The sequence below is a fragment of the Fervidobacterium gondwanense DSM 13020 genome, from assembly GCF_900143265.1.
GTDB lineage: Bacteria > Thermotogota > Thermotogae > Thermotogales > Fervidobacteriaceae > Fervidobacterium > Fervidobacterium gondwanense.
This window is the reverse complement of the sequence record NZ_FRDJ01000006.1, coordinates 1-57,671: the sequence shown is the minus strand read 5'-3', so window position 1 is coordinate 57,671 and position 57,671 is coordinate 1. Positions and strand designations below refer to the sequence as shown.

Here is a 57,671-nt window from a genome sequence, read left to right as displayed (position 1 = left end):
GGTCTTTTGTGTTTTTATATTTTGTTCAATTGTTATATTTCTTCTTCTTCAAGGTTTTCTGGAATGTTTATCTCTATCTCTTCTGGTTCGGATACTACCTGAGCTTCTTCTGCTGAGTACGCAACGCCTTCTCTGCCTTCCAAGTAAGCATCCGCTATCTTGGCTGCGATAAGAGCGATTGCCCTTATTGCGTCATCGTTTGATGGAATTACGTAGTCGATTGGATCTGGGTCACAGTTTGTATCTACCATACCTACGATAGGAATTCCAAGGTAATTCGCTTCTTCGACAGCTATCTTTTCTTTCCTCGGGTCCACGACAAATATGACATCTGGTAAACTTCTCATATTCTTGACGCCACCCAGGTTCTTTCTAAGTTTTTCGAGCGTTTTTCTCAATTTGCTTTGTTCTTTCTTAGGAAGCCTGTCGAGCTCCCCGTTTGCTTCCATCTCTTCGAGTTCGATGAGTCTTTGAATCCTTGATTGAATCGTTGAGAAGTTTGTGAGAAGTCCACCGAGCCATCTGTTGTTAACGTAGAATCCACCGCATCTTTCTGCTTCGTTCTTAACAACCTGTTGAGCTTGTTTCTTTGTTCCAACGAAGAGGATCGTTCCGCCTTTGCTTGCTACGTCTCTAACGAAATCGTAGGCTTCGTCCAAGAGCTTTACGGTCTTTTGAAGGTCAATAATGTAGATACCTTTTCTTGCTCCGTAGATATACGGCTTCATCTTGGGGTTCCATCTTTGAGTTCTGTGTCCGAAGTGAACACCTGCTTCTAAAAGTTGTTTCATCGTTACGACTGGCATACCTGCACCTCCATTTGGTTTTATCCTCCGCCCCCTTTAACCCACCGACTCCGATTAGAATTCAGAGCACCGAGGTGGGAAACGGAAAGCGTGCGGATTTTTTTATCAGCAAGCAGAATTGTACCATATATTTCAAATTAGTCAATTAATGTTTTGTTAAATACTCCTCCAAAGTTCATCTATTTCATTGTTGTGCGTTTCAAAAACTTCTAGAAGTTTTGGTGAAAAATGGCTTGGTGAAGTTCTACCATCCCCTTCTAAGATAATTCTTAGTGTTTCTTCGTGCGAAAGTCCCTTTTTATACGACCGTTCCGACCTAAGCGCATCGTATACATCTACAAGCTTGACAATATGTGCCACGATAGGTATCTCCTCACCTTTCAGACCAAATGGATAACCTGTTCCATCGTAGTTTTCGTGGTGGTACAGAGCAATGTTAAGCGCTGTCTCGAAGCCGGGAACGTCTAAGATTCTTTTTGAGAGTATTGTATGCTGCTTCATTATTTCCCATTCTTCAGGTGTGAGGCGCGAGGGTTTTTTTAGTATTTCATGCGGTATGAATATCTTTCCAATATCGTGCAAGCTTGCAAACATGCCAAGTTCTTCAATTCTTTCATCATCGAGTTGCAACTTTTCACCTAAGAAGCGCGACAGAATTTTGACTCTGTAAATATGATGACCAGTTTCCTCGTCATATCCTTCCGCAATCATGGCAAGTCTCTCAGACATGTTTAACAACAAACGCCTAAACTCTTCACTTTTTGCGGACACTTCATTGTATGCCTTTTCAAGTTCCTCGTTTGTTGCTTCGAGTTCTTCAAGAGTTGCACTGAGCTCTTGCATTATGGCTGAAAGTGTTTCATAAAATTCCTGAGTATCTCTTAGATTGAATGTTCCTGCTGGTGGAAGGATTCCAGAATTTCCGACCTCCCGAACTGCAATTCCCAATTTTGTCATGTCACTTGCAAATGGGGTTATCGCCGAACGTGTTGAAAGATATGTGAATATCAAGACAATAAGTATAAATAAAACTATTATGAGGGCTATGATGTATACATAGTTCATGTAGTCAAACGTTACTTTGAGGTATAAATTCGTCGTCAGACCTTCGTAAGTTGATAAAGTGTATGGTTTGTAAAGCGTAGTGCTTGTTATTCTCCTTACTATAATCTTGTCTTTTATTCCCGCGTCTATAACCGAATCTAAGACCTTTCCAGAAATATCCAGTCTATTTTCCGAGTCTACATATATTGCGATTTCTTTTGTATTTCCAATTTTGAGTGTTGCTAATCCTTTTATCAAGTTCACATACAGTCGTGGGTCTGGATAAAGGATAAACGTTAAGAATTCATTGTTGCTTATCCTAAACCAAGAATAGATTACCAATCGGTTTTCGTTTGGCAGGAATGTGAGGAATTTCGGAGTTTGCTGATCTGATGGTTCTGAAGGCTTGAATCTGAGTTCGCTGACGTTAGAGTGATATCCCGTTGAGGAAAGTACCTTTCCGTTTAGGTCAACCAAAGCAACATCAATATCGACGAAGACTTCACCAGCATCTTCTAAGGAAGACTCATATATCTTCTCTATCGATTTTAGAGCGTCGTATCCACCAAGGTTTAATACCAAAGATTTCGCAAGTTGTAGATTATTTAAGAGAAACTTATCGACATTACTTGTTTGAAGAGTTAACGATTCTTTCAGTGCGCTCAAGATGTTTTGGAAAGCACTGTCTATGATTTCAAAATTCTTTTCTGAATCCTTTGTGATAAAAACGTTGAGCCACATTAAGAATATGACTCCAATGACTATCGTTGTTATTAAGGCTACTGTCAAATTTCTGTACATTACTACCTTCTTCAACTTTTTAGAATCGTACATCCTTCGCCCCCCGTAAAACGATCTATTTTATTTACCTAACCTTCTGAGAATTTCGAGCCTATAAGGGTTTTCATAGTTTAAGCAGCAACCGCTTCCAAATAATCTGCTCTTCTTGTCCAACCTTATCTTATCCTCAAAAGCATTTATCTCATCGTATTTACTGCATAGATTTTCTTCCGTTAAAAATTTGCACTGTCTCTTTTCGTAATCCCATTCGCCATAATAGCACACCGTATGTTTACAGCACCAGCCACATTTTACACATTCTGGACAGTCAGTTTCTTCTATGAGTTTTTCTAAGTTTTTAATAAAATCATCCGTAAGCGGTTCTGTTCTTTGCGCGTCATTATCTTTCTTCATTAGCGCTACTCTCTTTCTTTGAATTTCAGGAATATAGGTGCACCTGTAAATGGATCAATTTGCTCCCTTATGTTTTTCCTTATAGCGTTCTGAAAGCTTTCCGGAACTTCGATTTTGTTTACGAAGAATAAAAATGTCGGAGGCCTTATATCCACTTGAAGTCCATAATACAACTTCAGTCCGTGAGGTGGCTTAGCTATCATTCTTTGTATAGCGGCATTAACAGCACTTGTAGGTACTTTCTTATGGAGCGAAGCGTAAGCAGTGTTAATAGCCTTCATCAATTCTTTATATCCAACTTTGTTAACCGCACTGGTGAAGATTACGGGAGCAAAATCAACGAAGTAGAGCTTTTCCTTAAACATGTCCATAAAGTCTTTTACACGCCTGTCTGCGTGTTTCACAAGATCCCATTTGTTGAAAACAACAACGAGGCCCTTCCCATTCTTCTCGGCAAGACCGGCAATTCTCTGATCTTGTCTTGTTATTCCTTGGGTCGAATCGATTACCAGAACGACGACATCGGATTTTTCAATTGCCTCTATTGTTCGCAAAGTACTTATTCTTTCTATGAAGTCTTCAATCTTGCTTTTTTTCCTTAACCCTGCTGTGTCGACAAATAGGTAATTCTTGTCCCCTATTTTTACAATTTCGTCTATTGTGTCTCGCGTAGTGCCAGCTATGGGAGTGACTAAAGCCCTTTCTTCATTAATTATCATGTTAAAGAGGGAGGATTTGCCAGCATTTGGTTTGCCAGCTATCGTTACTCTGATCAAATTTTCGTTATTTTCAGTGTATTCTAAATCGAAGCCTTTTTCCTCAAGCCTGCTGATCACATTCTCTATTAGCTCGTCCAAGTTCTTGCTCTGTTCTGCCGAAACTGGGAACGGCTCTCCAAATCCCAATGAAAAGAGTTCAGAATAAACCTTCTGGTAGTATTTCTCGCTTTCGGTTTTGTTCGCGACCAGTAGTACGTCCGCACCTGATTTTCTTAGAATTGAAGCTATAGTGTGATCTTCAGACGATAATCCATTCTTGCCGTCGACAATAAAAAGAACAAGAGCACTTTCTTCAAGAGCTTTAATGGTTGCGTCTCTACTTCTCTCGTATATTTCATTTTCTTTTCCTTCGAATATACCGCAAGTATCCACCAGCTGGAATGATTTATCATACCAAAGGACGCGGTCTATGACCGCGTCTCTTGTTGTTCCCTGTTCATCTGCAACAATTGATTTCCTCTTTCCAATCAGTTTGTTAAAAAGTGTCGATTTTCCAACATTACTTTTACCTACTATCAAAACTATAGGCGCTTTTCCAAATTTTGATCCAGTTAATTCACTTTTCTCCTCCGGTTGTTTCTTCGGTTCTTTCCGATTCAGTGGCATTATTTGCTTTTCCCTCCAGCGTTTGTTCCAAAGTTACATTTGAAAAGTTCGTTTTTTCTTGATTTTGCATATTTTTCATTGTTTCGCTTCCGTATGCTTTTGGACTGACGATTATTTTATAAATGTCTTTTTGTTTCTCCAACTTTATTATTTTACCACTTACTTCTTCTCCAATGCTTAAATTTTCGTAAACTTGTGTTTTCGGAATGTACACCTCTACATTTTCACACACGCCGATGTAGCCTTTATCTACGCTTTTTATTATCTTAGCACTGACTGTATCTCCTTCTTTGTGTGCTGCGGCAAATTTCTCCCATGGATTTTCGGTTGCTTTTCTAATGCTTACTCTGACCTTTTTGTTTTCTTTGTCGATTGAGAGAATTTGGAATTTTACATGCTGACCTTCTGCTACGACATCTTCGATTTTGTCAACAAAATTCCAGGAAATTTCCGATATATTGCAGAAGGCAGTGAGTCCTGGCTCGATTTCAATTATTACACCATTTGGTAAAACTTTTATAACCTTTCCTTCTGCGACACTACCTTCAGGGTGTTTTTGCTGGAGCCTTTCCCATATATCACCTTCGACGGACTTATAACTAAGGAGTATCCTTCTCTTTTCAGGTACGATTTCCAATATTTGAAGTTTTACATGCTCTCCAACATTTACGACATCTGTAACTTTGCCGGGTTTGCCCCAAAAAATTTCAGAAACAGGAACGAGACCTTCAATTCCATCATCTATTTTGGCAAAGAATCCGAACGGTTTGACTGATGTCACCACGCCAGTTACGTTTTGACCGACCTTGAATTTCTTATCAACACTTTCCCATGGGTCTGGCATCAGTGCTTTGAGGCTCAGCGTTATTCTCTTTCGTGCTGGGTCTAATTCTTTAACTAAGAATTTCATAACTTTACCTATGCTTAATACATCGGATGCCTTGATCGATGAGTTATAAGATATTTCGCTATTTGGTAAGAATCCAGTCAGTATGCCACCAATCTTTACAAACGCGCCCCTTTCATCTATTTGCTCCACTATTCCTTCTATGACATCGCCTTGTTTACGCGTTTCAAAAAATTCATTTATTAGTTTTTGGAATAAGCGCTTTCTGGAGACTACTATGTTCAATTTCTTCCCGCGCTGTTCGAAGTTTATAATTGCAAAGTGCATTTTTTCCCTTGGAAGCTCTTCTCCCTCTTTTATATTAGATTCGCTGCCAGGCAAGAATGCTTCGACAATATTCTCGAGAATAACTCTGTAACCACCCTTTATCCTTTCGATTATTCTTCCATATACTGTTTTCTGTTCTGAATAAGCTTTGCCTATGTTTTCAATTACCTTCCTTGCCATCGGTTTCTTTTCGGAGAGCAGAGCTGTGCCTTCATCTTCGTTCAGCTTTTCTATCCTCACAATGATTTTGTCACCGACTTTGTACTCTGATAATTCTTTGTACATCTCTTCCAATGGTACAACGCCTGTGCCTTTCCATCCAAAGTCTACGGTTAGTCCTGTTGGCGTAATTTCTGTGACGATGCCTTCTACTATTTTCCCCCTACCCACAGGGCTTGCCTCTGTTGCTCTTTCGTACTGCTCGAGAAGTTCTTCGAAGTTTTCCTGTTGTTCGACCTGTGATGTGCTGTTTCTGTTTAATTCCGCCATGAAACTTTCCCTCCCACCGTATTTTTCAAGAATGTGTTTCACAAGGATATTAACATCTCTTTGTGATGTTGACGTTCCACTGAGCACTCCAATCGTTGAATTTTCATTGGTAATGATGCTTTCAATCTCTGCTTTGCTTTTTAACATCTCTTCGAATTCTTTCAAATCTTCAACATGAAGTGTTAAGGTTCCTTTTGAAGAGATATCGTAAAGTTTTCTTGTATTCGAGCTGTTTTTTCCACCAACTACTATTACTAAATCGCACATTTTTGAGAGTTCTTTTGCTGCATCTTCCCGTTCTGTGGTAACACCACATACCGTGTTGTATACAGATATTTCGGCATCAGAATTCAATTCCTTCATTTTTTCGACAAATGTATGGAAGTCATCGCTTGAGCTTGTCGTTTGACTGAGTAACGCTATCTTCTTTGAATCAATTTTGAGAGGTTCTTTTGTTATGATAGCGCTTTGGACATGCCCTTTCAGCGCGATCATCTCTGCATGGTCGGGTTTCCCAAATACAACTATCGTGAAACCTTGAGAATTCAGTTTTTCTGCTAATTTAAAGACGTTCAGCACGATTGGACAAGTAAGATCCAATATTTTATGGTTCTTTGCTATTTCTTGAGTTATCTTTGGCGGCAGTCCGTGTGCTCTTATTACAAAAGTGCCATTTTCAACAGGTTCCGAGCTTAATCCGAGACTTTTCAAGTGCGAAATTACGTTCTTGTTATGAACAACCTCGCCATCTGTGAAAAGCTTTTCGCCTTTTTCCAATAATGCAATTACATTATCCACAGCTCGTTCAACGCCAAAACAAAAACCATACGGACCAATCAAAATTTTGGCTGGCATATGTGAAACTCCCTAATAGATTAATTGTCAATCACTCTGCATTTGTTCTTGACTATTCTCAAAATTTCTTCTATCACTTCTTCTATTGTCATATTTGAAGTGTCGATTTCTACCGCGTCTGGAGCTTTAACAAGTGGTGCAATCTCTCTTGATGTGTCGTTTTTGTCGCGTTCAATGATCTGATTAAGCAAGATATCAAAACTTATTTCTTTTCCTTTTGCTTTAAGTTCTTCGTATCTTCTTTTAGCTCGGACTTCTGGAGATGCTACAAGGAAGATTTTCACTTGTGCATCTGGCATCACAACTGTACCGATATCTCTCCCCTCTGCAACTATGCTTCGATTCTTACATATCTCTTTCTGCAAGTTAGTAAGAAAATTTCGCACCGCCGGATTGGCACCATATTGCGAAGCGTAAACTCCGGCTTCGGCGGTACGAATCTCATCTCCTACAATCTTACCATTAACTAAATAATTCCCATCTTTGTATTCAATAAACAAATTCTCAAGTTTTTTCTGAATTTCTTCTTCGTCAGCATCGGGACCTATACCACTTTCTTTAAGATAAAGCCCAACAATTCTGTACATAGCACCAGTATCGAGGTAATCTATGTTAAGCCTTCTGGCAAGCTCTTTGGCAACAGTAGTCTTCCCGGATCCGGCTGGTCCGTCTATTGCTATTTTGCAGTACAATTTATCAAGCCTCCTCGACTGTCTGAACTATCTTAAATACTCTATCAAGCCTTGTCATTTCAAATATACGCATTACGGTTTGTTTTAACGACGCGAGGACTAACTCCTTTTCAGCCATTCGCGCATCTTTGTAAAGTGCAACCAGGCTGCCCAAACCAGCGCTGTCAATGTAATTTACTTCTGACATGTCGAGCACTATTTTGTTAGTTTTGGACTCAGTGATGACATCTTTAAGAAATTTCTTCACTTCTCCAGAATGGTATGCATCAATTTCGCCATGAATAATAACAATTAGCTTGTCAGCCTGTTCCTTCTTGTCAAATTTAATAGCCATAACCACACCTCCTGATTTGTTATCTCAAAAATACTTACTCTTTCAGAGTGATACCGAGCTCTTCAAGCTGCGATGGATAAACTTTTGACGGCGCGTTTGTAAGTAGACACGTTCCGCTCGATGTTTTTGGGAATGCGATAACTTCTCTTATATTATCCGCACCAACCGCAATGGCAGCAAGTCTATCTAAACCAAATGCTATACCGCCATGAGGTGGTACACCGTATCTAAGAGCATCTAAGAAGAAGCCGAATTTCTCTTGTGCCTCTTCCTTTGTCAGTCCTATTATATCAAAAACTTTTTCTTGGAGTTCTCTTGAGTGTATCCTTATACTCCCGCCACCGACTTCAAAGCCGTTAATTACCATGTCGTATGCGTGAGCTCTGACTTTTGAGAGTTCCACACCGCTGTTTATGTCTTCTTCATACGGCATTGTGAATGGGTGGTGTCTCGCGACGAATCTATTTTCTTCTTCACTCCATTCGAGGAACGGGAAGTCGATTACCCACAGTGCATCGAAACCTTCGACTTTCACATGTTCTCTTCCGATTTTGAGTCTCAAGGCTCCGAGCGCCTCGCTAAGCCTTTCTCTATTATCATGTGCTGCCAATATGAATACGTCTCCTTCTTCCATTGAATACGCTTTCGAGATCTCTGTGTACTCTTTTTCAAGATATTTAACTGTTGTCGATGCGATTTGACCATTTTCAAGCCTAAACCAGAGCACACCACCAAGTCCGAAATTCTTGACAAATTCGGAATACTCATCTGCTATTTTCCTACTCATCGGTATACGAGCTTTAAATCCCTTGACCGAACCACCTTTCGATAGGACGTCTTGGATTATTTTGAATTCTGAACTTTTGAAAAATTGAGTCAAATCTTGGAGTTCCATGCCGTATCTTCTGTCTGGCTTGTCTGAACCGTACTTTTCCATCGCTTCTTCGTAACTTATCCTGTCGAATTTTTCTGGTAGTTTTATTCCAACTTCCGCGTACATTGATCTTATGAGTTCTTCTGCCAGCTGCAATACGTCTTCCATATGAACAAAAGACATTTCGATGTCTATTTGAGTGAATTCGGGTTGTCTGTCTGCTCTTAAGTCTTCGTCACGGAAGCATCTCACTATCTGGAAGTATCTATCCATTCCCGAGACCATTAGTATCTGCTTCATAAGCTGTGGACTTTGCGGAAGCGCGTAGAAGCTACCTTTTTTAAGGCGAGATGGTACTAAGAAGTCACGAGCGCCTTCCGGTGTGCTTTTTGTAAGGTACGGTGTTTCTATTTCAAGGAAGTTGTTTTCCGAAAGATATCTTCTTGCTGCGAAGGCGAGTTTGTGCCTCGTAATAATGTTATTTGTCATGCGCTGAGTCCTTAAATCGAGGTATCTGTATTTCAGACGCATTTCTTCGGAAACATCATCGCCCGGATAGAATGGAGGGAGATCAGATTTTGAGAGTATGTTTAATTTCTCTGCAAGAACCTCTATCTCACCGGTTAGTTCAGATGTAACCGCATTAGGTGGTCTTTTTCTAACAACCCCCTCGATGTTAATCACGTCTTCTCGTGAGAGTTGAGTAACAGTCTCGTAAGCTGGAGAATCCGGATTTACAACTATCTGTGTTCTACCGTATCTGTCCCTCAGTACTATGAATTTTACACCACCGAGGTCTCTAATCCTTTCGATCCATCCAGCCAATACTACACGTTTACCTTCGTCAGATGCTCTTAATTCACCGCAAGTATGTGTCCTATACATCTATTTTCCTCCCTGTCCGTATTTTCACTTCTTGTTGGCTTTATATGCCTCCCAATCCTGAAGAAATCTTTTGATTCCGACATCTGTAAGTGGATGTAAAAACATCTTTTTCAAAACATCGAAAGGTATCGTTGCGATGTCTACTCCAATCATCGCTGTCTCAACAACGTGCATAGGATGGCGTACACTTGCCGCTATGACTTCTGTCTCGAATCCATAATTTGTGTATATCTGCATTATTTCTTCAAGCAATCTTAATCCGTCATTTCCATTATCGTCTATTCTCCCAATGAACGGGCTGACAAACGTTGCACCAGCTTTGGCTGCAAGAAGCGCTTGGTTGGCACTGAATACGAGCGTGACGTTTGTTTTTATGCCTTCTGCCGAGAGCACTTTTACTGCTCTTATACCATCTGGCGTCATTGGAATCTTAACAACCACATATTCATCTATTGAGGCGAGTTTTCTTGCCTCCTCGACCATCTCTTTCCAATCCAAAGAGATTACTTCTGCCGAAACCGGTCCTTGTACGAGTTCACAGATCTCTTTGATTCGTTTCTCGAAGTCCGCACCTTCCTTTGCTATGAGTGTTGGATTTGTGGTAACACCATCAACTATCCCCCACTCAACGCCTTGTCTTATCTCGTCGATGTTTGCAGTATCAAGGAAAATTTTCATACTTTCCACCTCCCATACACGTCCTAGATAAAATTATATCAAAATTATATCACTTTTTTCAAAAATTAGATTTTTTTAACTCTTCCAAAACTTCATCTTTTCCAAATTTTACACTGTCCGTTACTGCGAATGTGTATCTATCGTTGCCATGGTAGAGCAACAGTTCTCTTGAAAGATTCTCCTTGTAAAAATTTTCATCATAGTGCACACCAAGAATTTCTCCGACGTATAAAATGTGGTCACCGTAAGTGCGTTCGTCAACCACTTTACACTCATAGCACGCAATTGCATTCTCAAGTAATGGAACTTCTAAAACATTACCCCGTGAATATTTTAAGTTGAAAAGTTTTACTTTGTCTATTTCCTTTCCGGAAGTTCTTCCGACATATCCAGCTATTTTGTAATCTTCGTACTTTAAGAAGTTGACTGAGAACATCTTCGATTTTTGAATCAGTTGATTTGTGTATCTCTTTGGTGATATCAGTACCCCATACAGTGGAGGATCAAAGGATATTTGAGTGTGCCACGCAGCAGACATGAAATTCACACTTCCTTCCGAAATGACACCGATGATAGCGACTGGGAATGGGTAGTGAAAATAATATTTCGAACTATTCTTTTCAAAAATCATTATTGCACCTCCCAATTACTAAGTCTTGGATTACCGTTATTATTTTAACATATATAAGTACATTTTGCTGAATGTGTGGTATAATTTCATCCAGAGTGCGCTTTAATTTTAATATCGAAATTTCTGGATTGCTTTGGAGGTGTTTAATTTGCTGTTCGGTACTGTAGAATTCGAAAAAATTACTATAAGTGAAGCTTCGAAATTAGTTGAGCAAGGTTATGGAGAATATCTTGTAAAGACTTCTTTAGAGGTTATAGAAAAGGAAGATAGTGTTCTAAATGCCTTCATAAGTGTGAATAAAGACGCCAAACCCGGCATACCGATAGGCATAAAAGATAATATAAATGTAAAAGGTCTTGGAACGACTTGCGCTTCAAAGATTTTGAAAGATTACATCGCTCCTTACGACGCGACTGTAGTTAAGAAGCTTAAATCAATGAATTTTTCGATTGTTGGAAAAACTAACCTTGATGAATTTGCAATGGGAGCAAGTACGGAGTATTCTGCTTTTGGTCCCACGAGAAACCCTCACGATAAGAGCAGGGTAGCGGGTGGAAGCAGTGGTGGATCCGCCGCGGCCGTTGCATCTGGTGAGGTTGTCGTTGCGCTCGGCAGTGATACCGGTGGTTCTATAAGACAGCCCGCAGCATTTTGTGGTGTTGTCGGATTTAAACCATCGTATGGATTAGTTTCAAGGTACGGTTTAGTTGCTTTCGCTTCGTCACTTGATCAGATAGGTCCTATTACAAAAAATGTTGAAGACAGTGCCATAGTCATGAATATAATAGCAGGAAAAGATGAAATGGATTCAACGACAGTGGAGCGCAATATAGACTTCACTCAGTTCATAGGTAAGAAAATGCCAAAGAAACGATTTGCTATTGCAAAACAGTCCTTCGGTGAAGGTGTTGATGATGGTATCAAACAGAGAGTTGATGAATTCGCAAAATTTGTTGAGTCGCTTGGTCATGAAGTTGAGCTTGTAGATATAGATGAGATAAAGTATTCCGTCGCAACGTACTACATAATCGCTCCTGCTGAAGTGAGTTCTAATTTGTCGAGGTTCGATGGTGTGAAGTATGGATATAGAATTTCCGCAGAAGGCCTTCGCGAAATGTATGAAAAGACGAGAGGATACGGCTTTGGTGAAGAAGTGAAGAGAAGGATACTTATCGGAACGTTTACTTTGAGCTCAGCTTACTACGATGCTTATTTCGAAAAGGCACAGAAAGTAAGAAGAAAGATATCAAAAAAGTTATCAGAGGTATTTGAAAATTACGACTTCATAGTAACTCCGACATCGCCAATAACCGCGTTTGAAGTTGGCTCGGTCAGTGATCCGCTCGTGTATTACTTGATGGATATATTCACAATTCCGGCAAATCTTGCTGGACTGCCAGCTATCAGCGTACCTTTTGGTAAGTCGCAGAATCTTCCAGTTGGCATTCAGATCATGGGACCAAGATTCTCTGATGCACTCGTGCTTGGCATAGCCGATGAAATAGAGAGAAATATTAAATGATATGTTTTAATCAACTGTTTTAATTGAAGGAGGAAGGTGTGATGGATAAAAGATACAAGCCAGTAATCGGACTTGAAATACACGTACAGCTTAACACAAGGACAAAAGCGTTCTGCGACTGCAGTGCAGATGTGTTTGAGCTTGAACCGAACACATCGATATGTCCAGTTTGTACTGGTCAACCTGGTGCGTTACCTGTACCTTCGGAGGAGATGTTTCTCCTTGGCACAAAACTTGGCTTGGCGCTGAACTGCAAAATAAATACATACTCGAGGTTTGATCGAAAAAATTACTTTTACCCTGATTTACCAAAAGGATATCAGATAACACAGTTCTTTTATCCACTTGCAGAGCATGGATACTTGGAAGTTAATGGCAAGAAAGTCAGGATAAGAAGAATACACTTGGAAGAAGATGCCGGTAAATTATTTCATGCAGGTGATAGCATAACAGAAGCAGAACACTCTCTTGTGGATATGAATAGATGTGGTATTCCGCTCGCCGAGATTGTTACAGAACCTGACATAGAGTCTCCTGAAGAAGCAAGAATTTTTATGGAAAAACTTAGAAGCATCGTGAGGTATATAAATGTAAGCACGGGAGATATGGAGAAAGGTGCTATGCGATGCGATGCGAATATCTCTGTGATTGACACTCTCACAGGTAAGCAAAGTAATAAAGTTGAAGTTAAGAACATGAATTCTTTTAAGTTTGTTGAAAAGGCGTTGCAGTACGAGTATGAAAGAATCATAGATTTAATGGAAAAAGGTTTGGAAGTTGAAAAGGAAACGAGAGGTTGGAATCTTAGTACGAAAACAACTGTCAGTATGCGAAGTAAAGAAGAAGCGCACGACTATAGATATTTTCCAGAACCTGATATACCACCAATTATTTTAACTCAAAATTATATAGAGAATGTGAAAAATAACTTGGAAGAATTACCAGACCAGAGATTGGACAGATTTGTCATTGAATATAAACTGAGCGAAAAAGAAGCGTGGGTTCTTGTTGAAGATAAACAGATAGCCGACTTCTATGAAGAAGTTGTGAGAAAAGTGAATAAACCGAAAGAAGTAGCTAATTGGTTTTTAACGGAGCTCTTCAGACTTTACGGAGAATACGGACAAGAAAGACTTAGTGTGACAAGTGATACATTCGTAGAAATTATAGAACTCGTAGAAAACGGAACAATATCAAGAAATATGGCAAAAGAAGTCTTCCAAGAATCTGCATTGTCTGGCAAGTTGCCAAGGCAAATAGTCGAGGAAAAGGGGCTTAAGCAGGTTGATGACTCATCGTTGATAGAAGAGGTAGCAAAGAAAGTGATCGAAAGCTATCCACAACAAGTGGAAACGTTCAAAGCTGGCAAGGAAGGTCTTTTCGGGTTCTTTGTGGGACAAGTTATGAAAGAACTGAAAGGGAAGGCAAATCCAAAGACCGTTAACGATGTTCTTAATAAACTTTTGAGAGGATAATTTTCAGCTTTTTAAGGGGGGAAAGTATGGATTTCAAACCGTATAGAGTGTCGAAAAAAACTCCTATACATTCGAGTTTTAAGATTACAATTGTTATAGTACTCTTCGTCTTGGTGTCGACAATTGGTTTCTCAGATGATGGCGAACTTTTTTACGGAGAGAGATTCATTAAAAGTTTGCAACCATGGGTAAGTGGTTTGTATAGTTCTGTTTCTTTCAACTTGTGGAACCTTTCTTTGGTCTACGAAGATTCGAAATTGGCTGTTGGTTTGAGATTGCATGATGAAAATATTCGAACCGAGAGTTATAAACTTGGATTTATAACTGCGAAAAGAACAGTGGACAAAAGTTATTTTGACCTGCTTACCTTTGTTGGTCAGACATATGGTGTAGCACTTACTTTAGGATATGAAAATTATTCAATACCGAGTACAGGTTTTGAGAGGACTTATTATATCTCACAAAACCAAGTCATTCAAACCGAGTATTCAAAGACCTGGTTCTCGCTACCAAGTATTCCTTTTGGTGAAGGTACAATTGGTCCATTTTCACTCAATTACGAAGGTTTTTCACTTAGCAAAATGGGTATAAATCAACCGAGCATAAATATCAGAAGGGGGTTTGCAGGGATAGACTCACTCCAGTTGAGTTATGTCCAGCTTGGCAGTATACATTCACTTGGATTTTATGTCTTCGCTGATAAATCACTTGAGCAGGGTGTAACAGCTAATCTCGGTTGGGATTTTGAAGAAGGTAGGCCTGTAGGAATATTAGGTGGTAGGATATTCATAGACTTTCAAGATTTTAGATTTTTCTTTGCTGCGTACGGTACATATGTCCCGTCTTCAGAGAGTATAAAGTATGGGATATGGATGAGGTTCCTCTCGCCTGTCTCAGGAGATTTAATAATTCAAAATAATGTTGCTTACTTTAGGTTTAAATTTTCCGACTGAAAACAGATATTTTTTACGGAGTTGGGTAAATTGTGTGAAGATATCTTGTTAGAGAGAGTTCCGAATGGTTTAGGGGTTTACATTCACATTCCGTTTTGCAAAAGTAGATGTATCTATTGTGATTTCGTGAGTTTTGTTGATAAGAACTACGAAGAGTACACAGAGTATCTCTTAAAAGAAATTGACATGTACAGTGAATACCTTTCGACTGGCATTTCCACCATATACATTGGCGGTGGCACTCCGAGTATTTTTCCTTTGAGGAATATAGCAATGATATTCGAAAAACTTTCAAAGTACCTAAGTTTAGAAGAGTTTACAATAGAGGTTAATCCTGATTCGTTGAGCGAAGAACTTGCGAAAGGGTATAGAGCCCTCGGCATAAACAGATTGAGCATGGGATTGCAAAGTGCGGATGATATAGTTTTAAAGAAGTCGGGTAGATTATATGATTTCGAAACATTCTTGCGAAAGTTTGATTTGGCGCGAAGATATTTTGATAACATCAATGTCGATTTTATAGTTGGCTTACCTGGTGAAAGTTGGAAAAGCATCCAAGAGAATGTGAGATTTATTAATGACTTTCAACCAGATCATATATCTATTTACATGCTTGAAGTGCACGGTGAGAATGGCAATCAAATCTTGAAAAGGCCGGATGAACAGACGTTTCAAAGATATGAAATGTTCTTAGATGCAGTTAAAAATTTGGGATATGAAAGGTATGAAATATCTAATTTTGCTCTAAACGGAAAGTATTGTTTGCATAATTTGAAATACTGGTTCAATGCAGACTACATCGGTTTAGGTGTTGCTGCTGGTGGGCATATTGGATTTATTAGGTACAATAATTACGAATCTCTAAGTGATTATTTTATTGCTATATCCGAGAAAAGATTACCGAGAGTTTATGAAGTGTTGAATACTCCTGAAAGGGAGGCGTTGGAGACACTCTTCATGTCACTCCGAACAAAATGGGGAGTTGATGTTAACCGACTTAAAGAGAAAACTCACATAGATATATCTGAGATTATTGATATTTTGAAGCGAAGGTTTGATTTCTTTGATGGGGTGAAACTTTCAGAAAAAGGTATGGACTTCAGTAATCTCTTTTTTGTGACAATGCTCAATATCTGGGAGGAGTACTTCAAGTGAGGAGAGAAATTGCTGTTACGATAATCGCATACCTGATCCTTTTTGTACTTGGTGCAATCGCTATGTACAGTTTAGATATTGCCAGAGAGCAAGTGCTTGGTACGTCGAGTAGCTTTTTCCAAAAGCACGTTATCATGCTTGTCTTAAGTTTGGTAATGATGATTGCCGCGATGAACATACCTTTCAGTTTTTATGAAAAGAACGCGACATTGTTCTATTTCATAGGTATAGGTTTGTTAATTTTAGTTTTTTTATTCCCGTCTATCAACGGGGCGCATAGGTGGATAAGAATTGGTGGATTTACACTGCAATCCTCTGAGTTTGCGAAGATAATACTAATCCTTTACCTTTCAATCTATGCAAAAAATAACAAGGGGAGAATGGAAGAATTTAAGCGCGGCTTTCTTTTCCCGCTACTTTTAGGAGGAGTTTACGCTGTCTTAATTTTGATCGAACCAAACTTAAGTACAGCGCTTTTCACTTTCATGATCGCCGCAATTACACTATACTATGGAGGAACTAAATTTCAGTATTTTTTGATACTACTTTTTATTGTAATTGCTCTCTTTATCGTTGCCACTATTGGTGGGTTTCTCCATTCTTATCAACTTGGAAGGTTGAGGTACTTTTTCAGCGGTGAAGTTGCTCCGCAAGTTGACATTGCATTGAGAACGATAAAGAATTCTGGGGCAACAGGTTGGGGCATCGGGAACAGTTGGCTTAAAGTCTATGTTCCTGAGGCTGAGAGTGACTTTGTCCTCGCTGTTATCGGAGAAGACTTTGGGTTTTTTGGAATCTTGCTTGTCAGTGTTGCCTACTTGCTTTTAAGCTATTCGTTGATGAGGATTGCAGGTTATATAGATGATATCGCACTTAGAACGTTCACTTGGTCTTATGCAACTGTGATCTTGTTTCACGTATCGATTAACCTCGGTGTTTTTGCTGGTGTTTTTCCTGTAACTGGGATTCCGCTACCATTCATAAGTACTGGTGGAAGTTCGATGATGGCACTTCTTACAGGTTTTGGTATAATATTATCCGGCTTGCTAAATAGAAAATCTTACGAGACGGGAGAGAATGAAAGGTAATATGAGCAGAGGCAAATTGAAAGTCGCGGTAGCAGGTGGCGTGACAGGTGGTCATCTTTATCCTAATCTCGCGGTGCTTGAAGAACTCGCCAAGAAGTACGATTCAGAAGTTTTGTACTTTTGTGTTGAAGGAAAAATTGAAGAGCGGTTGCTTCCTAAGGTTCATCCTGAATACAGACGAGTAAGTATCTCTGTCAAAGGATTAAGGCGCCCAATAATTCATCCAGAGAACGTGTTTAGATTTTTCAAATTGAGAGCAAACGGAATTCGTATAAGAAGAGAACTCAGAGAATTCAAACCTGATTTTATCTACGTCTCCGGTGGATATGTCAGCTATCCAGTGGCACTTTCAGGAAAAAAACTCGGATTGCCTGTATATGTGCAAGAGCAAAATACGATTCCAGGAAGAGCGAATAAGGTTATCTCCAATTTTGCTAAAAGAGTCTTTGCGGCTTTCGAGGAGAGCGTACAGCACTTTCCTGAAAGTGCAAAGAGCAAGATAGCTGTGACGGGAAATCCGGTCTGGACTAAGGAAGGCGTTGCAGAAATTCGTCATCCGACGGTTTTAGTGATAGGTGGTAGTGGTGGTAGTGAGTTCTTAAATCGTGTAACGATCGAAGTTGCGCGATTACTACCGAGCGTTAATTTTATTTTATCGACTGGCGGAAAGAAATTAGATGGTGTTGTTCCGCAGAATGTTGAATTGAGAGATTATATTGAAAACATGTACGCTTACTGGCGAAGTGTTGATTTGGCAATAACACGTGCAGGGGCAACGACTATTTCAGAGCTCATTCATTTCAACGTCCCTGCAATTGTTGTACCTTGGGAAGGTGCAACCGAATCTCATCAGGTAATCAATGCCAAGATTGTCGAAAAAGAAGGACTCGGTACGATGGTGCGTGAAGGGGAATACACACCTGAGAAGATAGTTGGACTGGTGAGGAAAATGCTCGAGAAAGGTAGAAAGTTTGAAGAACGTGAAAATCCATCGAAGAAAATTGTTCAGATGATAGAAAAAGATTTAGACTTGTAAAATTCACAGAACGTAATATTATTTAATATTATTGAGATAAAACTATGACCTGGAGGTATAGCAGATGGGTGAGAAATTTGACTCGACTAAAAAGCTTGAAAATTTTGAAAAATCAAAGGATGTTTACAGAATTCATTTCGTAGGCGTTGGTGGCATTGGAATGAGTGCTCAAGCCATGCATGAACACTTTAACGGAAAATCAGTATCAGGCAGTGACCCGTACAGTTCAGAGAGAACGGTTTATTTGAAACATTTGGGAATTAAGGTGTACGACAAACACGAAGAATCAAACGTCGAAGGCATGGATGAAATAGTCGTAACACCGGCTATATCGAAAGAAAATCCTGAGTATCTTCATGCAGTTGAAAATAATATTAAAATAACAATGCGAATAGATCACTTTAGAAGGATTTTAGAGCCTTACAAAGGGTTCGCTGTTACTGGGACAGATGGAAAATCTACAACAACCTCGATGTTGGCAAACAGCCTAATGAACCTCGGGGCTGACCCATATGTCTTTCTTGGAGCGTTGCACCAAAAGCTCGAACACGGCAATTATAGGAAAGGGAAAGAGATAGCTGTTTACGAACTGGATGAAAGCCAACCGGGATTTGAATTATTCAAGCCGGAGTATTTGATAATAACAAATATCAGAGAAGACCATCTTGAGAATTACAAGAATTTAGAGCACTATTATGCTTCATTTGAAACACTTATAAAAAATTCAAAATTCGTTGTGACGTTTGCAGACGAAAAGAAGTTTTCAGGAAATGTCAGTTACGGTGTATACTCTGGTGACTTCAAAATGGTCGAGCGTAAACAAGATGGCTTTGGACAAATAATCACGCTCTTAACACCATGGGGTGAGAAGAAATTGTTTTTGCCTGTTCCAGGATATCATAACGCATTGAACGCATTAGCTGTGGTTTCGTTACTTTCAAGCATAGGGTACAACATCGACGATGTTTTATCATCTTTCAGAGATTTTTCATTACCCGGAAGAAGATTCAATGTAAGCTATGACGATAAGAGCCGTAACCTAACGCTTGTTGATGATTACGCACATACGGCGGATGAACTCGAAGTCATATTGAAAACCGCAAAAGAGATTTATCCCGACAGAAAAATAGTAGTTGTTTTCCAACCCCATCGCTACACTCGATTAAAAAGAGAGGCTGAAAGATTTAGAGATGTTTTGAAAGATGCTGACGAGATATACATAACAGAAGTTTATGGAGCATTCGAAAGCAAGAATGGCGTAAGTGCAAGAAAAATAGTCGAAGGAATCCCGAAGGCTGTATTTGTAGAAAAATTGGAACAACTAAAAGAGATCAGATTTGATAGCAACAGCGTTTATATGTTCGTTGGTGCAGGAGATATATATGAAATTTCACAGACTATAAGAAAGGAATTGGCAAAAGGATAGTATTAGAAATTTTTGAGATTTATTATTCTTTTTGTATAGGGAGGATGGTTGGTGGTCCTCAAAGAGATCTTTATTAAAGGTTTTAAGTCATTTGCAGATCCCGTAAAACTGGATATTTCAGATAAAGTTACGGTTGTAGTTGGACCCAATGGATCGGGAAAATCCAATGTTGTTGATGCAATTAGATGGGTACTTGGTGAGCAATCAATGAAAGAAATTCGCGCACAAGAGCGCGATGATGTTGTCTTCTGGGGAAATGAGAGAAGACCACCAGCTCAATATGCGTATGTCGAGCTTGTATTCGATGATCAAGGAAATAAGATAAGCATAGGCAGGGAATTATCAAGAGATGGTACGAGCAGATATCTTCTTAATGGTGATGATGCAAGGCTCAAAGACATCAGGGAACTGTTGATGTCGCATGGTTACGGTAAGAATCCTTATTCGATAATAGGTCAAGGTCAAATAGACAAGATAGTATCAGCTACGCCTGAAAGCTTGCGGATGATGATAGAAGAGATCGCAGGTATTGGGATATACAGAGAGAAGAAGAAAGAAGCCTTAGTCAAACTCGATGCTACACAGATAAATCTTAGTCGAATAAGTGATGTCCTCTTCGAAGTAGATAAGAATAGAAAATCTCTCTACTTGAAAGCTAAAAGAGCGGAAAGGTATGTAGAGTATTCAGAAGAACTTCAGAAAATCAAAAAACAGTACTTCGGAGCTGTTTTCAAAGTAGAGTCTCAAAGACTTGCGGATATGGAAAGTTATTATAACGAACTGAATATTTCTCTCAAAGAGAAACTCAGACACGTTGCTCAGCTCGAGATAAATTGGTCTACTCTTAGAGAAGAATTCAACCAAATAGACGTTGAGATGGAGAGCTATACAAAGACTCTCGAAGAATTCAAAATGCGTGAAGACCAACTCAGAGAAATAAGGGAAAAATTCACAAAGAAACTTAACGAGCTTGAGAGCAAGTACATAGAAACAACTACAAGGCTCGACATGCTGAGTAACGAGTCGGAATCTATAAAGAATAGATATGAAGAGATAAAGCTAATCGTTTCGAAGATATCTGAAGAACTCGCAAAAAAAGAGGAAGAATTGGAAAAACTCGAAGCAGAAAAGTCGCAGATATACACTCAGTACTCAGAACAAGAACGAGAGATACTGAAGAAAAAACAGGAATATGAGGAAGTAGACAAATCGCTTTCTAAAATACACAACGAGATTATAAGGTTAAAAGAAAACAACCAAGATATCTCGCACAGACTTGAGATGATTCATAACCAAAGAACTACTAAGGAAACAAGAAAGATTGAGCTGGAAGAAGAAATCAAAGATCTGGAAAATCATTTGCTTGAGATAACTGAAAAAGAAAACGAATTGGTAAAAGAGCTTGAGATAGCGAAGGCTAAGTTGGAAGAATTAAGCTCAGATAAAGAGAGAAAAATGAAAACTCTCGATGCAATATTAAGACATGAGAAAGAAATTAAGGCAGAAATAGAGGTTGTAAACAAACAGATTTCGGAGTACCATGGCTTTGGGTTTGCTATTAGAAAGATTTTTGAGAACAAAGATATCTTTGCAGGCCTAATTGACGTTGTTACTAATTTAATAGACTTCGAAAAGTCATTATCGACAGCTTACGAAACACTCTTAGGTGGGGCTGTCCAACATGTGGTTGTTGAAACAGCCGAAGACGGTAAGAGGATTATTGAATTTTTGAAAGCTGGAGAGTACGGACGCGCCACTTTTATACCCCTCGACCTCATTGACACTTCTTTCAGCCCGATTGCCGGAGTTGAAAATGAGCCCGGATTTGTCGGATACGCTGCAAAGCTTGTAAATGTTTCTCGTAGATACGAGACCCTTCCATATTATTTGTTTGGAAACGATATAATAGTTAAAGACATAGACTCGGCCATAAGTATAAAGAGAAAATATAACTTGCGCTCCAGAATCGTAACCTTAGATGGCGAATTAATATCTGGCAGAGGCTCGATGAGCGGTGGCAAGTCTAAAGAAGATTACTCAAATTCCCTCATCGCTAGAAAAGTCAGGCTTAAAACTTTGCAGGAAGAATTAGAGAATATGACAAAAGAAAAGACTCATCTCGAAAGTGATATAGAAGATATTTCCAACGAGATGAAACAAATTCAGGACAACATAAACCTTATAAGAGAAGAGCTGGCAAGTGTTTCGAGCAAATCTTTATCTTCAAGGAGGGTTCTCGAGGAAATACAGAAAGCTCTAAAAGACGTTTCTAATGAACTTTCTGAGTTGACCAAACTCGAAGCTGAATACAATGCAAAGTACGAGGGCAATGTCGCGAGAATAGAGAATCTTGAAGTAGAAACAAAATCGCTGGAAGAGAAACGGAAAGAACTTCAAAGTAGCGTTAGTGAATTCTCAAAAGAGCTTGAAGAGCGTAGGAAACAGCTTGAAGCGTTGAATGAAAGCATCGCAACGTACAGGGCTGAAGTGAAGAACCTCTACGAAAGAAAATTACAGTACACTGCAGAGAATGAACGAGCGAACAAGAGGCTTGAAGAGATAGCTCAAGAAAGTAGCGAAGCAAAGAACATTATTGCAAGGCTCGAAGAAGAGATAAACAACACAAAGCAGTTCTTGATTGAAAACGAGAGAGAGCTCGAAAGTCTAAAAGCAACTGCACAGGACATTTTTACAGGCATAAAAGAGAGGAAGAGCGGAAAGGAAGAGAAACTGCAACAGCTGCAATACCTCGAGGAAGAAATAAGAAAGGTAAAGGCAGAGATAGAAACAACAAAAGAACGAATCCACGAGACTGACTTGAGACTCCAAGAAATAAGGTTTAGAATATCTAATATTCCAGAAGAGTACAGAGAGCCGATTGAACTCGATCCTGAAAAGATCGACGAACTCGGTGAACAGATGAGAGATTTAGAAAACAAAATTAGGATGCTTGGTGCGGTTGATTTATCAGCAATAGATGAGTACAAAGCGGTTGAAGAAGAGTATAACGAACTAATGAAGCAAAAACTTGACTTAGAAGATGCGAAGAAAAAACTTGAAGAGCTGATAGAGCAAACTGATATACAAGCAAGAGAACAGTTCTTAGCGACATTTAATCAAATCAACAAGGCATTCAAAGGATATATCGAAGGGCTCTTCTACGGTGGAACAGGTAGCATGCGTCTTACAGATGATGTTAATATATTCGAAGCAGGCATAGAGATAAATATATCTAAAATGGGAAAGAAGGTTCAGAGATTGCAGTTGCTTTCGGGCGGTGAGAAAGCACTTGTTGGAATTGCATTAATAATGGCGATGCTTGAATCTAACAAAGGTGTTTTCTACGTTTTGGATGAAGTAGACGCACCTCTCGATGACTACAATTCAGAGAAGTTCAGAAGACTACTCGAACAGCAGAACTCACAATTTATAGTAATCACCCACAACAAATTGATAATGGAGGCTGGAGATATAGTACACGGAGTGACCATGGTTGACGGCATATCAAAAATTATTCAAGTGAAGATAGAGGAGGTAACAGCATGAGGTACTTATACTTTTTGCAGCAATTTTTCGAAAAACTACCTACACCAGCGTTCATAAAAGACAATAAGGGAAGGTATCTGTGGATTAATAAGGAACTTGAAAACGTTTTAGGATTGCCGGAAGAGAAAGTTGTCGGTGAGAAAGAATCGGAAATACTTGGAGTCGAAGAAATAGATGAAATAGATAAGAAGGTTATGAAGAATAGAAGAAATCAATCTCACGAACTCATGATCGCTGGGAGACATTACAACATCCAAAGAATGCCAATAAGATTGGGAACCGGTGGTTACGGCGTTGCAGGATTGATGTATGATATTACGGAAAAAATTCTTGAAAGAACTTTGTACAAACTCTTGTCCTTCGTTGAGCAAAAAATCCTTGAATCGCTTGGTGAAGCTGAGGGTGATTTGGATAAGTTCGTCACGACTTTTTCGAGGAAATTTCATGCCGAGTATCCACATACAGCAGTTGTGCTTTTGAAAGACAACGAATACTTGATAGGTTCTGAAGACTATAAACTAATTGAAAAGGTAAAGCAAATCGACGAGGTAAAGACATTTACTCACGAAAAGCAGAACTACCAAGTAATCCCGATAGAGAATTTTAAGTTTGTTGTCCATGTACCAGAGCATTATTTAAGCCTTGCAAAGGCACTATCTTCGTTCCTCGCCTCACAGGTGCTTGCAGCTATGAAAGTTATAGAAAATCAAAGGATGTACAAAGATATAATAGAGAAGTTTGACTCGATAATTAGAATTATTAGTCTCTGGAACGAATCGAATACACTTGAAGAGTACCTTGAAAGAATCTTAGATGACCTTGTGAAGCTTGTGCCAGAAACACAGAAAGCATCCATTTGGCTTTTGGAAAAGGATACATACAAGTGCGTTGCTGTGCACAACTACGATGATGAAGTCAAGAACGTCCTAAACAAAGCATCAGATGATAATTACGGACCAAATATCGGAGAAAACAAGGTTGTTGAGTTACTCGACGCTTACCGTCTCAATCTTGAAAGCAAGCAACGGGAAATGTGGGAAAGAGCAGGAGTCACAACTCCAAACTTTATACCGCTTGTCGGAAGCGTGAGAGTGGGAGATAAGAAAGTTATAATAATCTCACTCGATAATTTTGAAGGGCAAAGATTTTCAGAAACAAGCAAGAAAGTTCTCCAAATACTTGTCGAGCTTCTGTCTGCTTTCTTATCCGGCAAGTAAATTCAATTTTGGAGGATTGAAATTTGGCTTTCAGACTTGAGAAACTCTTATATTTAAGAGCAAAAGAAGAGGAATCATTGAAGAGTGAACTGAGCAGAATCAGAACCGAGATTAGAAAAGTTGAAGAAGAAATTGATAACGTTGAAAATTCTAAAAAACAGATAGAAATGCAACTTCGTACCGGTACTCAAACCGGCACGCAAGTTGCTTTTTTCATATACCTAATAAAGATGTACAATGAACACATTGGAAACTTGAGATTGAAACTATCTGAATTGAGACTTCTTGAAGAGAAGACCCTGCAAATGTATTTGGAAAAGAGAACAGAACGAAGGAGCTTTGAAAAACTTAAAGAAAGATATATCAGATCACAAATGATTGAAAATGATAGAAAAGAGAGAATAGTTATCGACGAAGTTGCACTTCAAAAGTACATTAGAAACACTTCTGGAACTTAGGGTTTGGAAAAACCACATTAGCAAGAATTAGCAAGCGGAGAATAACGGAGGATAATATATGTTTGCTTTGCTAAAAATCATCTCATCATTTGTCGTTTTTCCCGGAATAATCGTTCTACTTTTCTTGGTTTTGAGCTTCATTCTATATAAAAAGCGCAACAAAGCTTGGCGAATTTTCTTGGCGTTGTCTTTTGTTTTCTATATTGCTTCATCGAACTGGTTTGCGTATCTGGTTAGCAAAACTCTGTATATTCCCGATACTGACGATAACGGCCGATATATAGTAGTGTTAGGTGGCGGAATTGATATATATAACAGTGAAAGAGAAATTGGTAAGCATACACTCAGGCGCCTTTATAGAGCATATCAGTTGTACTTGAAAAACCCAAGGAGAATAATTGTTACCGGAGGAGTTGTGACGAAAGGTATACCAGAAGCTTCGGTTATGAGAGATGTTCTCGTTAGCTTTGGGGTTCCAGAAGAAAATATAATAGTCGAAGAAAGAGCTCGAAATACATACGAAAATGCAAAATACACGTATGAGTTGGTAGGCAGTGTCCCTATAACGCTTGTGACGAGTACAACACACATGAGGCGATCTCTTTTGTCTTTTGGTAAGTTTTTTAGTAAAATTTACCACGTTCAGGCTGATTATCCTATCGACTTTCGCAACGTTTATCTTGACTATGTCCCGAATCATGGCGGTTTCTATACGTTCAGTCAAGTTTTTTATGAGTGGATTGGAATCCTCCAGTACGCTCTTTTTAAAAAATAAGGTGGTGATTCAATGTTCCCATTATATGACACGATCCCAAGCCTGAAACGTCCTGTGGTTAATTATATAATAATATTTACAAACATCTTGGTGTTTCTGTATGAATTAACGCTTTTTTGGGACGAAGAACTTCTAAACGCGTTTTTCTACAACTTTGGTTTTGTGCCTGAAAAAATGTTCTATTCTTTTCCCATATTGGCTCTCTTCACACACATGTTTATTCATGGAGGGTGGGCTCACATAATTGGAAATCTTTGGTTTTTGAAGATCTTTGGAGACAACGTTGAAGACGCGATGGGGCATTTCAAATTTTTTCTCTTTTACATAACGGGTGGCATATTTGCGCTATTTTTCCATATAATTTTTAATCCATTCTCTCCTTACCCATTGGTTGGTGCTTCAGGTGCTATATCCGCCGTTATGGGTGCTTACCTTGTGTTGTTTTATTATTCACGCATAGTTTCGCTTGTGTTTTTCATTCTGCCTTTTCTTGTTGAGATTCCAGCTGTTATTTACTTATTCCTGTGGTTCATTATGCAGATACTTAACGGCATGTATGCGGACATCACGGGTACAGGAGTAGCTTATTGGGCACACGCAGGTGGTTTCATTTATGGTGTCTTGGTTGGATTCAGGGTCAGAAAAAAGAGATATTGGTATTAATCTGCGAAAAGGAGAGAGTGGGATGGATAAAAAGCGGATAATTATCATAAGTACGGGCGGAACGATAGCTATGGTTAAGAAAGGAAGAACAGTTGTTCCTTTTGACAAGGGAAACGCACTTGTGACGGATATTCCAGAATTACATGAAATAGCTGACGTGGAGCTGTACGAATTTTCGAATATCCCAAGTCCTCAGATGACACCAAGGCTGATGTTAGAGCTTGCCAAAAAGATTGATGAATTTCTTGAAAAGGATGATTATGATGGTGCAGTTATTACGCACGGCACAGATACGCTCGAAGAAACCGCGTACTTTCTCGATTTAATTTTAAGAACAGAGAAACCTGTTGTTCTAACTGCATCGATGAGAAATATCAGCGAGTTAAGTACAGATGGTCCAAGGAATGTACTTTCTTCAGTGCTTGTAGCGTCTTCAGACAGCAGCTACGGGATGGGAGTTGTAGTATGTTTAAACGACGAGATTCACGCTGCAAGAGAAGTTACTAAGACTTATACCAGTAATGTGGCAACCTTTGACTCGCCAGGCTACGGACCGCTGGGCGTTGTCGATGAAAATAACGTTATATACTTTCGAAAGTCACTTACGAGGGAGAAGATAATTACTGACAAAATAGAAGAAAGAGTTGCGGTGGTAAAGGCGTTTACGGGTGATGACGGAGCTATTTTGCGTGCAGTACACAATATGGGATACAAAGGGATAGTTCTTGAAGGATTTGGAAGAGGAAACGTTCCGCCAGAAGCTGCACAAGCTGTTGAGGAGATAGTAAAATCAGGGGTCCCGGTTGTTATAACTTCGAGGTGTTTTAAAGGAAGGGTTTATCCGATATATGGGTATGCCGGTGGAGGAGCGGATCTTCGCAGGAAGGGTGCTATACTCAGTGAACATCCGCTATCGCAGAAAGCAAGGATTAAATTAATGTTGGTACTTGGAATAACTTCTGATATAGAAGAGATTAGAAAATACTTTGAGATTCATATTGGAGGTATGATGAGTGAAATTGAGCATTAAGCAACAGGCTTTGTTGTACATAATCATTTACGCAGTTGCCTTTTTCATCGCATTTATGATCTCGAAGACGCTATTATACGTCTTCGTGTTCTCGTTGATTTCCATATTGGTTGTCAATTATATATACAAAAACCTTGTCAGAATTAAGATTCCTCATGCTTTTGCAGTCATTATTTCTTTGGCAGTATATTTCGGCGTACTAATATACGCCTTTGTTAACATAATACCTGTTGTAGTGAAACAAGTTGGGCCATTTTACGAGTTCATGAGAAACATCCTTGATTCAAAATACTGGCAAGAGTATCTAAAAGACAATCCTCAGTTATCTGAAATAATAGGAAAAATCGCCGATTGGGCAAGTCCGCAGATTAGCGAAGTTTTCAATAACTACCTTTTAGAATTTGCAAAGAAAATACCAAATTTCCTTGTGATACTTTTTTACAGCATACTGTTTACAATATACATAACGATTTATACAAGATGGACAACCAGCTCACTTCCTGGGTTATTTCCAAAGAAGGTAAGACCCATTGTGGAAGATTTTCTAAAAAAGCTGGGAACATCTTTACAAAGCTATGTTGATATTCTTCTACTTGGTGCAGTCATTGTTTCTGTGAGTTTTTACGTACTGTTCTCGGCATATCTTCCGCAGTATAAAGTTTTACTTGCATTTTGGGGATTCATAACTAATTTGATACCGATAGTTGGTGTTGTAATAGAATGGATACCAGTGATTATCGTCACGCTCGCGCTTGGGCTTAAAGATTTTATCATCGTCAACATCATTGTTGCGCTCGTCCATCTTGGTGCGTTTTTGTTTTTCATATTTATAATGAAATACAAGGCTGATATAAATCCTGTGTTGATGATAATATTTATATTTGTCATAGGCCTGACGTACGGACTTGTAGGAACTTTCTTTGCCGTACCTGTTGCAATATTCTTTGTCACTGTGTGGAATGAATTCATAAAAGGTTGACCACGTAGGAATAACAAAAAGTCCCCAGTCTTGGGGACTTTTTTCATCACTCAAAAACATTCTCCTGAGTTGGAAAGGTTCTTGACTTCACTTCGTTCTTATAATTCTTAACAGCCTCGGCCATTATTTCGTAAGTATTTGCGTACTTTTTGACAAATTTAAAATTCGCCGTGCTCAATCCAACAACGTCATGGAAGACGAGCACCTGTCCATCGCAATAACGTCCAGCACCTATGCCTATGGTAGGTATATTAATACTCTCGGTTATTTCCTTTGCGACACTTTCCACAACAAGTTCAAGCACGATAGCAAAACACCCGGCTGATTCGAGTGCTTTAGCATCTCTAAGCAGCTTTTCCTTGCTCTCTTGAGTTTTTCCTTGCACCCTGTGCCCGCCTAAAAGATTAACCGACTGTGGCGTAAAGCCGAGATGCCCCATAACCGGTATGCCAGCAGCTATTATTTTTCTAATCGTTTCTTCGTATTCCTGCCCACCTTCTAACTTAATCGCGTTTGCACCAGCTTTAAGCATCAGACCGGCATTTTCGACAGCCTTCTCAATGCTAACCTCGTACGATAAAAACGGCATGTCGCCGACTATAAACGCGTCTGGTGCCCCTCTTCTAACTGCCTTGATATGAAAAAGCATATCTTCCATCGTAACTGGTATCGTACTGTCATATCCCAGTACAACATTCCCGAGGGAATCACCAACGAGGATTATTTCTACGCCCGACTCAGAAGCAATCTTTGCCGTTGGATAATCATATGCTGTAATCATTACAATTGGTTCTTTACCTTTCATATCTATAATCTTCTTCGTTGTAACCATATTTAACACCCCCTGACAGAACTCTAAAATCACTTATGGAAAGATAGCGATGCGAATCAATTATACCACCAACGTGCTATAATATAAATATCCACATTAGTTTATGATTAATTAAAAAAGGGGTGTGAGCAAATGAAGTGGGATTTGTCAAACATCTATTCTTCGTTTGAATCAGAAGAATTCAAAGCAGACATAGCGAGACTTGAAAATGAAGTTAAGGCGTTTCTATCCTGGATGGACGAGAATTTTCAGACGGTTGAAAACGCAGAGGAAAAACTTGAATACGTAATTTCAAATTTGAATGAGCTATCTCTCTTGGCTGGGAAGCTTTACAACTTTGCGAGTTTGACGCTCAGCGCTGATGCGAACAACGAAATGGCTGCAAAGTATCTCGATGTTATCAGGAGCAAATTCGTTGACCTGTCGCTCGCTCGTACAAAACTGAGAAAGTTCCTAAAAGATTTGGACATATCGAACATCGGTAGCTCGAAGTCCGAAATTGTAAAGTCACATAAATTTTTTATCAGGGAGCAAAAGTTACTTTCAAAGTACATGCTATCTGAAAATGAAGAAAAAATCATCAGCCTTATGAGGCTTACAGGAGGCAATGCGTGGAATAACTTATACGAAAAAACGACTTCAAATTTACTTTGTGACATAGAGCTCAACGGTGAAAGGAAAAAGCTCCCACTCATGAGAATAAGGAACTTAGCATACGATAAATCCCAGGAGGTCAGGAAAAAGGCATATGAATCAGAGCTGAAAGCTTGCGAAAGTGTTGCGTCGGTCATAGCTCAATGTCTCAACAGCATAAAAGGAGAATTTTTGACCGAAGTCAAGCTCAGAGGTTACTCTTCTCCGCTTGAACCAATGCTTTTTGAGAACAGAATTTCACAAGAAACATTCGACGCAATGATGGAAGCTGTGAAAGAAAGTATGCCCAAACTGAGAAAATACCTGCAAAAGAAGGCTCAAATATTAGGACATTCGGACGGCTCAAAAGGTTTGCCTTGGTACGATTTGTTTGCACCGCTTGGTGGATACACAAAAACTTGGTCGTTCGAAGAAGCAAGAACGTTTATCGTCGAAAAATTGTCTGAATTTTCAAAAGAACTTGGCGAATTCATAGACCAAGCATTTGAACGAAAGTGGATAGATGCAGAAACAAGGCCGGGCAAACGTGGTGGTGCGTTCTGTTCTTCTGTAAAAGCGCTTAAAGAATCGAGGATTCTCATGAGTTTTGATGGAACGCTCGATAATGTGTTAACATTAGCTCACGAGCTTGGACATGCATTCCACAATTATTGCTTGAAAGATGAAACACCGCTTAACAGCACTACTCCGGCTACATTGGCGGAGACAGCATCGATTTTCAATGAGACACTATTGCTCAACAAGATAAAAGAGGGATCAAAAATTGAGGAAAAACTTGCCTTGTTAGACAAAGAACTTTCCGATGCTGTTCAGATAATTATCGACATCTACAGCAGATTCCTATTCGAAAAGGCAGTTTTCGAAAAGAGAGTTTCAGGACCTCTAAGCGTTGATGAGCTTAAACAGATAATGGCAAATGCTCAAAAAAAAGCCTACGGAGAAGGACTCGATGAGAATGTCCAGCACCCATACATGTGGCTTGTAAAACCGCATTATTATTCGCCGACGTTCCATTTCTACAATTTCCCGTATACATTCGGCATGCTCTTCGGGCTTGGCATTTATGCAAAAAGAAACGATGAAGGATTCTTCGAAACGTACAAGAAATTGCTTTCTTCGACAGGAAAAGGAACAGCGGAAGAAGTTGCAGCGACTGTCGGAATAGACATAACAAAGAAAGAATTTTGGAAGTCCTCGCTTAGAGTTATAGAAGAGGCGGTCGATGAGTTCTTGAATATGTGAGAATGACAAAAGGAAAGGAGTTGGAGCAAATTGTTAGACTACGGTAGTATTCAAAAAGAATTCTTTGGTTACACAAAAGAGGGAATACCTGTATACGAATACATCCTAATAAACAGAAACAGCATGATTATGAACGTACTGAATTATGGCGGAATTGTAAGGGAGTTGTGGATACCGATCGGAGATGGGCAGTTTGTAGATGTGGTACTTGGGTATGACACTTTGGAAGAATACGAGAAAAATCCCGGTTACTTGGGCGCAATTATTGGGAGATACGCAAACAGAATAGCGAATGGCAGGTTTGTTATCGATAGCGTGCAATATCAACTCGCGCTTAATGATGGCGGTGGTAAAAGGTCCAATGCATTGCATGGAGGATGGAAAGGTTTTGATAAGAAAGTGTGGAACGCAACTACGGAAATTACACCCGAAGGTCCGAAATTGATCTTAAAATACGCAAGCCACGATGGAGAAGAAGGATATCCAGGAAATCTTGAAGCGACAGTTGTATACACGCTGACGAATGATAACGAATGGAGGATAGAATACACTGCAAAGACTGATAAACCGACTATCATCAATCTCACGCAGCACACGTACTTCAATCTTTCTGGGAAAGGGAAGATTTATAACCACCAAGTACAGATATATGCTGAGAAGTTTACACCTGCGAATGAGAACCTAATACCGACTGGAGAAATCAAATCAGTTGAAGGAACAGGGTACGATTTGAGAAATGAAACTGTAATTGGTGATGCCATATTAAAACTTGAAAAGCAAGGCATTAATGGATTTGACATAAACTATGTACTATCTGAGAAAGACGATAAGGTGTTAAAACACGCAGCAAGTGTATTTAGCCCGGAATCAAAGGTACTCGTGGAAGTATACACAACGCAGCCTGGACTACAATTTTACACTGGGAACTATTTGCTTGGATGGTGGGGTAAAAGAGGTAGCATATACGATAAACATACAGGATTTTGTCTTGAAACCCAACACTTCCCGGACTCGCCAAACCACGAGAACTTTCCATCAACTGTGTTGAGACCAAACGAGATATACAATCACATTACAATATTTAAATTCCAATTAATCCATTAAAATCCTTAAATCTCAAATGCCCGAAGCTTTCAAGACTTCGGGCATTTTTATAATTTCATAATTATCACTCTTGACAATTGAGTGCTAATCTGCTAAAATATGAACGGTGCGCGATATAAAAAATAATTATATATGGAGGTGGATAGATATGGCGAAGAAGGAGTATGTTGTTGGAATAGACCTTGGAACGACAAACTCAGTTATTGCTTGGATGAAGCCAGATGGAAGCATAGAAGTCATTTCAAACGCAGAAGGAAACAGGACGACCCCATCTATAGTATCTTTTACAAAGAGTGGCGAGATACTCGTTGGTGAACCGGCAAAGAGGCAACTTATTCTCAATTCAGAAAGAACCATTAAGTCTATAAAGAGAAAAATGGGTTCTGACTACAAGGTGAGGATCGATGACAAAGAATACACTCCACAAGAAATCAGTGCGTACATACTTAAGAAGCTCAAAAAAGACGCAGAAGAATACCTCGGTGGTGAAATTAAAAAGGCAGTTATTACTTGTCCAGCTTACTTCAACGATGCTCAGCGACAAGCAACAAAAGAAGCTGGTATCATAGCCGGCCTTGAAGTTCTTAGAATCATCAACGAACCAACTGCTGCTGCTCTTGCTTATGGTCTTGACAAAATGGAAGGCGAAAGAAAGGTTCTTGTCTACGATCTTGGCGGTGGAACGTTTGACGTTTCGATACTCGAAATAGGTGGCGGAATTATTCAAGTTATCGCAACAAGCGGTAACAACCACCTCGGCGGTGACGATTTCGACCAGAGAATAATTGACTATCTTGCAGATGAGTTCAAGAAACAGTACGGTGTAGATTTAAGAAGCGACAAACAAGCATTGCAAAGATTGAGAGATGCTGCTGAAAAGGCAAAGATAGAGCTTTCTTCAAAACTTGAGACGGACATAAGCTTGCCGTACATTACTGCAACAGCGGAAGGTCCACTTCACCTTGAAATAAGGCTTACAAGAGCTATGTTCGAATCACTTACAAGAGACCTTGTTGAAAAGACAAGAGAACCGATTGAAAGAGCATTAAGCGATGCAAAACTTTCACCGCAGGACATAGACGAAATAATCCTCGTCGGTGGTATGACAAGGGTACCGATGGTCCAGAAGTTCATCAAGGACATATTTGGAAAAGATCCAAACAAGAACGTGAACCCAGACGAAGCCGTCGCGATAGGTGCGGCAATTCAAGCGGCAATTCTTGGCGGTACAGAAGGTGCAAAAGACAAAGACGTTGTGCTTGTTGACGTTACACCGTTGACGCTTGGCGTTGAAGTAAAAGGTGGACTCTTAGAACCTGTTATACCTAGGAACACGACGATTCCTGTCAAAAAGAGCAAGGTCTTCACAACAGCTGAGGATGGACAGACAAGTGTTGAGGTAAGGGTTTACCAGGGTGAACGCGCAATGGCAAGGGATAACATATTCCTTGGAAGCTTCCAGCTCGTCGGAATTCCACCGGCACCAAGAGGAGTACCACAAATTGAGGTTACGTTTGATATAGACAGTGATGGAATTGTCCACGTGTCTGCAAAAGACCTCGGTACAGGTAAGGAGCAGTCCATGGTTGTCACAGGAAGACAACAGCTGAGCAGCGACCAAATTGAAAAAATGATTAGAGAAGCCCAGATGTACGAAGAGCAAGACAAGAGGAAGAGAGAAGAAGTTGAATTGAAGAACAAAGCGGACGACCTTGCATATCACATAGAAAAGATCCTTAAGGAAAACAGCGAGAAGATACCATCTGATACGAAGGAAAGACTTGAGGAGATTATCAAAGACCTTAGAGACGCGATCAACAGAGATGATATTGCAAAAATCAAGATGCTCTTCGATGACTTACAGAGAGAAAGTATGAAGATAGGAGAGTACCTCTACAAACAACAGTCACAAGGTGGAACAGCTGGAGAACAACAATAAGCGATTATAGTTAACTAAGCAAACCGGGCGGATAAAACCGCCCATTTTGTTTTTTTAGTTTATAGGGATATTCACCGTCACTGAAAACATCCCGAAGTTAAGTATAAGCTCAACGCTTGAAGCATTTTTCAAATCTTTTGAGAATTTGTGACCATCAACGATGTACCAATAGCCGTTGTAACTCACAAGCTTCGCATCTACTACCTTTGGGTTTTTCTTACCTGGCTGAATAATTTTGATTTGAGCAGGTATCTCTTTAATGACAAATGGCAATGCTATCCCAAAGCGAATGTATACGTTCTCTGAAGAGCCTACTGTTGATATAACAAGACTTGCCGTAAGGTTTGGAAGTGATTTGTTCGGATTTGCTTTCCCTTCTGGAGAAACTATAATGACCGCAGGTTTACCGGTTTTTGGATCCTTTTCTTTCTTTTCAGTCCATTTAGCAAAGCCTGAAGTGCTCAAAAAAATAAGCATAGTAACTAAAAGAAAGACGATAACATTCCTGTGCTTCATATTTCCACCTCCCTTCAGAGTGGATACGGTAGCGGTATTTATAATTATACACCAACTACGAACTAAAAAATAACAAGAAAGAAGCCGGAAATACCGGCTTCTTCTCGTATTTAGAGAGTTTATTTAATCTTGACAACCAAGACTTCTGCTACCTCGCTTGTTTTGTTTGTAACACTGTGAAGTATGTTTTCTGGGAATTCTATGAGAGAATCTTTTTCTAAATCGTAAACGTTATCTCCGATTTCCACCTCTACGCAACCGCTGAGCACAAAAAGCAATGCAAATTCTTTTGATGAATGTTTTTCAAGCACTGCTCCTGGTTGGAGCGTGATTTTTGCTACGATAGCTTTTTCTGAGTTGTAAAACCTTCTCGCATCGATTGGACCTTTCATTAGATTCTCTACATCACCTACTTTGTAAACCATGGCTTTACCTCCTTCTTGTTCAATTATTCTTCATCGTAAATTCTCTTTTCACCTGTTATCTTCTGGATAGGTGCTATATCTTGTGTGACTTCCAACGTACCAAGGTACTCGCCTTTTTCATTCCTTACCGCAAAGTATCTGATGAGTACGTATTTGTCACCGAGCTTTATCCAAAAATCTGCGTGGTCTCTCTTGCCGGATTTGAAATCGTTCAGAATCTTTTCAACTATGTGTATGCTCTTTGGCGGGTGGCAGTTCTGAACTGACCTTCCAATGATGGAGCGTGTTCTTAAGAATATTCTATCCTTTCCTTCGCTGAAGTATTTCACTTTGTCATCTTTATCTACGAACGTGATATCAAATGGTAATGTATTGAGCATTGCAACGAGTTCTTCTTTCCTAAAGCTTCCAGAGGGAAGTTTTACGGTGTCTGTATCTTCTTCGTCTATGTATCCGATCGCTTTTAAGGCATTCTTCATCTCCTTATATGCACTTATGAGTTTTTCAATTCCTTCGCTGCTTGGAATCTTCTGCTCTTGTAAACTTTCAGTGAACGCTTCAGGGAAGTAGCAGCAGTATCCAATTTCGTCAAAGACTTTCCTGATGAGTTTGAACTCATCTTCCGAAACTAGGCTGAGAGCTGTTGGGAACAATATGTGGTTCTCTTTATGCACGTGCATCATGAACATCTCGAGCAGTTGAGTCATTATCTGTGCTCCGCGTGATTTTAAACCTTCCAAATCCCTGTTTTCTATTATCTGTGCAAAGTCTCTTATCATAGCTCTCATCGTATCATGTTCTGACCACATCACCTTCGGTGGCTGCTCAACACCATATTTTTCCACGTACGGGAATATTCCGTATTCCTGCTTTTGAAAGTGCAATTCTATTCCTTTCAAATCTTCGGTTAACTTTGCGAGAGTTAAGAGATTTTCAAAAGTCGGGTTGGAGACAGTTGCTTCAACGAGATTCTTCATCTGCTTCATAAGTATGAGCAACTTCTCGTGCTCCTTCATTGATATGTATATCGGGTGCCAGTGCTCGAGATTTGGTTCTTCGGTTAGGAACTCTTCCATAAGTTCAAGATGGATGTCGCAGATTTCTCTAATTTTCTCGACACTTATGCCGTCTTCTCTTGAAAGCTCGTTCTCTACAATTGCGATTTCGACTGGTTGGAGCTCTTTGATAACTGCCTTTATCTCTTCCTTCAGTTTTTCAAGCTCTTCCGGATTCTTATCAGCTCTTCTGATGAGATTCTTCAAGTATTCTCTTTTGTTGAAAACTTCTGCCATACTACCACCTCCAAAAAGTTATTAATTAGTTTTGCCTAAGTCATCATTATTATACAAGTTGTGCTGTGGAAATACTGTAACATATGTTACGCATCAAATAGTGGTGATAATATTAATGTAGAAAAAACAACAAAAAATAAAGCCGGCATATGCCGGCTTTTTGAAGTTTTAACCTTAACTATCAACAATGTTATATATTTGAATATCTTTTAGCGCATTGTTGGTTGAATCAGGCACTTGGAGGTTTTCCAAAGTTTCCAGTACCTCATCCTTTGCCGTAAAATACACAAACTGCCAACCTTGTTTGGAGAGTTCAAATAACTTTTCGAGCTGTTTCTTGAGCCGATTTTTATCGTATTTTATAAACGGATCGTCCAATATGAAAAACGCTTTTTCGTTCCCGAATAATTGTTCAGCTAACGCAAGGCGTATGGAAAAGTAGAGTTGATCGTATGTGCCAGCGGAGAGTTGATAGGGCTCAAACGTTCTGCCTCGTCCGTCAATTACCACAGGTCTGTTCTTTTTATCATCATATTGAACGGTGTATCTGTTGTCGGTTATATCCGTAAATATCTTTATCAAATTGCTTTCTGTAAATAGTCTGCTTATTGTGCTTTTCTCTTCGACTTCGATTTCACTGAGGATATTTCTTGCTATTTCATCATATTCTTTTTGTCTTTCAAGCTCTTTGATAAACTTGAGAAGGTTTTCTTTTAGTTTTTCGATGTCGGAAATGTACAAATTGTCTATGTCGTCGACAGGAAGGCATTCACTAAGCCCATATCTTAAAGCCTCAGCAGCGATTTTATGGATAGTGTTTTGGAATATGCTTATTGCAGAGCGTAGCTTCTCAAGTCTTTGGTTAATTTCTGCATTCTTTTCGTCGAGCTCGTCAATATCCAATCTTATAAGCGAGCCAAGTTCTTCATCACTTTGGTTCTCAAGTAGTGCTAACTCTTGGCTTAAAAGTGACTCTATAGTATGTTCAAGCAGTTCTATTGGTTCGTTGTCGTTCAGCTTACTGTTAGTCAGTACTTCTAAATTCTTAACAAGAATGCTTCGGACTTTTTTCCTTTCCGAATCTAATAAATGTTTGTGTTCTAATTTTTCCTTAAGTTCTTCTTTGTTGGCAACCTTCAATGCAAGAAGTGTCTTGTTATACAAATCCTGCTCTCTGCTTAGTTCTGCAAGAAGTTCTTGGTGTTTCTTTTCAAGATCGTTTTTGAACGTTTCGTGCGAAGTTTCCTCAAACCCTAACCTCTTCCTTTCCTCATCGAATTCTTTGAACTGTTTTTGAGATTTCATTATTTCATACTCTAACTCTGCAATGTCATTGAAGCCCATAGAAAAAATGGCACTTCCCTCACTTAGTATCTTGTTCTTCTCTTCCTCTTCTTTTTTTAGATAGTTATTGGTATTTTTTAAGACTGCAAAGCAAACAATGCTTATCACTGTGAGGCCAGCTGAGATTAAGAAAGGAAGTATCAAATTTCGATTTAAAAGAAGGAATATGAGAAAAATAATACCTGCAGCTACGAGCGGTATATAACTCCATTTTTTGAGTGTAGCTGCCCTTCTCTTGTAGACATCTTTTTTTATGTATGTTTGCTTGTAAGATGAGATTTCATCTATTAACGACTCAGCTTTGTTGTTCAGACTTATCTTTTCTGGTAAATAATAATTCTTGTCCCTTAGTTCTACAGATATGTTGTTCAGTTTTTCTCTAAGTCTGTTAATCTCACCTTCTAATCCTTCTAACTGTTTTTTGGTATTTTCGATTTTAGATTCTCTAACTGATATGTTTTCAAGGTCATTTTCAGAATATATCTCAACTGTACTTAGTTCCTTTTCAATTCTTTTTAAATCTTCCAACAGTTTTTTACAGTCTTTTACAAGTTCCTTCTTCTTTAGAAGCTTTACCTTTTTAATAGTATCCTCTATTTGTTTTTGTTCTTCCAAAAGTTCGGACATCTCAATTTCCATTGTGTCGTATTTTTTCTCTTTTAAGGTACTGGTGAGTTTCTCAATTTCTTCGACCAATAGGTTTGCAACGTTGTACTTATCTTTATATTTCTTACCTTCTTGGTTCTTATATTCCCCTCTGTCTGTTGTAACAGCTCTGTCTGATATTCTCTCCCTTATCACCTTAATCTTGTTTATGTCTGTTGACACCAGTTTATCTGCAACTTGTGAATAGACGCTTGACTCGTTTTCGGTTATCGTTAAGTCGCTATTTCTTATGATTAGTATTCCCCTCAGTTCATCAGGTTGTATTTTAAAGGTCTTGGCAAATTCACCACTGCTTATCGTTACCTCTTCACCATTTTTGTCGATTAATACAAAACCTGCCGGGTCTTCACTGACTCTATCTATTCCTTTTATATCTTTGTAAATACTAGAATTACCCTTCTTCTTCCCAATTAGTAATCTTAATATAGCATCAACCATCATCGTCTTTCCGCTTTCGTTCGGTCCGTAAAAGAGCGTGAAGTTCCCAAGTTTGTATACTTTGTTTTCAATAGGTCCGTATTTTTTGATGTTTATTTCTTTTATTCTCATTTTTATCCCTCCAGTGTTACTTGATTTCCAAAAATGCGTCTACAAGTCTTTTGATAATGGCATATCGCTTTTCTTCGTCTAATCCTTTGCTGTTTATTTTTTCGATAATTTTTCGCATTAACTTGTCGTTAGCGATAATGTTTCCTATGTCTTTTGCATCGAATTGGCATTCAATATTGTAGTCTCTTTTCAGGCTATTTAAGTGCATATTCACCATCTGTTCTGTGATGGAAAACTTAGCTCCATTGAAATACCCCGTTACTTTGAGAAGGAGCAGGAATTTGCTGTTCTGGGATTCTTGGAATGTTTGTTGGACAGTAGTATCTATTCTTTCGATAGGGTCATCGTCTATACTTAAGCGTACCTCTTTTTCAATGTAGTGGAACGAATTCAGTTCTACAGGCTTCGGTGTTTCCCCCAACTTGACGATGTTAATTTTCCGCTTGCCTTTTTCTTTTTGAGAGATTGAAACGGGAGAACCAGGATATATAAAGTATCCGTTTTCCATATTTCTTACATCATACCTTGTGTGAAAATGCCCTGCCAAAATGTAGCTGAACCCTAAGGAATTTAACGTTTCAAGTTCAACAGGCATGTACCTGCCTTTTTCGTAGAAATCGTCCGCAGTAGTGTAAGATGTGCTGAGAAGCTCGCCGTGAAAGAGCAGTATGTTAAGCTTGTCTGTTTTTTTTAAACTTGATGCATACCGGAGCTTTTCATATACTTTTTCTGTAGTGTTTAACCCTTCTTCGTACGGTAATCCTAATACTCTAACGTTATCAAAATCTAAGTACGCATCAATACTTGTTATTACGGTAACATTACTGCCCAAATGCTTGCCTTCTATGTTGTAAAACTCATTGTCATGGTTTCCAGGAAGGATAATAACTTGGATTTCATCGAGTATCTTCCGCAGCTTTTCATATGTTTTGTTGGCATCGGTTACAGAATCGAATAAATCTCCTGCAATCACTAGAATGTCTGCTTGTTCTTTCTTGAAGACTTCCACAATTTCTTTTAGTGCATCCCATCTGTGCTGGTATTTTTCATCATCTGTTAAGTGAAGGTCTGAGGTGTGAACTATTTTCATAATATCCCCCCCTACTCGCATCTTTTGAGTTTCTTAAAGGAATAAATATGCGTTTTCAGTGATATAATAGTCGCACAATATAATACACAAGAATTTGAAAAAGGAGATTGTATATGAAAAGATTATCTATTGCATTGTTTTTCTTAATTATACTACTCATTTTCCAAATAACGGCATTTTCTTGGAGCTCGCACGGTGTTTTCACTTTTCTTGTTGTCACTTCAATCGACGGTTTTGATTACAGCAAATTGGTGGAAATTTCGGAATATTCATATTCAGAATCTCGAAATTACAAGCCAGGAAGGTACATTACTTATGATTTAGTCCAAAAAGGTGAGAAGAAGATAGATAGAGAGGACGACATACTGCAAGAAACAGTTATAGATATTGTGCCAGATTTAGATCTTTCCGATGGGAAGGTTCCGGTTTGGATGATTTACTTAGTATATTCATCACTGCCGGATAATGGTATGGACTTTGTTGAAGATAACTTCTTCGCTTCTCTTTTTCTCGGACAAACACAGGCAAATAGACATGGATATTTTAAGGTCTCGTTCTTCGAATACTTTGAGGGCGATAAGTCATTTTTACACTTTCTCAACATGTCTAAGAATGCTTTTCAAAAAGGTGATAAGTACTGGGGTTATAGGTTTCTAGCATATTCTTTGCACTATTTGGAGGATTTGATGCAGCCGTATCATGTCAGACCCGGAACAGTTCCAGAACTGCTATTGTATCTGTTCGACGAAAGGATGAGAATGTTATTGAGAAACGCACATTCCGCTTACGATGATTATATGACGTTTCTTTTATATTTTTCAAAAAGTAAGTATGAGTTTCGGGAGTTGATAAAGTCCTCAAAGCCACTCATACTTCCAATTTCCGATGAACAGCTGATTTATGAAGCCATTGTTTACTCATACACATCGTTTTTTTCGATACACGAAGAGATTAAGAAAGCGTTCGGATCAATCCTTTTTGAAAGAAGAGTTCGGATAGAAGATTTTCAGAAAGCTGAGGAAGAAGGAAGATTGGAGAATTTGTACGAATTAACAAAAAAGCTTGTGAGCATGCTCACAAGCTTGGCTAAAGGGGTTATTCTAAAAACCGTGCCAATTTCTAAATAGTGAAGATGTTTATTCCGTTTTCGCCGCACATTTTCTTAAATAAACTATCCACTGGACCATTTACGTATACGTTTATTATCTTTACAGGAGTCTTTTCTAATATCTTTTCAAGAGCTTCTGTTGGGCTTAATAGGTCAACTTCGAATTTGAAGAACCCATCTTCTAATTCTGCGATGATGCTATACTTCGGCATTAGTGCTAAGAGAAGTTGAGGTGCGTTGGAAACATTTACTGTTGTTCTTAAAAGTATGTTTTCTAACAGCGATGCTGTTTTTATATTTTCAAGGTTATCTAACGATTTTAAGTAAGAGTACGTTATTATCTTTTTATTTTTTAAGCTTTCTTTTGCAAAGTCTATGTCTTCTATTTCCTCACAGGCGATAGTCTTGAACGTACTTTCCTTAAGTTTCCTTGCAATGTCGTTTGTCAACCTTCTGAGCACAACGGTTGTACCTGTTAAATCGCACAACCTACCACCTGAGTTTCGTATGTTTACCATAGAAGTTGGTGTGGAATCGTTGAAACCGACTATAAGGCTATGGTCAAGTGAAACAACGATGGCGCCCAATGTGATAGCTAACGATTCTGATGTGTGCTCACTGAGTTTTATTAATTTGTCATCAACTTTGTCAAGAACCTCGTAATCTACGTGTGGATTGGAAAATCTTTCGAACGTCATGTGTTCAAATTTTTCCGAAGCAAACAGCTCAGATAGCACTCTATGGATTGTCGCATCGTATTTCATAGTATAGTAAAATGCTTTGAGTGCCAAGATTCTTCTATCATGCAACTGCACGTCTCCACATAAGTCAAGTGATTTGATAATTTTCTCGTAGTCTGCCGGATCACAGACAACGACAACGTTTCGATGGTTTTTTGCTGACGCTCTCAGCAGTGCAACTCCACCGATGTCTATGTTTTCGATGAGCACGTCCTCGTCTCTTGTTTGTTTTTGAATTTCTTCAAATGGGTACAGATTAACAACTACCATATCTATTGGGGTTATGTTGTGCCTTTCAAGGTCTTGTATGTGGGATTTTTCGTCAAAATTTGCAAGTATTCCTCCGAAAATGAACGGATGAAGAGTTTTGACCCTGCCTCCCAATATTTCTGGAAACCCTGTTACGTCAGATACTTGCTTGACATTTATTCCAGATTCAGAAAGGAGATGAGCAGTTCCGCCAGTGCTGATTACTTCAACACCTCGTTTCTCAAGTTCCTTCGCAAATTCTACAATACCTGTTTTGTCCGATACACTTATCAGTGCACGCTTTATATTCATATGAAGATACCCCCAATGATTACTATTCTATTTCACTTTTTTAATTACGGGAGCTTGTTTCTACTAAACATTTTAAGAAATTCTACCACTCTATGGAATTTCCAGTGTAGTCTAAGAAAACCCCTGTTTTATCAAGTTTTCTTATTACATTAATTATACCCGATGCCGATTCTTCGGGCAATACTGGAGCATTTTCACCACCCATGTCTGTCTTAACCCAACCGGGGTGCATAGAAATAACGTACATATTTCTCAACCTGTGAGCCATCAATTTCGTAACCATATTCAGTGCTGCTTTTGAAATAGAGTAGGGAACGGATGTTGTCCCACCCGTGTTTGCTATACTGCCGAGGATACTTGAGATGTTGATTATCTTTGAACCGTCTTTCAGCTTGTTCAGTTTAACGCACTCTTGAATCAGCATGTAGGGCCCCATCGTGTTGACTTTGAAAGATAACAGCATGCCTTCTTCGGTAACGTTTGGAAATCTTTCCTCAATCAGTATTCCTGCGTTGTTTATTAGTACGTCGATTGGTTCATCTATTTTTTCAGCAAATTCTGAGATAGAAACAGGATTTGACGTATCGACTTTCAAAACAGTTAGGTTAATGTGTTCAAAGGGCATCGATGTTCTAATGCCCACAGTAACTTTTTCACCTTCTTTTAACAATTGTTTTGTGATGGCAAGCCCTATACCACGATTTGCACCAGTTATCACCCAGTGCATCATCACACCCCCAGTACCAAAGAATTTCTCTAATTACTCTTGATCATTCTTCTTCATAATTTGGATTCTCATTCTTTAATTGTTCAAGATATACCTCTGCGGCCTCATCGTCTCCTAAAGCCTCATACATCTTATAGAGATACTCAAGAGCGGTCTGCCTAATTTCAGGATTTGATGAATCGCTTAAGTTACTCAATTCCATAATGTTGTTGTATATATATTGCATTACAGAGAGAGTGTCCCCGTTTTCAATGTAAGAAATAAGTATTTTGGAAAGCTCGACGTTGTATTCAATTGACACCTTTTCGGAATTATCATACTGCTTTAACCTTGCCAAAACTAAGAAAGATTTGTTGCCCAAATCGTATAGTTTGCGGATTCCATTTTCGTATTCTTTCGAAAATTCATCTTGAAGTTTTGCGTCCTCTATAACCGTTAGGATTGCAGATATAGTCCAAGGTTCTTCAGTGGTTAAATTACCGGTGGAATCAAACACATCTTTAATATGATGATTCAATATTTCTTCAGCTGGAATCCCTCGGACTATCTTTACCCAGATTTCATACTCTTTCGCAGTAACGTAGTTAACCTTCTCACTATTGATTTTTTCTTCTATGTATTTTTGGAATTTATTCTGCGAAAGATTAGACTGAACTTCTGCATAGAGCGGAGAATCTTTGAATTGCTCAAACGTTGAAAGATCGTTTAATTTCCTTATGTAAAAAACAAAATTCCCATTCTCTGTCGAGTGCAGTCTCAATTTATTTTCATAATCGCCAAAGAGTATGTCTACAAAAGCATCTCCTGTTTCTGATTTTTTCAGTCCTTCATATGTGTCTGTTTCATGCGTCGACGTTTCTGGGAGAGACTCCAAAGCTTTTTGGAAACCTAATTTTTGCGCCAGCTCGTAGAACGAAGACGCCTCTTCCTGTGTTTCGAAAACCGCATAATCAAAATCAACGTATTGTTCCTCCATGATTTCTGCACGATTTTCATCGTAATATTCTTCCATGTCTTTATCAGTAATTTGTGAATGTTTTTCCTCAAATTCTTCGATGCTTAATCCTTCCTTTTTTGAAAGGTATTCTATGAATCTATCTTTCAGGATTTGGTCTATTACCAACGCTTTAACGTAGGGTTCTTCGAAAATGTGATCGAAAGAACCGTAATAGTCAAGATATGCTTGGTAAATATCTTCAACGTCGCTTTCTGTTATTTGCGAACCTTCAAGTGCTTTTCCGTCCATTTCTAAGTATCCAAGAATCTTAACCTCTGTAGATTGTTGTACAGAAAGAGCAATAACGGGAAATAGAACAACAGACAAAAGTACCAAAAATGAAAATACTCTTCTCAAGTTAATCATACGCACACCTCCAGATTTTGAAGTAGTAGCTCAATAAATAATCCCCCGCACTCCTAATGCGGGGGATTTTTGATTGCTTATTTGTTCTGGCTTGTTTGTGTTGCTTCGTTTGTCTGATTGTTTGTTTCCTTTTGCTTCATCATATCTTCGAGTTCTTTTTCGGCGGTTTCGAAATTAATGCTGTAATCTGGTTTAATCTCTTTAAGTTTTGCGAGGTACTCCTTTGCCGTTTTTGGATCGTCGAGTTGTTTGTTCATATCGTACAGCTTGTAGTACGAATCTGCACGTATCTTTACATCTGTCGAAGTGGATTCAGCAAGATCTGCGAAACCTTGATAGATTTCAAAGAGTTGGTTCATTACGTAGTATGCTCCACCTACTGAGAGGTATGGTTTTATTTGATCATAAAGCTTTGAGTAGTAATCATACGCGATGTCTTTCTTTTCAGGATAGTATTCTTTCATTCTTCTTAATATCTCGAGCGAAGAACCTTTTATTTGGTCGTATATGGACTGAACGATCTTTTTCTCAAATTCTTTGACATCTGCTTTTACTACTTCTAATGCTGTGTCGGTGCTTGCTGCGATCCTATCAGCAACTACTATAAACGCTGCTTTTTGCTCGTATGGAAGATCCGTTCTAACATTTTCATCTTCGCTGAAAAGTTCTTCATACAATTTTTTGTAAGCATTTAATAAATCTTTTTCTTCAGAAGATAATGCAGTATACCAGGTCTTGTAAACCGGATCGTTAAATGCTATGTCTACCTTGTTTTCTTCTTTCCATTTGTTTAAATTCTCAGCAAATTTCTTGTTTTGTAATTCTCCGAGCACTTCACTGTACGCGCTTGAGGCCTTGAAGTTGTCAAATGTATCGACTTTCTGCACACTCTTTACATTAAAAACGAAATATGTCTCATTGTATGGGAACGAAACGATGGTTGATGTTGCATCGAATATTTGTGATTCAAGTTCTTCAGGTAGTGTACCTTTTGTAAGTGTGTAGTCTGTGAAAGTAACAGATGCTTCAGAAGCAGCGGCTGTAACGCCTTTATCCATTGCGAGTGCAACAAAGTTCTGCATCTTTTCTTTCGTATCAAATGTAGCGTATGCGACTTCCGCTTTTGTGTATTTAGTGATTACATCAGCTTTATTCTCTTCGTAATATTTCTTCATCTCGTCTTCAGAAACTGCGCCGAGTTTGTCCTTAACTGCCTGGATTGTTAGTTCTACTTCCTTTTGAGCTTTGAATTCCTTTTCGTAATTTGATATGCTTCCGTACTGCGTCTTAATCTGTTGAGATTTTGATTGGTCTTTCTTTACTGCGTCTACTTCTTTTTTCACTTCTTCTTTTACTTTGGCTGGATCAGCTTTAATTTTGTTTTGTTCGGCGTAGTAAAGTATCACTTTCTTGTTGAGTAGATCTACTGCCACAAGCGTTTTGACGTATGGTTGTTCGAATGCTGGGTCCAATGTTGGGTTATTGTATTGTGCAAGAAGGTCACCATATGTCTGCTCAACTTCTTCTGGGAAAATCCAATACTTTTCGTTTTTCACAGGTGTGCCATCTACTGTCAAGTATCCGACTGCTTCTTCGATAGTCCTCTTTGCTTTCTTTGCGCTCGGTGAGTAGTTAACTGCCAAAGCCCAGAGTGCTATACCTGCGATAAATGCGATAGCTATAACCCAGATGAAAATCTGTTGCCACTTGCTAATAGTTTTCCTAAGCTTTACATCCTTACTTTCCTTACTCATCTTCCTTCTCCCCCTTCTTTTGCTTCCTCAGAAATTTCGATTTCTTCAATATCTACATCGCCTTCAGGCCTTACAAGCGGGAATGCTATGACGTCCCTGATATTTGCACTGTCTGTGAGGAGCATAACGAGCCTATCTATACCAATTCCCAATCCGCCTGTTGGTGGCATTCCATATTCAAGAGCCCTGACAAAGTCTTTATCCATCATGTGCGCTTCTTCGTCGCCAAGGTCTCTTAGCTTGAGTTGGTTCATGAATCTTTCAAGTTGATCAACAGGGTCATTAAGCTCACTGAATGCATTTGCCATTTCTCTACCGTAGATAATTAGTTCAAATCTTTCCGTAACTCTTGGGTCTTCCCTATGCTTTTTTGCAAGCGGCGAAATCTCAACTGGGTGTTCCAACAAGAATGTGGGCTGCACAACCTTGTCTTCAACAAGGTCCCACAGCTTTTCAATCATATGGCCTCTATCGTTTATGTCTATTTCTACACCTCTTGATTTCAGGAACTCAGCCATTTTTTCGTCGCTATCTTCGAGAATATCGATGCCTAAATTTTCCTTGATGAAGTCACGCATCTTAACTCTACGCCACGGCCTTGTGAAATCTATTTCTTGCCCCTGGTACGTGATTTTAGTCGTTCCGTAAAGCTGTTCGACAAGGTATGTGATTAGCTCTTCTGTAAGGTTCATCATATCTTCGTAATCAGCATATGCTTGGTACAGCTCGATAGACGTAAATTCTGGGTGGTGTTTGTATGAGATACCTTCGTTTCTGAATATTTTTCCTATTTCGTATACTTTATCAAAACCGCCGACGATAAATCTCTTCAGATGGAGTTCAGTAGCTATTCTCAAGTACATTTCGATATCAAGAGCGTTGAGGTGTGTGATGAAGGGCCTTGCTGATGCCCCGCCGGTAAGGTACTGCAAAATAGGCGTCTCAACTTCGAAGAAGCCTTTTTGTGTTAAGAATTCTCTTATCATTCTTATTATATCAGAACGCATTCTGAATCTCTTTATTGTTTCATCATTTGCGATCATGTCGACGTATCTTTGTCTGTAAAGTATTTCCTTATCTTTTATTCCGTGCCATTTCTCTGGCATTGGTCTGAGTGGTTTATTGAGTAATTCAAACTTCTCTACAAGTATCGTGATTTCACCCGTATTACTCTTAAAAACGACGCCTTCTACACCTATTATGTCGCCCATTGTTATATGTTCTTTGAAAAATTCATAGTTTTCAGTTTTATCTTTTCTTACGTAAGCTTGTATACGACCAAATGTGTCCTTTATGTGGAAGAACGCACTCTTACCGTGTTCACGGATAGACATGATTCTTCCGGCCGTAGATACTTTTTTGTCTGTGACTTCGCCATTGGCTAAGTGTTCGAAATCTTTTTTTATTTCCTCTGTTGTGTGTGTTTTGTTATATGAATAAGGATACGGGTTGATTCCAAGTTTTCTGATTTCTTCAATTTCCCTGATTCGTTGCTCCCTAAAATCCTTTAACAAGATAAATCCCTCCTATGGATTTACTACTTAAAGCCAAGATTATTCAGCGGTTATATCCATTATCTGATACTTCACTATGCCCTTTGGTGCTTTAATCTTTATTGTCTGACCTTTTTTAGCACCGTTTATTCCTCTACCGAGTGGAGAATCTATGCTTATCTTATTTGCAAATATATCTGCTTCTTGAGGGTTGACAAGCTGTACTTTCATTTCGCTACCGTTCTCAAGGTTTTTAAGGAGTACCCAATCGCCCAAACCGACAGTTGAAGAATCAAAATTGTCACTTATTATCTCTGCATTCATGAGCATCTGTTCGAGTTCATTTATCCTTGAAGCTATTCTTCCTTGTTCATTCTTTGCCTCTTGATATTCTGAATTCTCTGACAAGTCTCCGAGCTCTCTTGCAGCTTTAATTCTCTCCGGAATTTCAAACATGAGTTGTCTTTTTAATTCATCGAGTTCTTGTTTAAGTTTCTCGTAACCTGCTTTCGTGAGTTTCACTTTTTCCATCCGTAAATCCCTCCTACGCGCTCTTTCGCATTTTAAAACTATTAGAATTTACTTTGATTCTCGTTTCTAAGTTCTTTAATGACTTCTATGAACTGATCAATTTCCCTGAAATCTTTGTAAACAGACGCAAATCTCACATATGCAACTTGGTCTATTTTCCTCAGTTCTTCCATCACTATTTTCCCTATCAGTTCAGTGCTGATTTCGATCGCGCCGCTTTTTTGAAGAGTGGAAACAACATTATCAACAATTCTTTCTATATCTTCAGTAGTGACTGGCCGTTTTTCAAATGCTTTTAGCAGTCCATTTAGAATTTTTTTTCTGTCGAATTTTTCTCTTCGACCATCTTTTTTTACAACAGTTATTGGGCCTGTTTCATATCGCTCGTATGTTGTAAATCTTGCGTGGCAGTTGGGACATTCGCGCCTTCTTCGAATTGCTCTTCCTTCGCTGAGTTCTCTGGAGTCCAAAACCCTCGTATCTTCGTAACCGCAGAATGGACATCTCACGTACCTCACCACTCTTATTTGTATTTACACATTTTTTTCTCTCACAAGACTATCGAGTTGATCGTATATTTTCATCAGTTTCCTAACTTTCGTGTATACCATGCTTTTTGTGAGAGGTGGATCATACAGTTCGCCAATTTCTGTAAGTGACAATTCTTCGTTTTCTAATCTCAGCTGAGCAAATAGTCTTAAATCCTCAGGAAGATTTTCAAGCCCGACAGCTTCTTTGATCTTGTTTATAATCTCAATCTGCTTTGCGTTGCTTTCACCAGTTCTTTTGGCATTAGCACTTAAAAAATTAAGTGTGCGGTTTATATCCGCCTTTATCTCTCTTGATGTTATTATCTTTTCCAAATGAGCTGATGCTCTTATAGCTCCCATTAGTTCAAAGAGTTCTTGTATATCTTGCCCGCTTTTGAGATAATATCTATAATTATACCTCAATTTTGTAATATTACCATATACGCCGAGAATTTCATCCAGATTTTTTTGAATATAGTACAGTAGCTGCTCATTGTAAGAAACAATTTCAAAATGATAACTCCTCAATGGGTCAGTTACAGAACCAGTTGAAACAAACAACCCACGCAAAAATGCTCCAAAAAGACCTATATCTTTTTCTATGCCTTCCGGAACAGTGATTATTGAAATCTCGAGCTTTTCAAGAATATCCGTAGGGATAAAAATCTGAACTCTCTTTCTTTGTAGCCGGTTTTTAATCAATGTGAGTTTTTTCTTATCTGTCCCCAATGTATGCATTAAATTCATTATTCTGCGAGCTGCTGGAATAAATCCGACTTCTAATGATATGTAGCTATCAACAGAAGTTTTTACATATGTTCCCCTACCTTTTAAATAACCACTTAACTCAGCACGAGCTTCCTCGATGCTGAGTATTTCGACTTGGCACAATTCACCTTTAACTTCCTCGGAAAATGTGTATTTCACATTGTCACCTCTGATTGTGCTTTATCAATATTTTCTATTTTTGATGTTAGCAGATTAAAAATAGCATTTGCTACTGCGAAAGAGTCGTGCCTTATCCTGTGCTCTGTCTCGTAAAGTACTCGTGAAAAGTGTCCAACGACAAGTCTTGTGTCATCGATGTCAATCTTTACTGGATACGAGCTTTTCTGTGCATATCTTTCAAGTACATTAGATTCAGGTGGTAATGAATGTATTATATAATTTAAATTTGTACCAAGGTATCTCTCTATTTCATAAACGTGGTCTTTCAATGTATAACCTTCTGTTTCACCTGGCTGAGTCATTATGTTACTTACATAAATCTTCAAGGCTTTCGATTTTTTGACTGCGTTTGAAAAACCGTCCACCACAAAGTTGGCGATGATACTTGTATACAAACTTCCCGGTCCAAAAATAATCGCATCACTTTCAACAATTGCATGTTCAACTTCGGGATTGATTTCAACCGGGTTTTCGAGTGTCAATTTTCTTATTCTCTTTCTTGAGCTTTTGCAATATTCTACTATATTTGTCTCACCGCAAATTTCTTCACCATCTTCAAATATCGCTAAAAGCCTTGCCATTTTTAACGAGACTGGCAAGACCTTTCCTTTAATTGCCAAAATGTCTGATACTTTTGAAATGGCTTCGGTAAAGCTACCGGTCATCTTTGTTAAAGCGGCTAACAATATATTTCCGACAGTATGACCCGCCAGCGATCCGTTTTCAAATCTGTAGTTCAAAACTGCGCTAAGGATATTTTCAGAACTTGCCAAAGCTACAAGGTTATTTCTTATATCACCAGGCGGTGGGACGTTTAGTTCTTCGCGCAGTATTCCTGAGCTTCCGCCTTCGTCAGTTATAGTGACAACTGCGGTTAGATTACAATCAAAATTCTTGAGCCCTCTTAAAAGCGTGGAGAGTCCTGTGCCTCCACCAACTGCTACTACTTTCATCCGAGAGCCACATCCCTATGCTCAACCGTTGTTTCGTATCCCGCATTTTCAAAGACTTTTGATAATTCTTCAGCAAAGTATACAGACCTGTGGCGTCCTCCCGTACAGCCTACGGCAACTGTGATTTCTTTTCTGCCTTCAGTTCTGTAGCGAGCTATAGCAAATTCTAAGATGCTTCTGATCTTCTCTACATATTCGTTTACCCCGTCGACGTTCCTTAGAAATTCTTTCACTTCCTCGTTGCGTCCATCTTTTGAGCGAAGTTCTTGAATATAGAAGGGATTTGGGAAAAATCTTGCGTCAAAAACAAAATCGGCATCCAACGGTATGCCGTATTTAAAACCAAAGCTTATCACGTGAACAGTAAAACCAGTTGGTTGTTTACTTTCGAGCAACATTGTAAGCTTTTCACGAAGTTGGTGGGGGTTGAGTTGAGAAGTATCTATCAAGATATCAGCGATGTCGAAAACATCCTTCATCATTTCAGTTTCCAGATCTATTGCCTCGGATATGGAAGTTGTCTGTTTAGAAAGTGGGTGAGAACGCCTGGTGTGCGCAAAACGCTGAATAAGGATTTCCTTCTTTGTTGTTAAGAAAACGATTTTCGTAAATGGAAATCTCTCTTTTACATCTTTTATCGCTTTGATAACATTTCCGAACATGTATCCCCTTACGTCAATAACTATTGCAAGCTTCTCTACACTCGGGAGTACAATGCTTGCAACTTGATAAGCGACCTCTGGCGGAAGATTATCTATGCAAAAGAATCCAAGATCTTCAAGAAGCCCTGCTGCTGTTGACTTACCCGCTCCCGAGTACCCTGTCAATATCACAAGCTCTTTCAAAGTAGATCACCTTCTGTTCAAGTTGAGACACCTCTAAGTGTTTGACTTGGTATGGGTGCCTGAACCCTATTTTCTTCAATTTCTTTTCAAACTCCTCAGGGTTTCCAGTAACATAAAATTCTACGAAAGGTTTTCCACTTCCGACAAGATGTATCACTTCTCTCACCATCTCATCGGCAGGATCTATGATCCTAACATTTTCCATAACCCTTGATATTATGTCTTTCAAGAAAGGAAAATGCGTACAGCCCAAAATTAGCTCATCAGGTTTAAATCTTCTGAAAGGTTCAAGATAGAACTTTACAACAGCCTCTACCATATTTCCATAAAAGATACCTTCTTCAACGAGAGATACGAACAACTGAGCTGGTCTTTGCGATACCTTTTTGCCTCTCTCTTCCAATGCATGTTTGTAGATGCCACTTTGAACTGTTGTGTGAGTACCTATGACTGCAACGCGGTCATATTTAGATGCGTTAACGCCAGCTTGTATTATACTGTGGTATGGTATTTTGAACGCGTGCCTGTATTTTGCTAACGTTGAGTCAGACGTATTACAAGCGGCAAATATCCGCTCGACTTTTCGTTCCACCAAAAAGCCGATTATTTCACGGCTAAAAGTTTCTATTGTCTCTTTTGATTTCGTACCGTATGGGGCACGAAGGGTATCCGCTACGTAAATATAATGGGCCGGTAGCGTCTCAATTAGCTTTTTTAAAACCGAGAGACCACCAATTCCTGAGTCAAACAATCCAATAGTCATCTATCTTATCTTCCCTCCAGAAGCTTTATTTTTTCTTTTACTCGCATGTATAGTTCGTCAATTTGTCTTTGTGAGTTGTATTCTTGTTCAAGCAGGTCACAGACGATTAACACCAAGAGTTCATCAAAAGGAATTTCTTCGTAAAGTGATCTATAAGTCACTTGAAGTTCTCTGAGCCTCTTTTGTACATAATCTATCAATTCATCAGAACCGTCAGTGGCGAACTCATAGTCTTTTCCAAAAACCGATATTTTAACTTTCCTCATGTTCGCTCACTTCCAATATCCTCATCAGGTCTTTAACCCTGACGACCAATTTGTTTATTATTTCCTCATTGTTCCTGAGCAAACTTTCCAGATGATTCTTTTCGCGCTCCAACTCACTTATCTTCTCAATAGCTCTATTGAGCTCATTCCAGAGCTTTTCATTTTCCTTCTTAAGTTCCGTATAACTCGTAACAATACCTTCAACCAATCTCTCGAGTTCTTGCGCTTTTTCATTCATTATACCACGCCCCCTTGCGTTTTACCAGTTTCCAAAAACAATATAGTTTGTAACAGTTGTGATAAAAATGACTAACGGCTGCATTATCAGTGGCAAAATCCACAATACCAGTAGTCCAAGCATAAATATAATACCATAGACATTGAATTTTATGTACCATTCGTACGATTTAGTTGGAAGAAAAGCCAAGAGCAACCTTGAACCATCGAGTGGTGGTACTGGGAGGATAGAGATTAACCCGTAAGTGAAACTCCATAAAGACGCTCTGTATAAGACATCAAAAAATACGGGATTAGCAATCCGTGCTAAAAAACCATACAAGAATGCAAGAACAAAACTTGAAAGTATTCCGAACGAAGCATATGTGAAGAGCTTTTTCTTTCTCATCTTTGTAAAATCTATGAACGGAGCTCTCGTCCAGCCGAAGTTAAAAAATATGAATGCGAAAATTCCAACAGGGTCTATGTAACGAAATGGATTCAAGGAAGGCAATGTTTTTCGGCTTTCCTTAGGTGTTAAAAAATTATAGAACAAGCACCGTAATATCTCTCGAGGTAGGCTGATCAGAACGTAAGCAATTAGACCGTACAGTAAATTCTTAGTAACGGAAAGAAATAATTCTTTCAGAGAATCCCCCTCCCCTTTACATGCTTCTTAATATTTCAATTATTTCCAGCCAAGTTCCTGTTTTTTATTCTTAGCATATTCTTTTACTTCGTGGATTTGTTCGTATGTCATATTATTCCACCAATAAGGCAAGACAGTATTGTTAAGTAACAAGGGATCTTCCAAACCTGTTAACCTTCCAGAGTTCACCAAATCAAGCCAAATATCTGTCCCAACAATTGGCGTAAACTCATTTACGGAGAAATCAATATCGACCGAGGCACAAACATCTATTGCATTTGTAACATCTTCTGGCGACTGTCCCGGCAGATTGATCATTATATACGCGCTCACTTCATTGTGCGTAAATCCGGCTTTGTGAAGAATTTCTGAAGCTCTCACGAGATCTTCATCACGCACTTTTCCGCCAGTGGTTATCTGAAGTTTTCCAGATGTTTCATACCCAAGCTTTATAGTTTTAAAATTCGCTTCGTAAAGCAAATGCGCAGTTTCGTCATCAAGCAATCTTGCATGTATGCCGTTTGGAAGATGGAATCTTAGACGCTTATTCAATCCTTTTTCTAAAATCAACCTGAGAATTGGTTTAAAATGTCTTTCTTTACTTATTAGAATCGCATCATCAAAGAAAACTATATCTTTTACGCCATGCATTTGCGAAAAGGTTTCAATCTCTTCTATAACCTTCTCTGGACTTTTGAATTTCATCTTTTCCCAATTTCTGTGTGCTATACAATAAGTACATCTGTAAGGGCAACCAATCGTCGTCAAAAGCACTACATAACCGATTCGTTGATAAAGTTCATAAGCTGGTGAGAGTTCAGTAAACCAGTCAATATTCGTTTCAGGGATGTTCCAGTCCAAAACATCGTTTAAAAATCTTGGCAAAAACCTCAAATCAGTTTTTGTGAAAATGTAGGCTCCTGAGTTCAATGCTATACGAGGTTGATTTCTGACAAAAAAACCGCCGAAGAATACTGGCACGTCGAGTTCTTCTTTTATTACCCTTATCGTATCGAAATAACCGGGATACCAGTAAGTCAGTGTAGAAGTTACAAAAGCTGAGCCTACTTCTCCTCTATGCTCTCTCAAGATTTTTCTGAATAATTCTTCAGGCATTCCGTATCTTTTGTATCTTCTTGGCATGAAGCTAAGAATTTTTGGTTTTGGTATGACCGTGTGTGGAAACTTACCAGTTCCATAGAACTTATCTCTTGGCACGGTCACTTCACTTTGGAGTAAAGGATCATATCTATTCATCAAATCTATTAAGTCAACTTCTATTCCAAGCTTCTTGAGAAAACTTCCAACATATAATAAGCCTAAAGGTTTAAGCCAAAAGTCGTAAGCTGCAAAGTCTTCTATCCAAGGGTTAACGAGTAGAATTTTTCGTTTCCTCATAGAAATAGTACATCCCTTTCAGTGTCAAATCTTTATCAACTATTCCTTCAACAATATCTTTCACAAAAACAGACTGACCACCTGTATGAATTATAACTGGTTGAGTCTGATATTCTTTCACTATGTTTTCGATAACGTATTTGATAGCTCCCACGGTTGCATTTATTGTTCCTATTTGTATGTTTGATTCTGTATCTTTTCCGATGAATCCATTATATGGCTTGATTTCAACAAGAGGCAATTTAGCTGTACCTTTGAAAAGCGCGTTTATCATCATCGCAAAGCCAGGTAATATCGCCCCGCCTTCATACGAACCGTCTTTGATAACCTCGATAGTTATAGCTGTACCGTAGTCAATGACGATACAATTTTCTCCATAGTCTTTGTAAGCGGCTATGACATCGGCAACCCTGTCAGCACCAATTTCTTTTGGATAAGAGACATTCCATTTAATCTTATCATATCCAAGTGCGCTGACGAAATACACTTGCCCATTTCCGTACTTTTCTGCAAAATACTCAAAAATCACGTTCATAGAAGGCACGACAGAAGAAACAACAATAGGAATGTTTTCAATATATTCTTTGTAAAAGCTCTTCAAGAATGCATACAGCTCATCTTCTGTCTCATAGCGTACCGTTGATAGTCTATATTTCTCAAATTCCTTGCCGTTTCGAGTTAAGGCAACCGTTGTATGAGTATTGCCAACGTCAAAGAGGAGGACCATTTAACCAACCACCTTTTTCAAGATTTTTCCAACTTACCAGCGAGTTGTTATTTCCATAGTTGTCTCTGGCAAGATTTTGTATTTTTCAAGAATTTCCCTTATGTCTTTTGTAACATAAATTCTTATTATTTGAATAAGATTACTCTTCATGAAATTATATGCGGGATATGAACGGACGTACTCTTCAAAAGTCATGAGATGATGTTTCTTGATTATGTATATATTGCTTCTCAAAAATTCTTCCGGATGCACAACTGTGAGTTTGTATGGTGTATCGATTCTGAATATCTCATCGAAATTGCTCATGACATGTTTTATAACTTTCTTGTCCTCTTCATCAGCTATTTCGATTGCTCTTTCAAGCCTTAAACGAATCTTTTGGAGCAAGTCGCTTGCGATTCCTTGACTCACCAATGTTGGATCTACACCCTCAATGGAAAACGGCGTTTCCAGAACAACCTTCCAGAGATTTCTCGATTTTAATCTTTCGATGATTTCATAAGCCATGACTATATCAAGTTCAAGTGGTTGTAGATCGATTTCATACTTTAACAGTGCTTGCTTTGTTTCCTCATCTCCACCGTACTGCTGGACAAGGTTGTAAAAGTTGAATATCACTTCATTGATAATTGTTTGGTCTGTTAGATCGAGGAAAGTTTCCAAATTTGGCACTCTTTCATCTAATCTGAGTGCTTTGTAAGAGAGATCCAAAAGTTCTTGTATCATCATATCTGCGGCTCTGGAAGTCTTATGAAAATAGACATTTTTGTACATCATAAATCTTCCAAAAAGTATTGTATAAATTTCGTCCACAACTTTTGAATCATAGGCCAAAATTTCCTTTCCATCGCGTTCAACTATCATTGAGTTGCGTATCAGCCTATCTATTGCACCAGTGCCAAACCCTCTTGTTCCGGCATAATATGAATCCCTCAGCACAAAATCTAGCCTATCAGCACCGAGTGGTCCTTGGACAATAGCGAAATCTATTGTTCCAGAACTCTCTCCTTCATATACTTTGATTATCTCTTCCATCAATTGTGCGAAGTTCTCTGTCATATTTTCGGAAATCTGCCCGAGTGTTATTTCTAAGTCTTCAACTATTGCTCTCTTTAACTGAGAAGGGGCCTCTTCATACTTTCTTGTCAATTCTTTTGGAAAATATTCTCTCAGGAGTCTCATCCTAAAATCATCATGTCCATCTTTGAAGCCCAACCTTTTGTAAACAACATCATCGAATTGATGGCTAAAAGGACCATGTCCTATGTCGTGGAGCAAACCGGCAAGGCGTAAAACTCTTACTTTGTCAGGTGTGTCATATAGATGCTCAGCATAAACACCGGATAAGTGCATAACACCCAAGGAATGAGCGAACCTCGTATGCGTTGCGCCTGGATACACATATTCAGCTCCAACAAGCTGACTAAGATATCTTAACCTTTGCATCGCTTTGGTGTCTATTGTTATTATTTCAATAGGGTACAGCATGATTTCCGAATAAATTGGATCGCGAGAAACTTTGTAATACACACCCACCACCTCCAATTCACGCTTTTATTTTACCACAAAAGTTGGAAATATAAAAACGTAATGCAATAATTCTTGCTATTTTCTGTATAATATTGTTTGTTCAAGTAAACATATTTGCATTACGGGACGAATTTGTAGTATAATATCACTGTACCAAAAAAGATACGGCTTTGTAAAATTGGGGGGCTACACCGTTTCCACACCATTTAAAAGATTTCCGGTAATAAGTCAAGAGGAGAAAAAATAGAAAAATAAAAAACCTAGTCAACACTTTGACTTTCAATAACTTAATATTTCACTTTCATTCTTCACATACTTGATTTCGTTCTTTTTACCTATTTCATCGGTACATACGGTACGTTGTTCTTTAGTAAATAATACACTAAATTTACTAATTTCCTTGCAGTTAATATTAGCGCTCTCATGTGTTTGTGTGTTGTTGCTTCTGCGTACTTTTTGCGATAATATTCTTTGTATACAGGATCGTATGTCTTTACTCCGTTCGCTGCCATTACTAGGTATGTTCTTAGATACTTGTTCCCTTTTTTCGTT

General features: G+C 38.8%; 51 protein-coding genes and 1 pseudogene. 18 read left to right on the top strand and 34 right to left on the bottom strand.

What is annotated here, in order from left to right:
• Positions 1-32: 32 nt before the first annotated feature.
• The 10 genes from rpsB to BUA11_RS06270 all read right to left on the bottom strand — a co-directional run bounded on the left by rpsB (position 33) and on the right by BUA11_RS06270 (position 11,041).
• The gene (rpsB, locus tag BUA11_RS06315; protein WP_072759561.1) at positions 33-806 is read right to left on the bottom strand and encodes a 30S ribosomal protein S2; all 774 of its coding nucleotides are present in this window, start codon (positions 804-806) and stop codon (positions 33-35) included.
• Positions 807-962: 156 nt separating this feature from the next.
• Complete coding sequence (locus BUA11_RS06310; RefSeq protein WP_072759559.1) at positions 963-2,684, bottom strand: HD-GYP domain-containing protein; 1,722 nt, start codon at positions 2,682-2,684, stop codon at positions 963-965.
• 27 nt (positions 2,685-2,711) lie between these two features.
• A complete protein-coding gene (locus BUA11_RS06305; protein WP_072759557.1) occupies positions 2,712-3,044 on the bottom strand; it encodes a hypothetical protein in 333 nt (110 codons plus the stop codon).
• 5 nt (positions 3,045-3,049) lie between these two features.
• Positions 3,050-4,429: a ribosome biogenesis GTPase Der gene (der, locus tag BUA11_RS06300; protein ID WP_084634387.1), complete on the bottom strand. Its 1,380-nt coding sequence runs from the start codon at positions 4,427-4,429 to the stop codon at positions 3,050-3,052.
• Entirely contained in the window at positions 4,380-6,947 is a 2,568-nt protein-coding gene (locus BUA11_RS06295; protein ID WP_072759555.1) for a bifunctional 4-hydroxy-3-methylbut-2-enyl diphosphate reductase/30S ribosomal protein S1, read from the bottom strand. The genes der and BUA11_RS06295 overlap by 50 nt, the downstream gene beginning before the upstream one ends.
• Positions 6,948-6,967: 20 nt before the next feature.
• Positions 6,968-7,639, bottom strand: coding sequence for a (d)CMP kinase (gene cmk / locus BUA11_RS06290; RefSeq protein ID WP_072759553.1), 672 nt, complete (start codon positions 7,637-7,639; stop codon positions 6,968-6,970).
• Positions 7,640-7,643: 4 nt separating this feature from the next.
• The gene (locus BUA11_RS06285; RefSeq protein WP_072759551.1) at positions 7,644-7,973 is read right to left on the bottom strand and encodes an STAS domain-containing protein; all 330 of its coding nucleotides are present in this window, start codon (positions 7,971-7,973) and stop codon (positions 7,644-7,646) included.
• Between the two features lie 34 nt (positions 7,974-8,007).
• On the bottom strand, positions 8,008-9,732 hold the full coding sequence (gene aspS / locus BUA11_RS06280) for an aspartate--tRNA ligase (protein WP_072759549.1): 1,725 nt from the start codon (positions 9,730-9,732) through the stop codon (positions 8,008-8,010).
• Positions 9,733-9,756: 24 nt separating this feature from the next.
• Positions 9,757-10,410, bottom strand: coding sequence for a fructose-6-phosphate aldolase (gene fsa / locus BUA11_RS06275; protein ID WP_072759547.1), 654 nt, complete (start codon positions 10,408-10,410; stop codon positions 9,757-9,759).
• Positions 10,411-10,468: 58 nt separating this feature from the next.
• Positions 10,469-11,041, bottom strand: a complete 573-nt coding sequence (locus BUA11_RS06270) for a flavin reductase family protein (protein WP_072759545.1) — start codon at positions 11,039-11,041, stop codon at positions 10,469-10,471.
• 148 nt (positions 11,042-11,189) lie between these two features.
• Between BUA11_RS06270 and gatA the strand changes: the two genes are divergently transcribed.
• From gatA to BUA11_RS06200, 14 genes are all read left to right on the top strand, one after another.
• Positions 11,190-12,563 carry an Asp-tRNA(Asn)/Glu-tRNA(Gln) amidotransferase subunit GatA gene (gene gatA / locus BUA11_RS06265; protein ID WP_245789583.1) on the top strand — a complete coding sequence of 458 codons (1,374 nt, stop codon included), beginning with the start codon at positions 11,190-11,192 and terminating at the stop codon, positions 12,561-12,563.
• Between the two features lie 41 nt (positions 12,564-12,604).
• Positions 12,605-14,038 (top strand): Asp-tRNA(Asn)/Glu-tRNA(Gln) amidotransferase subunit GatB, encoded by a 1,434-nt coding sequence (gene gatB / locus BUA11_RS06260; protein WP_072759543.1) that lies wholly within the window; start codon positions 12,605-12,607, stop codon positions 14,036-14,038.
• 26 nt (positions 14,039-14,064) lie between these two features.
• Positions 14,065-14,991, top strand: a complete 927-nt coding sequence (locus BUA11_RS06255) for a hypothetical protein (RefSeq protein WP_072759532.1) — start codon at positions 14,065-14,067, stop codon at positions 14,989-14,991.
• A gap of 30 nt (positions 14,992-15,021) precedes the next feature.
• Positions 15,022-16,146, top strand: a complete 1,125-nt coding sequence (hemW, locus tag BUA11_RS06250; RefSeq protein WP_245789582.1) for a radical SAM family heme chaperone HemW — start codon at positions 15,022-15,024, stop codon at positions 16,144-16,146.
• On the top strand, positions 16,143-17,234 hold the full coding sequence (locus BUA11_RS06245; RefSeq protein WP_072759529.1) for an FtsW/RodA/SpoVE family cell cycle protein: 1,092 nt from the start codon (positions 16,143-16,145) through the stop codon (positions 17,232-17,234). The genes hemW and BUA11_RS06245 overlap by 4 nt, the downstream gene beginning before the upstream one ends.
• Before the next feature lies 1 nt (position 17,235).
• A complete protein-coding gene (locus BUA11_RS06240) occupies positions 17,236-18,270 on the top strand; it encodes a UDP-N-acetylglucosamine--N-acetylmuramyl-(pentapeptide) pyrophosphoryl-undecaprenol N-acetylglucosamine transferase (protein WP_072759692.1) in 1,035 nt (344 codons plus the stop codon).
• A 64-nt stretch (positions 18,271-18,334) separates the two neighbouring features.
• Entirely contained in the window at positions 18,335-19,696 is a 1,362-nt protein-coding gene (gene murC, locus BUA11_RS06235) for a UDP-N-acetylmuramate--L-alanine ligase (protein WP_072759527.1), read from the top strand.
• 51 nt (positions 19,697-19,747) lie between these two features.
• On the top strand, positions 19,748-23,242 hold the full coding sequence (gene smc / locus BUA11_RS06230; protein ID WP_072759525.1) for a chromosome segregation protein SMC: 3,495 nt from the start codon (positions 19,748-19,750) through the stop codon (positions 23,240-23,242).
• Positions 23,239-24,459 carry a PAS domain-containing protein gene (locus BUA11_RS06225; RefSeq protein ID WP_072759523.1) on the top strand — a complete coding sequence of 407 codons (1,221 nt, stop codon included), beginning with the start codon at positions 23,239-23,241 and terminating at the stop codon, positions 24,457-24,459. The genes smc and BUA11_RS06225 overlap by 4 nt, the downstream gene beginning before the upstream one ends.
• A 23-nt stretch (positions 24,460-24,482) precedes the next feature.
• Positions 24,483-24,917 (top strand): flagellar export protein FliJ, encoded by a 435-nt coding sequence (gene fliJ, locus BUA11_RS06220; RefSeq protein ID WP_072759522.1) that lies wholly within the window; start codon positions 24,483-24,485, stop codon positions 24,915-24,917.
• A gap of 58 nt (positions 24,918-24,975) precedes the next feature.
• Positions 24,976-25,692, top strand: coding sequence for a YdcF family protein (locus BUA11_RS06215; protein WP_072759521.1), 717 nt, complete (start codon positions 24,976-24,978; stop codon positions 25,690-25,692).
• A 12-nt stretch (positions 25,693-25,704) separates the two neighbouring features.
• Positions 25,705-26,355: a rhomboid family intramembrane serine protease gene (locus BUA11_RS06210; RefSeq protein ID WP_072759520.1), complete on the top strand. Its 651-nt coding sequence runs from the start codon at positions 25,705-25,707 to the stop codon at positions 26,353-26,355.
• A 22-nt stretch (positions 26,356-26,377) separates the two neighbouring features.
• Positions 26,378-27,385, top strand: a complete 1,008-nt coding sequence (locus BUA11_RS06205) for an asparaginase (RefSeq protein WP_072759688.1) — start codon at positions 26,378-26,380, stop codon at positions 27,383-27,385.
• A complete protein-coding gene (locus BUA11_RS06200; RefSeq protein ID WP_072759519.1) occupies positions 27,369-28,364 on the top strand; it encodes an AI-2E family transporter in 996 nt (331 codons plus the stop codon). The genes BUA11_RS06205 and BUA11_RS06200 overlap by 17 nt, the downstream gene beginning before the upstream one ends.
• Before the next feature lie 46 nt (positions 28,365-28,410).
• On the opposite strand, the gene panB is transcribed toward BUA11_RS06200, so the two are convergent.
• Positions 28,411-29,196: a 3-methyl-2-oxobutanoate hydroxymethyltransferase gene (panB, locus tag BUA11_RS06195; RefSeq protein ID WP_072759518.1), complete on the bottom strand. Its 786-nt coding sequence runs from the start codon at positions 29,194-29,196 to the stop codon at positions 28,411-28,413.
• A 132-nt stretch (positions 29,197-29,328) separates the two neighbouring features.
• Between panB and BUA11_RS06190 the strand changes: the two genes are divergently transcribed.
• From BUA11_RS06190 to dnaK, 3 genes are all read left to right on the top strand, one after another.
• Complete coding sequence (locus BUA11_RS06190) at positions 29,329-31,092, top strand: M3 family oligoendopeptidase (protein ID WP_072759517.1); 1,764 nt, start codon at positions 29,329-29,331, stop codon at positions 31,090-31,092.
• A gap of 30 nt (positions 31,093-31,122) precedes the next feature.
• Entirely contained in the window at positions 31,123-32,196 is a 1,074-nt protein-coding gene (locus BUA11_RS06185) for an aldose epimerase family protein (RefSeq protein ID WP_072759516.1), read from the top strand.
• Positions 32,197-32,344: 148 nt separating this feature from the next.
• Positions 32,345-34,135, top strand: a complete 1,791-nt coding sequence (dnaK, locus tag BUA11_RS06180) for a molecular chaperone DnaK (RefSeq protein WP_072759515.1) — start codon at positions 32,345-32,347, stop codon at positions 34,133-34,135.
• 54 nt (positions 34,136-34,189) lie between these two features.
• Here the strand turns inward: dnaK and BUA11_RS06175 are convergent, their stop codons facing one another.
• The 5 genes from BUA11_RS06175 to BUA11_RS06155 form a co-directional block, all read right to left on the bottom strand.
• The gene (locus BUA11_RS06175; RefSeq protein WP_072759514.1) at positions 34,190-34,651 is read right to left on the bottom strand and encodes a hypothetical protein; all 462 of its coding nucleotides are present in this window, start codon (positions 34,649-34,651) and stop codon (positions 34,190-34,192) included.
• 119 nt (positions 34,652-34,770) lie between these two features.
• The gene (locus BUA11_RS06170) at positions 34,771-35,076 is read right to left on the bottom strand and encodes a cupin domain-containing protein (protein WP_072759513.1); all 306 of its coding nucleotides are present in this window, start codon (positions 35,074-35,076) and stop codon (positions 34,771-34,773) included.
• A 23-nt stretch (positions 35,077-35,099) separates the two neighbouring features.
• Positions 35,100-36,368 carry a DUF438 domain-containing protein gene (locus BUA11_RS06165; protein ID WP_072759512.1) on the bottom strand — a complete coding sequence of 423 codons (1,269 nt, stop codon included), beginning with the start codon at positions 36,366-36,368 and terminating at the stop codon, positions 35,100-35,102.
• A 174-nt stretch (positions 36,369-36,542) separates the two neighbouring features.
• Positions 36,543-38,927, bottom strand: coding sequence for an ATP-binding protein (locus tag BUA11_RS06160; RefSeq protein ID WP_072759511.1), 2,385 nt, complete (start codon positions 38,925-38,927; stop codon positions 36,543-36,545).
• Between the two features lie 16 nt (positions 38,928-38,943).
• Positions 38,944-40,017, bottom strand: a complete 1,074-nt coding sequence (locus BUA11_RS06155; RefSeq protein WP_072759510.1) for a metallophosphoesterase family protein — start codon at positions 40,015-40,017, stop codon at positions 38,944-38,946.
• A 113-nt stretch (positions 40,018-40,130) separates the two neighbouring features.
• Here BUA11_RS06155 and BUA11_RS06150 point away from each other — a divergent pair, with 113 nt between their 5' ends.
• The gene (locus tag BUA11_RS06150) at positions 40,131-41,144 is read left to right on the top strand and encodes a phospholipase C/P1 nuclease family protein (protein WP_072759509.1); all 1,014 of its coding nucleotides are present in this window, start codon (positions 40,131-40,133) and stop codon (positions 41,142-41,144) included.
• Here the strand turns inward: BUA11_RS06150 and BUA11_RS06145 are convergent.
• From BUA11_RS06145 to BUA11_RS06060, 18 genes and pseudogenes are all read right to left on the bottom strand, one after another.
• The gene (locus BUA11_RS06145; RefSeq protein ID WP_072759508.1) at positions 41,137-42,426 is read right to left on the bottom strand and encodes an IMP cyclohydrolase; all 1,290 of its coding nucleotides are present in this window, start codon (positions 42,424-42,426) and stop codon (positions 41,137-41,139) included. The genes BUA11_RS06150 and BUA11_RS06145 overlap by 8 nt on opposite strands.
• A gap of 82 nt (positions 42,427-42,508) precedes the next feature.
• The gene (locus BUA11_RS06140) at positions 42,509-43,153 is read right to left on the bottom strand and encodes an SDR family oxidoreductase (RefSeq protein WP_072759507.1); all 645 of its coding nucleotides are present in this window, start codon (positions 43,151-43,153) and stop codon (positions 42,509-42,511) included.
• 43 nt (positions 43,154-43,196) lie between these two features.
• Positions 43,197-44,516, bottom strand: a complete 1,320-nt coding sequence (locus BUA11_RS06135) for a peptidyl-prolyl cis-trans isomerase (protein ID WP_072759506.1) — start codon at positions 44,514-44,516, stop codon at positions 43,197-43,199.
• A gap of 77 nt (positions 44,517-44,593) precedes the next feature.
• Positions 44,594-46,270 carry a peptidylprolyl isomerase gene (locus tag BUA11_RS06130; protein WP_072759504.1) on the bottom strand — a complete coding sequence of 559 codons (1,677 nt, stop codon included), beginning with the start codon at positions 46,268-46,270 and terminating at the stop codon, positions 44,594-44,596.
• Entirely contained in the window at positions 46,267-47,784 is a 1,518-nt protein-coding gene (lysS, locus tag BUA11_RS06125; RefSeq protein ID WP_072759502.1) for a lysine--tRNA ligase, read from the bottom strand. Before lysS ends, BUA11_RS06130 begins: the two co-directional genes overlap by 4 nt.
• Positions 47,785-47,823: 39 nt before the next feature.
• Positions 47,824-48,294 (bottom strand): transcription elongation factor GreA, encoded by a 471-nt coding sequence (greA, locus tag BUA11_RS06120; RefSeq protein ID WP_072759500.1) that lies wholly within the window; start codon positions 48,292-48,294, stop codon positions 47,824-47,826.
• A 41-nt stretch (positions 48,295-48,335) separates the two neighbouring features.
• A complete protein-coding gene (nrdR, locus tag BUA11_RS06115) occupies positions 48,336-48,803 on the bottom strand; it encodes a transcriptional regulator NrdR (RefSeq protein WP_072759499.1) in 468 nt (155 codons plus the stop codon).
• Between the two features lie 24 nt (positions 48,804-48,827).
• Complete coding sequence (whiA, locus tag BUA11_RS06110) at positions 48,828-49,751, bottom strand: DNA-binding protein WhiA (protein WP_072759497.1); 924 nt, start codon at positions 49,749-49,751, stop codon at positions 48,828-48,830.
• The gene (locus BUA11_RS06105; protein ID WP_072759495.1) at positions 49,748-50,725 is read right to left on the bottom strand and encodes a gluconeogenesis factor YvcK family protein; all 978 of its coding nucleotides are present in this window, start codon (positions 50,723-50,725) and stop codon (positions 49,748-49,750) included. Before BUA11_RS06105 ends, whiA begins: the two co-directional genes overlap by 4 nt.
• Positions 50,722-51,570, bottom strand: coding sequence for an RNase adapter RapZ (rapZ, locus tag BUA11_RS06100; protein ID WP_072759494.1), 849 nt, complete (start codon positions 51,568-51,570; stop codon positions 50,722-50,724). The genes BUA11_RS06105 and rapZ overlap by 4 nt, the downstream gene beginning before the upstream one ends.
• Positions 51,527-52,333: a glutamate racemase gene (gene murI / locus BUA11_RS06095; RefSeq protein WP_072759492.1), complete on the bottom strand. Its 807-nt coding sequence runs from the start codon at positions 52,331-52,333 to the stop codon at positions 51,527-51,529. Before murI ends, rapZ begins: the two co-directional genes overlap by 44 nt.
• A 5-nt stretch (positions 52,334-52,338) precedes the next feature.
• Positions 52,339-52,599 carry a cell division protein ZapA gene (locus tag BUA11_RS06090; RefSeq protein ID WP_072759490.1) on the bottom strand — a complete coding sequence of 87 codons (261 nt, stop codon included), beginning with the start codon at positions 52,597-52,599 and terminating at the stop codon, positions 52,339-52,341.
• Positions 52,586-52,837 carry a hypothetical protein gene (locus tag BUA11_RS06085; RefSeq protein WP_072759488.1) on the bottom strand — a complete coding sequence of 84 codons (252 nt, stop codon included), beginning with the start codon at positions 52,835-52,837 and terminating at the stop codon, positions 52,586-52,588. The genes BUA11_RS06090 and BUA11_RS06085 overlap by 14 nt, the downstream gene beginning before the upstream one ends.
• Before the next feature lie 21 nt (positions 52,838-52,858).
• Positions 52,859-53,371: a site-2 protease family protein gene (locus tag BUA11_RS06080; protein WP_245789580.1), complete on the bottom strand. Its 513-nt coding sequence runs from the start codon at positions 53,369-53,371 to the stop codon at positions 52,859-52,861.
• Between the two features lie 132 nt (positions 53,372-53,503).
• Positions 53,504-54,862 (bottom strand): B12-binding domain-containing radical SAM protein, encoded by a 1,359-nt coding sequence (locus BUA11_RS06075; RefSeq protein ID WP_072759484.1) that lies wholly within the window; start codon positions 54,860-54,862, stop codon positions 53,504-53,506.
• The gene (locus BUA11_RS06070; RefSeq protein ID WP_072759482.1) at positions 54,834-55,589 is read right to left on the bottom strand and encodes a type III pantothenate kinase; all 756 of its coding nucleotides are present in this window, start codon (positions 55,587-55,589) and stop codon (positions 54,834-54,836) included. Before BUA11_RS06070 ends, BUA11_RS06075 begins: the two co-directional genes overlap by 29 nt.
• Positions 55,590-55,622: 33 nt before the next feature.
• Positions 55,623-57,119 carry an HD domain-containing protein gene (locus BUA11_RS06065; protein ID WP_072759480.1) on the bottom strand — a complete coding sequence of 499 codons (1,497 nt, stop codon included), beginning with the start codon at positions 57,117-57,119 and terminating at the stop codon, positions 55,623-55,625.
• A 335-nt stretch (positions 57,120-57,454) separates the two neighbouring features.
• Positions 57,455-57,671, bottom strand: a pseudogene (locus BUA11_RS06060) (IS110 family transposase); the annotation flags it as partial.

Excerpts from the sequence above, each read along its gene's own strand:
- rpsB (WP_072759561.1), bottom strand. The coding sequence starts at position 806 with ATGCCAGTCGTAACGATGAAACAACTTTTAGAAGCAGGTGTTCACTTC.
- BUA11_RS06310 (WP_072759559.1), bottom strand. The coding sequence starts at position 2,684 with ATGTACGATTCTAAAAAGTTGAAGAAGGTAGTAATGTACAGAAATTTG.
- BUA11_RS06305 (WP_072759557.1), bottom strand. The coding sequence starts at position 3,044 with ATGAAGAAAGATAATGACGCGCAAAGAACAGAACCGCTTACGGATGAT.
- der (WP_084634387.1), bottom strand. The coding sequence starts at position 4,429 with ATGCCACTGAATCGGAAAGAACCGAAGAAACAACCGGAGGAGAAAAGT.
- BUA11_RS06295 (WP_072759555.1), bottom strand. The coding sequence starts at position 6,947 with ATGCCAGCCAAAATTTTGATTGGTCCGTATGGTTTTTGTTTTGGCGTT.
- BUA11_RS06285 (WP_072759551.1), bottom strand. The coding sequence starts at position 7,973 with ATGGCTATTAAATTTGACAAGAAGGAACAGGCTGACAAGCTAATTGTT.
- aspS (WP_072759549.1), bottom strand. The coding sequence starts at position 9,732 with ATGTATAGGACACATACTTGCGGTGAATTAAGAGCATCTGACGAAGGT.
- fsa (WP_072759547.1), bottom strand. The coding sequence starts at position 10,410 with ATGAAAATTTTCCTTGATACTGCAAACATCGACGAGATAAGACAAGGC.
- BUA11_RS06270 (WP_072759545.1), bottom strand. The coding sequence starts at position 11,041 with ATGATTTTTGAAAAGAATAGTTCGAAATATTATTTTCACTACCCATTC.
- gatB (WP_072759543.1), top strand. The coding sequence starts at position 12,605 with ATGGATAAAAGATACAAGCCAGTAATCGGACTTGAAATACACGTACAG.
- BUA11_RS06255 (WP_072759532.1), top strand. The coding sequence starts at position 14,065 with ATGGATTTCAAACCGTATAGAGTGTCGAAAAAAACTCCTATACATTCG.
- BUA11_RS06240 (WP_072759692.1), top strand. The coding sequence starts at position 17,236 with ATGAGCAGAGGCAAATTGAAAGTCGCGGTAGCAGGTGGCGTGACAGGT.
- murC (WP_072759527.1), top strand. The coding sequence starts at position 18,335 with ATGGGTGAGAAATTTGACTCGACTAAAAAGCTTGAAAATTTTGAAAAA.
- BUA11_RS06225 (WP_072759523.1), top strand. The coding sequence starts at position 23,239 with ATGAGGTACTTATACTTTTTGCAGCAATTTTTCGAAAAACTACCTACA.
- BUA11_RS06215 (WP_072759521.1), top strand. The coding sequence starts at position 24,976 with ATGTTTGCTTTGCTAAAAATCATCTCATCATTTGTCGTTTTTCCCGGA.
- BUA11_RS06210 (WP_072759520.1), top strand. The coding sequence starts at position 25,705 with ATGTTCCCATTATATGACACGATCCCAAGCCTGAAACGTCCTGTGGTT.
- BUA11_RS06205 (WP_072759688.1), top strand. The coding sequence starts at position 26,378 with ATGGATAAAAAGCGGATAATTATCATAAGTACGGGCGGAACGATAGCT.
- panB (WP_072759518.1), bottom strand. The coding sequence starts at position 29,196 with ATGGTTACAACGAAGAAGATTATAGATATGAAAGGTAAAGAACCAATT.
- BUA11_RS06190 (WP_072759517.1), top strand. The coding sequence starts at position 29,329 with ATGAAGTGGGATTTGTCAAACATCTATTCTTCGTTTGAATCAGAAGAA.
- dnaK (WP_072759515.1), top strand. The coding sequence starts at position 32,345 with ATGGCGAAGAAGGAGTATGTTGTTGGAATAGACCTTGGAACGACAAAC.
- BUA11_RS06175 (WP_072759514.1), bottom strand. The coding sequence starts at position 34,651 with ATGAAGCACAGGAATGTTATCGTCTTTCTTTTAGTTACTATGCTTATT.
- BUA11_RS06170 (WP_072759513.1), bottom strand. The coding sequence starts at position 35,076 with ATGGTTTACAAAGTAGGTGATGTAGAGAATCTAATGAAAGGTCCAATC.
- BUA11_RS06165 (WP_072759512.1), bottom strand. The coding sequence starts at position 36,368 with ATGGCAGAAGTTTTCAACAAAAGAGAATACTTGAAGAATCTCATCAGA.
- BUA11_RS06160 (WP_072759511.1), bottom strand. The coding sequence starts at position 38,927 with ATGAGAATAAAAGAAATAAACATCAAAAAATACGGACCTATTGAAAAC.
- BUA11_RS06155 (WP_072759510.1), bottom strand. The coding sequence starts at position 40,017 with ATGAAAATAGTTCACACCTCAGACCTTCACTTAACAGATGATGAAAAA.
- BUA11_RS06150 (WP_072759509.1), top strand. The coding sequence starts at position 40,131 with ATGAAAAGATTATCTATTGCATTGTTTTTCTTAATTATACTACTCATT.
- BUA11_RS06145 (WP_072759508.1), bottom strand. The coding sequence starts at position 42,426 with ATGAATATAAAGCGTGCACTGATAAGTGTATCGGACAAAACAGGTATT.
- BUA11_RS06140 (WP_072759507.1), bottom strand. The coding sequence starts at position 43,153 with ATGCACTGGGTGATAACTGGTGCAAATCGTGGTATAGGGCTTGCCATC.
- BUA11_RS06135 (WP_072759506.1), bottom strand. The coding sequence starts at position 44,516 with ATGATTAACTTGAGAAGAGTATTTTCATTTTTGGTACTTTTGTCTGTT.
- BUA11_RS06130 (WP_072759504.1), bottom strand. The coding sequence starts at position 46,270 with ATGAGTAAGGAAAGTAAGGATGTAAAGCTTAGGAAAACTATTAGCAAG.
- greA (WP_072759500.1), bottom strand. The coding sequence starts at position 48,294 with ATGGAAAAAGTGAAACTCACGAAAGCAGGTTACGAGAAACTTAAACAA.
- BUA11_RS06105 (WP_072759495.1), bottom strand. The coding sequence starts at position 50,725 with ATGAAAGTAGTAGCAGTTGGTGGAGGCACAGGACTCTCCACGCTTTTA.
- murI (WP_072759492.1), bottom strand. The coding sequence starts at position 52,333 with ATGACTATTGGATTGTTTGACTCAGGAATTGGTGGTCTCTCGGTTTTA.
- BUA11_RS06090 (WP_072759490.1), bottom strand. The coding sequence starts at position 52,599 with ATGAGGAAAGTTAAAATATCGGTTTTTGGAAAAGACTATGAGTTCGCC.
- BUA11_RS06085 (WP_072759488.1), bottom strand. The coding sequence starts at position 52,837 with ATGAATGAAAAAGCGCAAGAACTCGAGAGATTGGTTGAAGGTATTGTT.
- BUA11_RS06075 (WP_072759484.1), bottom strand. The coding sequence starts at position 54,862 with ATGAGGAAACGAAAAATTCTACTCGTTAACCCTTGGATAGAAGACTTT.
- BUA11_RS06070 (WP_072759482.1), bottom strand. The coding sequence starts at position 55,589 with ATGGTCCTCCTCTTTGACGTTGGCAATACTCATACAACGGTTGCCTTA.